General features: G+C 52.6%; 35 protein-coding genes and 1 pseudogene (2 of these 36 only partly in view). 15 read left to right on the forward strand and 21 right to left on the reverse strand.

All coding sequences use genetic code 11. The annotated features are described in order from the left end of the window. A protein-coding gene (nadB, locus tag GJJ30_RS19655; protein ID WP_154176879.1) for an L-aspartate oxidase crosses the window boundary here: on the forward strand, positions 1 to 250 show its end. The gene continues 1340 nt to the left of window position 1, outside the view; only the last 250 of its 1590 coding nucleotides appear in the window; its start codon lies beyond the left edge, outside the window; its stop codon occupies positions 248 to 250. Here nadB and GJJ30_RS19660 read toward each other — a convergent pair. From GJJ30_RS19660 to GJJ30_RS19670, 3 genes are all read right to left on the reverse strand, one after another. Continuing rightward, positions 247 to 1482, reverse strand: a complete 1236-nt coding sequence (locus GJJ30_RS19660) for a serine hydrolase domain-containing protein (protein ID WP_229313257.1) — start codon at positions 1480 to 1482, stop codon at positions 247 to 249. The genes nadB and GJJ30_RS19660 overlap by 4 nt on opposite strands. 198 nt (positions 1483 to 1680) lie before the next feature. After that, positions 1681 to 2955 carry a dicarboxylate/amino acid:cation symporter gene (locus GJJ30_RS19665; RefSeq protein WP_154176880.1) on the reverse strand — a complete coding sequence of 425 codons (1275 nt, stop codon included), beginning with the start codon at positions 2953 to 2955 and terminating at the stop codon, positions 1681 to 1683. A 277-nt stretch (positions 2956 to 3232) separates the two neighbouring features. Continuing rightward, positions 3233 to 3958: an arylesterase gene (locus GJJ30_RS19670; protein WP_229313259.1), complete on the reverse strand. Its 726-nt coding sequence runs from the start codon at positions 3956 to 3958 to the stop codon at positions 3233 to 3235. Positions 3959 to 4124: 166 nt separating this feature from the next. Here GJJ30_RS19670 and GJJ30_RS19675 point away from each other — a divergent pair, with 166 nt between their 5' ends. After that, complete coding sequence (locus GJJ30_RS19675) at positions 4125 to 4823, forward strand: ABC transporter ATP-binding protein (protein WP_154176881.1); 699 nt, start codon at positions 4125 to 4127, stop codon at positions 4821 to 4823. A 65-nt stretch (positions 4824 to 4888) separates the two neighbouring features. Beyond that, positions 4889 to 7399 (forward strand): ABC transporter permease, encoded by a 2511-nt coding sequence (locus GJJ30_RS19680; RefSeq protein WP_154177059.1) that lies wholly within the window; start codon positions 4889 to 4891, stop codon positions 7397 to 7399. Positions 7400 to 7465: 66 nt separating this feature from the next. On the opposite strand, the pseudogene GJJ30_RS19685 reads toward GJJ30_RS19680, so the two are convergent. The 11 genes and pseudogenes from GJJ30_RS19685 to GJJ30_RS19735 form a co-directional block, all read right to left on the reverse strand. After that, positions 7466 to 7645: pseudogene (locus GJJ30_RS19685) on the reverse strand (T9SS type A sorting domain-containing protein); the annotation flags it as partial. A 117-nt stretch (positions 7646 to 7762) separates the two neighbouring features. Then, entirely contained in the window at positions 7763 to 10420 is a 2658-nt protein-coding gene (locus GJJ30_RS19690; protein ID WP_229313261.1) for an ABC transporter permease, read from the reverse strand. A 75-nt stretch (positions 10421 to 10495) separates the two neighbouring features. Then, a complete protein-coding gene (locus GJJ30_RS19695) occupies positions 10496 to 13213 on the reverse strand; it encodes an ABC transporter permease (protein WP_229313262.1) in 2718 nt (905 codons plus the stop codon). After that, on the reverse strand, positions 13210 to 13548 hold the full coding sequence (locus tag GJJ30_RS19700; protein WP_154176883.1) for a PadR family transcriptional regulator: 339 nt from the start codon (positions 13546 to 13548) through the stop codon (positions 13210 to 13212). Before GJJ30_RS19700 ends, GJJ30_RS19695 begins: the two co-directional genes overlap by 4 nt. Before the next feature lie 237 nt (positions 13549 to 13785). Beyond that, positions 13786 to 14802: a T9SS type A sorting domain-containing protein gene (locus GJJ30_RS19705; protein ID WP_154176884.1), complete on the reverse strand. Its 1017-nt coding sequence runs from the start codon at positions 14800 to 14802 to the stop codon at positions 13786 to 13788. Positions 14803 to 14905: 103 nt separating this feature from the next. Beyond that, positions 14906 to 16231: a Gfo/Idh/MocA family protein gene (locus tag GJJ30_RS19710; protein ID WP_154176885.1), complete on the reverse strand. Its 1326-nt coding sequence runs from the start codon at positions 16229 to 16231 to the stop codon at positions 14906 to 14908. Between the two features lie 83 nt (positions 16232 to 16314). After that, on the reverse strand, positions 16315 to 17127 hold the full coding sequence (locus tag GJJ30_RS19715) for an endonuclease/exonuclease/phosphatase family protein (protein WP_154176886.1): 813 nt from the start codon (positions 17125 to 17127) through the stop codon (positions 16315 to 16317). Positions 17128 to 17360: 233 nt separating this feature from the next. Beyond that, the gene (locus tag GJJ30_RS19720) at positions 17361 to 18572 is read right to left on the reverse strand and encodes a purple acid phosphatase family protein (protein WP_154176887.1); all 1212 of its coding nucleotides are present in this window, start codon (positions 18570 to 18572) and stop codon (positions 17361 to 17363) included. A 120-nt stretch (positions 18573 to 18692) separates the two neighbouring features. After that, positions 18693 to 20423 (reverse strand): RagB/SusD family nutrient uptake outer membrane protein, encoded by a 1731-nt coding sequence (locus GJJ30_RS19725; RefSeq protein ID WP_154176888.1) that lies wholly within the window; start codon positions 20421 to 20423, stop codon positions 18693 to 18695. A 21-nt stretch (positions 20424 to 20444) separates the two neighbouring features. Next, positions 20445 to 24047: a TonB-dependent receptor gene (locus GJJ30_RS19730; protein WP_154176889.1), complete on the reverse strand. Its 3603-nt coding sequence runs from the start codon at positions 24045 to 24047 to the stop codon at positions 20445 to 20447. Between the two features lie 188 nt (positions 24048 to 24235). Beyond that, complete coding sequence (locus GJJ30_RS19735; protein WP_154176890.1) at positions 24236 to 25276, reverse strand: FecR family protein; 1041 nt, start codon at positions 25274 to 25276, stop codon at positions 24236 to 24238. 204 nt (positions 25277 to 25480) lie between these two features. On the opposite strand from GJJ30_RS19735, the gene GJJ30_RS19740 reads away from it, so the two are divergent. Beyond that, positions 25481 to 26326, forward strand: coding sequence for a hypothetical protein (locus tag GJJ30_RS19740; RefSeq protein WP_154176891.1), 846 nt, complete (start codon positions 25481 to 25483; stop codon positions 26324 to 26326). Positions 26327 to 26389: 63 nt separating this feature from the next. On the opposite strand, the gene GJJ30_RS19745 is transcribed toward GJJ30_RS19740, so the two are convergent. Next, the gene (locus GJJ30_RS19745; protein ID WP_154176892.1) at positions 26390 to 26974 is read right to left on the reverse strand and encodes an RNA polymerase sigma factor; all 585 of its coding nucleotides are present in this window, start codon (positions 26972 to 26974) and stop codon (positions 26390 to 26392) included. A gap of 230 nt (positions 26975 to 27204) precedes the next feature. On the opposite strand from GJJ30_RS19745, the gene GJJ30_RS19750 reads away from it, so the two are divergent. From GJJ30_RS19750 to GJJ30_RS19765, 4 genes are all read left to right on the forward strand, one after another. Next, positions 27205 to 28365, forward strand: a complete 1161-nt coding sequence (locus GJJ30_RS19750; RefSeq protein WP_154176893.1) for an acetyltransferase domain-containing protein — start codon at positions 27205 to 27207, stop codon at positions 28363 to 28365. 256 nt (positions 28366 to 28621) lie between these two features. Continuing rightward, positions 28622 to 32005: a preprotein translocase subunit SecA gene (gene secA, locus GJJ30_RS19755; RefSeq protein WP_154176894.1), complete on the forward strand. Its 3384-nt coding sequence runs from the start codon at positions 28622 to 28624 to the stop codon at positions 32003 to 32005. Positions 32006 to 32118: 113 nt separating this feature from the next. Continuing rightward, complete coding sequence (locus GJJ30_RS19760; RefSeq protein ID WP_154176895.1) at positions 32119 to 32700, forward strand: Uma2 family endonuclease; 582 nt, start codon at positions 32119 to 32121, stop codon at positions 32698 to 32700. 193 nt (positions 32701 to 32893) lie between these two features. Then, positions 32894 to 33838: a 3-oxoacyl-ACP synthase III family protein gene (locus GJJ30_RS19765; protein WP_154177062.1), complete on the forward strand. Its 945-nt coding sequence runs from the start codon at positions 32894 to 32896 to the stop codon at positions 33836 to 33838. Positions 33839 to 33919: 81 nt separating this feature from the next. On the opposite strand, the gene GJJ30_RS19770 is transcribed toward GJJ30_RS19765, so the two are convergent. The 4 genes from GJJ30_RS19770 to GJJ30_RS19785 all read right to left on the reverse strand — a co-directional run bounded on the left by GJJ30_RS19770 (position 33920) and on the right by GJJ30_RS19785 (position 40947). Next, a complete protein-coding gene (locus GJJ30_RS19770; RefSeq protein WP_438821607.1) occupies positions 33920 to 35890 on the reverse strand; it encodes a M1 family metallopeptidase in 1971 nt (656 codons plus the stop codon). Positions 35891 to 36060: 170 nt separating this feature from the next. Further along, positions 36061 to 36267 (reverse strand): hypothetical protein, encoded by a 207-nt coding sequence (locus tag GJJ30_RS19775; RefSeq protein WP_154176896.1) that lies wholly within the window; start codon positions 36265 to 36267, stop codon positions 36061 to 36063. Position 36268: 1 nt separating this feature from the next. Next, entirely contained in the window at positions 36269 to 37945 is a 1677-nt protein-coding gene (locus tag GJJ30_RS19780) for a hypothetical protein (RefSeq protein ID WP_154176897.1), read from the reverse strand. 2 nt (positions 37946 to 37947) lie between these two features. Beyond that, positions 37948 to 40947 (reverse strand): FAD-binding and (Fe-S)-binding domain-containing protein, encoded by a 3000-nt coding sequence (locus GJJ30_RS19785; protein ID WP_154176898.1) that lies wholly within the window; start codon positions 40945 to 40947, stop codon positions 37948 to 37950. Between the two features lie 542 nt (positions 40948 to 41489). On the opposite strand from GJJ30_RS19785, the gene GJJ30_RS19790 reads away from it, so the two are divergent. From GJJ30_RS19790 to GJJ30_RS19820, 7 genes are all read left to right on the forward strand, one after another. After that, a complete protein-coding gene (locus tag GJJ30_RS19790; RefSeq protein WP_229313265.1) occupies positions 41490 to 44621 on the forward strand; it encodes a SusC/RagA family TonB-linked outer membrane protein in 3132 nt (1043 codons plus the stop codon). A 33-nt stretch (positions 44622 to 44654) separates the two neighbouring features. Beyond that, positions 44655 to 46136, forward strand: a complete 1482-nt coding sequence (locus GJJ30_RS19795) for a RagB/SusD family nutrient uptake outer membrane protein (RefSeq protein WP_154176899.1) — start codon at positions 44655 to 44657, stop codon at positions 46134 to 46136. A gap of 202 nt (positions 46137 to 46338) precedes the next feature. Further along, a complete protein-coding gene (locus GJJ30_RS19800; protein ID WP_154176900.1) occupies positions 46339 to 49746 on the forward strand; it encodes a VCBS repeat-containing protein in 3408 nt (1135 codons plus the stop codon). 112 nt (positions 49747 to 49858) lie between these two features. Next, positions 49859 to 53299, forward strand: a complete 3441-nt coding sequence (locus tag GJJ30_RS19805) for a VCBS repeat-containing protein (RefSeq protein WP_154176901.1) — start codon at positions 49859 to 49861, stop codon at positions 53297 to 53299. A gap of 149 nt (positions 53300 to 53448) precedes the next feature. Next, positions 53449 to 54801 carry a vanadium-dependent haloperoxidase gene (locus GJJ30_RS19810; protein WP_154176902.1) on the forward strand — a complete coding sequence of 451 codons (1353 nt, stop codon included), beginning with the start codon at positions 53449 to 53451 and terminating at the stop codon, positions 54799 to 54801. A gap of 41 nt (positions 54802 to 54842) precedes the next feature. Then, a complete protein-coding gene (locus GJJ30_RS19815; protein ID WP_154176903.1) occupies positions 54843 to 55484 on the forward strand; it encodes an ABC transporter ATP-binding protein in 642 nt (213 codons plus the stop codon). A 2-nt stretch (positions 55485 to 55486) separates the two neighbouring features. Beyond that, the gene (locus GJJ30_RS19820; protein WP_154176904.1) at positions 55487 to 56593 is read left to right on the forward strand and encodes a hypothetical protein; all 1107 of its coding nucleotides are present in this window, start codon (positions 55487 to 55489) and stop codon (positions 56591 to 56593) included. A 65-nt stretch (positions 56594 to 56658) separates the two neighbouring features. Here GJJ30_RS19820 and GJJ30_RS19825 read toward each other — a convergent pair whose 3' ends face one another. After that, complete coding sequence (locus GJJ30_RS19825; protein ID WP_154176905.1) at positions 56659 to 57327, reverse strand: TetR/AcrR family transcriptional regulator; 669 nt, start codon at positions 57325 to 57327, stop codon at positions 56659 to 56661. Positions 57328 to 57430: 103 nt separating this feature from the next. Beyond that, positions 57431 to 57671, reverse strand: the 3' portion of a protein-coding gene (locus tag GJJ30_RS19830) for a GlsB/YeaQ/YmgE family stress response membrane protein (protein WP_154176906.1). It continues 20 nt past the right edge of the window; 241 of the gene's 261 nt are visible here — the last part of the coding sequence; its start codon lies off the right edge, out of view; it ends in the stop codon at positions 57431 to 57433.

A 57671-nucleotide genomic window follows, 5' to 3' on the forward strand; every position in this document is an offset into this window, starting at 1 on the left:
CGAACTGGAGTCGATTATGTCGACCTACGTCGGAATTGTGCGTACCAACCGCCGGATGAAGCGGGCCGTAGACCGGCTGGAACTCATTTACCTGGAACACGAAGAACTCTACCGGCAGTCGAAAGTGTCGAACCGGATTTGCGAACTGCGGAACATGATTGAAGTGGCGTATTTAGTGATCAAAGCCGCCATGGCCCGGCACGACAACCGGGGGCTGCATTACAACGTGGATCTGGAGAGGCAAAATTAGACGTCTACTTCGCCGGTTTCGGGTTCGGCATCGGCCGGGTGACCGTGCAGCACTTCGAGCAGTTCCTTGATCTGGTACACCGATTTGTTGTAGCGGTTTCCCAGCATGATAATCACGAAATCGTCTTTCGGGCTGAACCAGAAAATGCTGTTGTAACCTTTCCACCAGCCGGTGTGGTAAATGTATTCCGGCTGGTTCTGGTTGTTGACGTACATCCGAAAACCGTATCCGTAATTTTTCGTGCCCTTGCGTTCGAAACTGCGAGGCAGAAAAGCCTGGGCCAGCAGTGATTTCGGGAGCAGGCAGTCGCCATTGAGGGCCCGATACCACTTGAACAAATCGCCAACCGTCGAGTAGATCCCCTTGTCGCCCACCACGTTATCGTAGTAATCCTTCGGAATCCGGCGGTTCCACTGATAACCGGCTGTGCGGTATTGGTTGATGGAATCATTGCGGGTGGTCGAGACCCAGGTATTGCGCATGCCGAGCGGTTCAAAAATATTTTTCTTGGCAAACTGGTCGAACGATAGGCCCGTAATTTTCTCAATAATAGCCGCCAGCACGCAGTAATTGGTGTTGCTGTAACTGAACGTCCGGCCCGGAATGTTGTAGCGCTGGGGCGTCGGATGCACGTTGGCAAACCAGTGCATGATTTCGGTATTGGTCGGATACGGTTTTTCAAACTTGTAAAAATTCGTCCGCATGCTGTCTTCAAACGCGTACGCATAGTTGGGCAAACCGCTCCGGTGCGACAGCAGGTTTTCGATCGAAATACCGTGATACGGAAAATCCGGGAAGAATTTTTGAATCGTATCGGTCAGGTTCAGTTTTTTGGCATCGATCAGCTTGAGGGTAGCCACGGCGGTGAACGTCTTGGAGAGCGACGCCAGTTGAAACTTGGAATTTTCGTTGAGCGAATCGCGGGAAGAACGCTCGAAATGCGCCAGTCCGAACGAATTCCGGTAGAGCACCACGCCCTTTTGCGCGATCAGCACGTTGCCGTTAAAACCGGCACGGACTTTTCCACGAATAATTTCTTCGATCCGCTGAATTTTTGCCTCGGCACCGATTTGCTGCCGGATGGCCCGCTCTTCGGCGGCACTCAGCTTCTGCTCCTCCGCGCAATTGTGCATGGCGTTCGCCGAACGCTTCAATTTTTTGTCCTCACTCGAATCGCACCCGACAATGATAAAGACGGCAATAATTCCTGCCCAAATTCCCGAAACTCTCATTCCAATACGTTGATATGCACTGACACTTTCCCGACTTCCATTCCACCCGAATGGTTTGGTAACAAAAATACATTTTTTACCACGACGGCAATGGGAATTTTAGCAAAGCGTCAGGATTTTACCTGCCCGGACCGCCCCCAACTCCCTGAAGGGGGCTTTTAGCATGGTAGAGGCCCCTTCAGGGATTGGGGGCATTTTTCAGTATTTGTAATCCCTCAGCTCTTCTTTTTCCAGCTTGCCAAAGGCTTTCAGCATCTTATTCCGATCAAATTCATTCTCGTTGTTGGCGATAAAAATCGTCGCCACGGTATTGCCGATGATGTTGGTGATCGAGCGGGCTTCCGACATAAACCGGTCGACACCCAGCAGCAGCGCCAGCCCTTCGACCGGGATGACGTGAACCGCCGTCAGCGTCGATGCCAGCACAATAAAACCGCTCCCCGTCACGCCCGCAGCGCCTTTCGACGTCAGCATCAGAATGCCAATGATGGTCAGTTCCTGCCCCAGCGTCAAATCCACACTGAAAACCTGCGCCAGAAAAATCGTGGCCATCGACAGATAAATGGTTGTTCCGTCCAGATTGAACGAATAGCCCGCCGGAATAACCAGCCCCACCACCGAGCGCGAGCAGCCCATATTTTCCAGTTTGTCCATCACCTGCGGCAGGGCCGACTCCGACGACGAGGTTCCGAAAACGATCAGCAGTTCCTCCTTGATGTACTTCAAAACGCTCCACAAACTAACGCGGTAATACCGGAGAATCAGGTTCAAAACCACAAAAATGAACAGGAACATGGTCATGTAGACGGTTCCCATCAATTTCGCCAGCGGTAAAAGCGTCGCCAGACCAAACTTACCGACGGTGTAAGCCATCCCGCCCAACGCACCCAGCGGAGCCAGTTTCATGACCACGTTCAGGATGTTGAAAAACACCCGCGACAGCTTTTCGAAGGTGTGAATCAGCGAATGACCGCGCTCGCCCATACGCGTCAGGCCGACGCCGAAGAGAACGGAAAAAACCAGCACCTGAAGAATTTCGCCCTCGGCAAAGGCTTTGATGGCGTTGTCGGGCACGACATGCAGAAAAAACTTGACCCAATCCATGTCCTTCCCCTGCGCCGTATACGCCGAAACATCCCCGCCTTTCAGTGAAGCCGCCTGAATTCCCGCACCCGGTTTTACCCAGTTGGCGATAATTATGCCGATCACGAGCGCGACCGTGGTTACAATTTCGAAATACAACAGCGCCTTCCCTCCTACGCGGCCAACCTTTTTCAAATCGCCCATATTGCTGATTCCCAATACAATGGTGAGGAAAATAATGGGCGCAATCACCATCTTGATCAGGTTGATGAACAAGTCGCCGAGGGGTTTGAGCTTGGCCGCCGTTGTCGGGAAAAAGTGGCCGATCAGCACCCCGAGCGTAATCGCGACCAATACGCGGAACGTCAGGTTGTTTAGAATTTTACGCATGCGAAAGAGGAAAGGGTTTGTCGTTTAAAGTTTATAGGCAACAATTAACTGACCGACAAAATATATCAATCAATTAAGTATCAGAACGATACCAAAATATCAGCCCACGGTTTAAACCGTGGGGCAAGGGATAAATTATCATTCTTGTCGAACCGTTTTAACGGTTTTTGTTCATTCAGATTTCTTGCGCGATCCTACGGTTGAAACTGTGGGCTGATATATGACTTAACCGGTTTTACTCAACTCTAAACGATCCGCTTTAAACTTGAAAACCGCCTTACAACTGCTGTTTCTGGAGCACCGGTTCCAGCACTTTCCAGACGTTTTCGGCTACGATCTTGTGGCCCTCCGCAGTGGGATGAATGCCGTCGGCCTGGTTCAGTTTCGGAATACCGGCCACATCGTCGAGCAGAAACGGAATCAGCGCGGCCTTGTTCTTCCGGGACAAGTCAATAAAAATCCGGTAAAACTGCCCCGAATAATCGGGTCCGAGATTCGGCGGAATGTGCATCCCCGCAATCACGATCTGGGCCTGCGGACTTTTCAACTTAACCGTGTCGAGAATCGCCTGGAGGTTTTTCTTCGAATCGTCGAGGGGAATACCGCGCAAACCGTCGTTGGCTCCCAATTCGAGCACAAACACGTCAACGGGTTTGTTCAGCACCCAGCTAATGCGGCTTTTGCCACCAGCGGTCGTCTCACCGCTTACTCCGGCGTTAACAACCTGATAATCAAACCCGGCGGTTTTCGCTTTTTCGCCGACCAGCGCCGGAAACGCTTCTGCCGGATCCAGTCCGTAGCCTGCTGTCAGGCTGTTGCCGAAGAACAGAATGGTTTTTTTGCGGTTTTCTTCGACCGGTTTTGACGTGCTGTCGGCAGCAGCCGGTTTTTGGTCCTGCGTCTGACTCGTTTCGGTTTTGGAATTACACCCGGCTACGCATAAAGTCAGCAGCAATCCGGCCATCCAGCCGTTGTAATTCGTCTTTATTTTCAGTAAATTCATTGGTTAACGCAATTTTCAGGATGAAGTTCCGGCCTCTTTCAAACAAAAATAACGGTAATTTATCCATTTAGCCCCATTTCCGGCCCTTTATCAAATTTTCCGCCCGGCGGGGTGAATAAAAGGGTGATGAATTGGTTATGTAACCATTCCGTTAAGCTATTCATTTATGAGCATTCTGCGTGCCGAAAACCTGACAAAAACCTACCAGAGTGGCGGTCGAACATTAACCGTTTTGAACTCGGTCAGTTTTGAAATTCAACCCGGTGATACTTTTTCCATTGTTGGCCCCTCGGGAAGCGGCAAAACCACGCTGCTGGGCCTGTGTGCCGGGCTCGATCGGGCGTCTTCGGGCAGTATTTACCTGAATAACATTAAATTAGATACCCTCAGCGAAGACGAACGGGCGGCAGTCCGCAACCAGTACGTCGGCTTTATTTTTCAGAATTTTCAACTTTTGCCGACCCTGACGGCCCTCGAAAACGTGATGGTTCCATTGGAACTACGGGGCGAAAAACGGGTTGGAAAAACCGCTCAGGAGTTGCTGGACCGCGTTGGTCTGGGCCAGCGCGGCCACCATTATCCGACGCAATTGTCGGGGGGAGAACAGCAGCGGGTTTCGCTGGCGCGGGCGTTTGCCAACCGGCCCAAAATCCTGTTTGCCGACGAACCCACCGGCAACCTCGACGCCGATACCAGCGCCACGGTCGTTGACCTGATTTTTGAACTCAACCGCGAAGCAGGAACCACCCTGGTGTTGGTGACGCACGACCTCGAACTGGCGTCCCGCACGCAACGCATCATCCGCATCAAAGGCGGCAATCTGGTGTCGGATACCCTGACCGAAAACCGCATCGCAACGAACTAATGGATCGGGAACTACCCAACATAAAACCGCCCCGGACTTCAATTCTTGATCCGTGGCTGTGGAAAATGGCCTGGCGCGACAGCCGCCGGAGTCGGCAACGGCTGTTTTTGTTCATGTCGGCCATTGTGCTGGGCATTGCGGCCCTGGTCGCTATCAATTCCTTCGGCGATAACCTCTCCCGGAGCGTCGATGAACAGGCCCGTGAACTGATCGGCGCCGACCTGGTGCTGTCGTCGGGCAAAGAAGCCAGTAAACAAACCGAAGCTTTTCTGGCGAAAATCAGCCCTGAGCGCAGCCGGGAAGTAGCGTTTCCATCGATGGTTTTCTTTCCGCGTTCGCAGGGCGTCCGGCTGGCGCAGGTGAAGGCACTTCAGGGTAAATTTCCGTATTACGGCGCCTGGGAAACCCTGCCTGCCGATGCGGTTTCGCGGTTTCGGAAAGCGAGCCAAAACCGGGAACGGATCGCGCTGGTCGACGACGCCCTGCTGATTCAGTTGAACGCCAAACCGGGTGATTCGGTGAAAGTCGGCAAGCTGATGTTTTACGTCGCGGGCCGGGTGATGAAAATTCCCGGCCAGTCGGCGGTTTCGACCACGGTGGCACCCACGGTTTTTATTCCGCATGTTTTTCTTCCGGAAACCGGTTTGCTGCAGCGCGGCAGCCGGGCGACCTACCGCTCCTATTACCAATTTGAACCCGGCACCGACGTCGACAAATACGTCAAAAGCATTTCGGACCGTCTCGACAAGTTGGGCATCAATTCCGATACGGTTACGGAACGCAAGGAACAAACCGGCCGGGCTTTCGCCGATCTGACGAAATTCCTGAATCTGGTCGCGTTTGTCGCCCTGTTGCTGGGCTGCGTGGGGGTTGCCAGCGCCGTGCATCTGTACGTCAAGGAGAAGGTTTCGTCGGTGGCGGTTTTGCGTTGCCTGGGCGCGAGCGGTCGGCAGGCGTTTTTGATTTACCTCATCCAGACTTCGCTGATGGGCTTTCTGGGCGCACTCCTCGGTGCGGTTTTGGGCTCGGTGGTCCAATTGATCCTTCCGGCGGTTTTCGGCAGTTTTCTGCCGGTCGAAGTCGTCACGGTTATTTCCTGGAAAGCCGTTGGGCAGGGCGTCGGCGCGGGTCTGGTCATTGCTATTCTGTTTGCGTTGCTGCCTTTGCTGGTCATTCGTAAAATCGCTCCGCTGCGCACACTCCGCAGTTCCTACGACGACGATGTGACCGGGCGCGATCCGCTCCAGTGGGCGGTTTACGGCCTGATTATTCTGTCGATTACCGGTTTTGCGTACTGGCAGATCCGCGACTGGAAAACGGCGGTCGGTTTTACGGTGGGTCTGGCGTTTGCCTTTGGCGTGTTGACCGGAATTGGCCAGTTGCTGATGTTTCTGGTGCGCCGGTTTTTCCCGGTTTCGTGGAGTTACATCTGGCGACAGAGTTTGGCGAATTTGTATCGACCTCATAATCAGACGCTCATTCTGGTCATTTCGATTGGTCTGGGCGCGTTTCTGATCGCAACCTTATACTTAACCCAAACGCTTTTGTTGAGCCGGGTACAGCTTTCGGCCAGCGGCAATCAGGCCAATATGGTGTTGTTCGACATCCAGAACGAGCAGAAGGCCGGGGTGCAGGAGCTGGTGAAGCAACACAAACTGCCGGTTTTGCAGAACGTGCCGATGGTAACCATGCGGTTGACCGAAATCAACGGCCGCTCGGTGGAAGCCATTCAGAAAGATACCAGTTCCAAAATTCCGGATTGGGCGCTGACCCGCGAATACCGCGTCACGTACCGCGACTCGCTCATCAGTTCAGAAAAACTGGCCACCGGAAAACCACCCTACCGAACCGGTCAAAGCATCTACGTTTCCCTGGAAAAACCGTATCTGGAGCGGATGAAGCTGAAATTGGGCGATAAGCTGACGTTCAATGTGCAGGGACAGCTCATTCCGACCATCGTCGGTGGAACCCGCGAGGTAGACTGGAACCGCGTTCAGACGAATTTCCTGATTGTGTTTCCCACGGGCACACTGGAACAGGCTCCGCAGTTTCATGTCCTGATGACGCGCGTCGGCGATACGCAACAATCCGCCCTGTTCCAGCGCGATCTGGTGACGCATTTCCCCAACGTTTCGGCGATTGACCTTGGCCTGATCCTGCAAACGATCGACGAAGTGTTGGAAAAAGTTTCGTTCGTGATCCGGTTTATGGCCTTGTTCAGCATCATTACCGGTTTACTGGTCTTGAGTAGTTCGGTCATTATCAGCAAATACCAGCGCATTCAGGAGAGTGTGTTGCTGCGAACGCTTGGCGCCAACCGTCGCCAGATTCTGCTCATTACGCTGATCGAATACCTGTTTCTGGGTCTGCTGGCGGCTTTTTCGGGCATTGTTCTCGCGCTCTTCGGAACCTGGGCGCTGGCTTATTTCATCTTCGAAGTGGCCTTTACGCCCAATTTCATCCCGCTTCTGGCGGTCGTCGGCATCGTCACCGGCCTAACCATCCTCATCGGTCTGTTCAACAGCCGCGGAGTGCTGGTGCGTCCGCCATTGGAAGTGCTGCGGGCAGAGGGGTGAGGGCAGAGGGTTTGGGGCAGAGTGTCCGGGCCCGGTTTTTCCCTATGCCCTTACCCCTCTGCCCTTTTAATTTCCTTTGACGATCCGGACGGTTCTGGTCTGCGTGGGGGTACTGACCCGGAGCAGCAGCAAGCCCGCCGAATGCCCCGTTACAGGCAGCGTTTGCCGCTCCAGGGACTGCGCCTGTTCGACTGAACGCTCGCTGATCAGTCGTCCGTACAAATCGCTTAGTTGCAGGTGCAGAGCCTGACCGCTCGCAGATCGATTTCCTGTACCAAATACTGTTAATTCTTTGCCAACTGGTGCTTTTTTTGTAAAAAAGCAGGGAGCAGAGTGTAAATAACCCCGCCCTCTCTGCCCCTGTTACTCACTTCGTAACGACTTCACCGGATTCATCAGGGCGGCTTTGATGGTTTGGAAACTGACGGTTAGGAGGGCAATGCCAAGGGCCAGCAAACCGGCTACAGCGAATACCCACCATTGAATCTCGGTTCGGTACACGAAGTTTTCCAGCCAGCGGCTCATGGCGTACCAGGCAAGCGGGCTGGCGATGACCAACGCAATCAGCACCAGTTTCAGGAAATCCCGGGAAAGCAGCGTGACGATACTAGCCACGGACGCGCCCAGCACTTTGCGAATCCCTATTTCTTTCGTGCGCTGTTCGGCAGTAAATGCGGTTAGCCCAAACAGACCGAGACTGGAAACGAGGATCGTCAGGATGGCAAAGCAGAGAATAATCCGGCCGATGCGTTGTTCGGACTGGTACTGTGCGTCCAGGTCCTGATCCACAAAACCGTAGCTGAGCGGATAATCGGTTTTCATTTTTTTATACTCTTCCGCGATCTCCGACAGCGTATGCGCCACCAAACCGGGTCTGGTTTTCACCAGCAGATTAAAATAGAATTCCTTTGGCCGAAATCGCAGGATGAATGGCTGAATGCCGACGTGCAGCGATCGAAAATGGAAATCTTTCAGAACGCCGATGATCAGACCGTCCGTCCCCCAGAATTTGACCCGTTTTCCCAGGGCGCTCGCGGGCGTCCAGCCCATGCGTTTGGCGGCTGTTTCGTTGATGATATAAGCTCCCAGTTTGGACAACGTATCGGAGGTAATCCGGGCGGAGAAATTCCGACCGGCCGCCAGCGACATCCCGGCGGTTTTTATAAAATCGGCATCGACGTTCATCTGCGTAATCAAAAATTCATCTTTCGGCCGCTGCCCTTCCCATTCGATGACGGTGCTGTTGTTCATGTTCACCAGGTTGCTCGTCGTAACCGATGCCTGCACGACGCCCGGCAGTTGCTCAACGCCGGTTTTGAACTGCTGCGCCTTTCCCCGCATCTCGCCTTTGAGTCGGACATACAGCAACTGCGATTTATCAAATCCCAGTCGGGTCTGTTGGATGAAGGAAAGTTGCCGGTAAATCACGACGGTACTGATTGCCAGCGTAATCGACAATACAAATTGGCCTACCACCAGCGATTGCCGAAAACCCCGGCCAGCCTGAACGTTGGAAAAGTGGCCCGCAATCCCGGTTTTCAGAACACTGATTGGTCGGAACGAAGACAGGAAAAAAGCCGGATAGAGGCCCGTCAACAGGCTGACAATCCCCGTTAAACTGACCATCGTTAGCCAGAAAGCCGGAAGCTGATACGGAATTTGCAGGTTTTTACCGGCCAACCCGTTGAATACCGGCAACAAAGCCTCGGCCAGCAGGCCAGCCAACAGCATCGAAACTGCGGTCATCAATGCCGCTTCGCCCAAAAACTGGGCGACCAGGCTCGTCCGTTTCGCTCCTATACTTTTTCGAACGCCCACTTCTTTGGCCCGTTGCGACGCCCGTGCCGTGGCTAGATTGATGAAATTAATCACCGCAATCAACAACACAATCAGTCCTACGGTGACAAAAATGCGGATGTAGGCGATGTCGCTGCGTCGGCCATAATCGGTTTCGAACGCAAATTTCGAATAGAGATAGATCTCCGACAGCGGTTGTAATAACAGGGGCGTTTCGTTACCCGAATCGTAGCGTTTGAGTTGGCTGCGGACTTTCCCGGCAAACGTCGCGGGATCGACCGGCGCACCCGCGGCATCCGGTTTTAACTGCACGTACGTGTGGTAACTGTTGCTGTTCCATTTCATACTCCATTCGTCGTAGCGTTCGAGCCACTTGAACGGCATCAGAATTTCAAACTCCATGTGCGACTGAACCGGCGGATTTTGCACCACGCCCACCAGCATGAGCGTCTGCTCGTTATTGAGTTTGAATGATTGACCCAGAATGTTTTTCTGCCGCCAGTTTGTTCCAAAAAACCGCTCGGCCGTAGCCTCGCTGAGAATGACCTCGTCGGGCGCGCGAAAAACCGTGTTGGGGTTTCCCAGAAGTAACTGGTAACTAAACAGTCCGAAAAAGCTGGGGTCAACCACCAGCATTTGATTCGATTCCACCGACTGGTTTCCCTGACTCAGCAAGCCACTCCACCGCCCGACGCGGCTCACCCGTTCCACCTCCGGAAAATCCTTCGTGAGCGTTGCGGCCAGCGGCCCGGGCGTTGCGGCCACATCAAAAACCCCTTCGGGTTGCTTCTGTTTTTCGACCAAGCGGTAAATATGGTCGAAGTTGGCATTGAAACGATCGAAATTCAGTTCATCGAAAACGTACAGGGCAATCATCAGGCAGCAGGCCATCCCGACCGCCAATCCGCCAATGTTGATGAACGAATAGACTTTGTTCTTGACCAGGTGCCGCAGGGCGATTTTAAAATAATTTCGGATCATATCAGGGTGAAAACTAGAACGTTGAAAATCAGATTCCCCTTTTCGACGTCGGCGCACCAACGGTGGTAAAACCGATATAACATTGAGCAGATACCGCAAAACCGCCTGCGTTTTGCCGGATCTCCGATACCAATACACGTATAATTCTTCCAAATCACCTTCAACTTCTTCCAGCGTTTCCGACGGATGAAGCCAGGTCAAAAGACGTTGCGCCCAGCGGGGTGGCTTTGGGTTTGTTTGCATAGGGTTAAGGGCGTTGGGCAGAGGGCGCGGGGCTGGGAGTTTAGGGGTTGTTTTTACCCTCTGCCCCCTGCCATTTCACTCGCTTCGCAGCGTTTTCACCGGATTCATCAAAGCCGCTTTGATGCTTTGGAAACTGACCGTCAGCAGGGCAATGCCGACGGCCAGAACCCCGGCTATGGCGAAAATCCACCAGGAAACGTCAATTTTGTAGGCGAAGTCGTCGAGCCACTGCCTGACGGCGTACCACGCAATCGGCGACGCAATGACAATGGCGACCACGACCAGCTTCAGGAAGTCTTTCGACAACAGAGCGACGATACTGGTAACCGACGCGCCCAGCACTTTCCGAACGCCGATTTCTTTGGCCCGCTGCGCAATGGTGTACGACGACAAACCGAACAGTCCCAGCGACGCAATCAGAACCGCGAGAAACGAAAAGAAGGTCGTAATTTTGCCAAAAACCTGATCGTCACGGTATTGCTGATCAAACCGCTCATCCATGAACGAATACGAGAATTCGTTGCCGGGGAAAAATGTCTGGAATTTTTCCTGGATCTGATCGATCGTTTTCTCCAGATCGTTCGAGATTACCTTGAAGGAATAAAAACCGCCGTTGGCGTAGAAAGGCAGAAAAACGATGGGCTCGATCGGGTGCCGCAACGATTGCTGATGGAAATCGCTTACGACGCCGACAATTTCCCATTCCCGCCCAAAGAGCGTAAATTTTTGTCCAACTGCCGAAACCGCATCCTTCAGGCCCAGCAACCGAACCGTCGAGAGATTGATCACCGCATTGACAACCTTGTTGCCGTTCGGATTGGAATCGGTGGTCAGAAAATTCCGGCCCGCCAGCATCTTGATTTTGTAGGCGTCAAAAAAGTCCAGATCAACGCCCATCCGGCTGACAGTTACGCCTTTTTCCTCGTTGGAACCGACGCGCTTGACGTTGAACGTACGCGGCAGCCGGTTGCCCAACAGATTGACAGAAGCCGTGGCCGCTTTGACGCCCGCCAGCCGCTTCGCTTCGGTTTTGAAACTGTTGATCCGGTCAATGGCGGTCGAATCCCAGCGGGTCAGGTCCGGGCCGGAGACGACCAGCATCTGCTCCATGTTGAAGCCGAGGTTTTCTTTCCGCATGAACTCGATCTGCCGAAACACGATAAATGTTCCGATAATCAGCACCACCGAAGCCGTATACTGAAAAACCACCAGCGATTTGCGCACCCAAACGCCCTTCGCCGACCGCTTGAAACTGCCTTTCAGCACCTGAATGGCCTGAAACGCCGAGAGCGCAAAAGCCGGATAAAAACCGGACAGGAAAATCCCGACGGCGAATATGCCCACCAGCGCGAGCGTCATCAGGCTACCTCCGTAGCCCTGCCCCGCCAACACCGCCAGCGAAAGCGGTTTTCCAATCAATTGATTCAAAACGGGTTGCAGCGCCAGCGTGAGTAGCAAAGCCAGCACGAACGCGACTGCGTTCAGCAAAACCGATTCTGACAAAAATTGCCCGATCAACTGGCCTGAGGAGGCCCCGGCCACTTTCCGGACGCCCACTTCTTTGGCCCGCTCCAGGGACCGCGCCGTGGCCAGATTAATGTAATTGACCCAGGCAATGATCAGGATAAAAACCGCAATGATCAGCATTGTCCAAACCGCCTTGCCGTTGTTGACCACGCCGATTTCGTATTCATAATCAGAATACAAATGCGCTTTCCGGAGCGGTTGCAGGTAGAATTTCTCCACGCTGCCCGACACCTTATCGCCTTTGAAATACCGCTCGCTGAAGGCCGGAAACTTCTGTTCCAGCGCCGTTGCATCAACCGGAGCGCCGGACTGACCCGGTTTCAGTTTCAGGTAATGCCACATATCCGAGCCCTCCCAACTGTCTTTCACCCAGCTTCCCCACGTTCTAACCAGCGTTTCGTACGAAACCAGCGCCCCAAACTGGAGGTGCGAAGCCGCCGGAACGTCTTTCACGATGCCCGTAATCCGGAACGGTTCGGTGTCCAGATCGATGTATAGCGACTGCCCGAGCAGGCTGGCATAGTCCTTCGGCTGGGCGCCAAAAATCCGCTGGGCATTGCTTTCCGTCAGCACCAGGCTGTTCGGGGCTTTGAGGGCGGTTTTCGGATCGCCCACCACCAGCGGAAAGGTGAAAAACGTCAGAAAGTGTTCGTCCACGTATAAGCTGTTTTCCTCCGGATAAAGCGATTTGTCCCGGCGCAGTTTGACCCGCCCCGTACCGACGATGGTGGTGTAATCCTCCACTTCCGGGTAATCTTTCGCCATCGTTTTGCCGATGGTCGGGTACGTAATCGTGCCGTGCTGAATGAGTTTTCCTTTCTGGAACCGGTCGTTGGTCACGCGGTAAATCCGGTTCACGTCCTGGTGAAACTGGTCGAAATTCAACTCAAAACTGACATATTCCAGAATCATCAGACAGGCCGTAATGCCCACCACCAGCCCCATGACGTTGACCAGCGAAAAAATCTTGTGTTTCAGCAGGTTGCGAAAAGCGATTTTGAGATAATTGCGGATCATGATCGGGTGAAGGGGTGATAATTGTTGGTAATATTCTTCTTCGTGGGAACGTCGGCGCACAAACGGCGGCAACACCGACAGCACGTTGCGCACATACTGCCAGGTCGCCGTTTTCTTCCCAGCCCGCCGATGCCAGTAAGCGTAAAGCTCATCCAGATCGCCCTCGACTTCCTCCAGTGTTTCGCTCGGATGTAGCCGGGTCAGGAGCCAGTGCGCCCAGCGGGGCGGTTCTGCAACGTCCCGGTTCATAAACCGCTTACTTTTAGCGCGTTCGGCGGTACCAGTTGCCAGAGCTGGTTACGCAGTTCCTGGATGTCCTGCAACGCCCGGCTGCCCAGCGCCGTCACTTTAAAAAGCCGCTTGCGTCGCCCTCCCCGGTCGGCGGTGGCGCCCCCGAGTTCGGAGCTGACAAACCCTTTTTCCTCGAGCCGGATAAGCGTGTTATGAACGGTGCCGAACGTTACGAGTCGGCCCGTGTGCTCTTCCAGCGCCTGACTGACCGTAACACCGTAGGCTTCGCCGTCCAGAATGGCGACCATCAGCAAAACAACCTCTTCGAATTCTCCTAAATAGGTACGACGCATGGGGTTCGGGTATTAGTCTCTATTTTATCGTACAAATCTTTTGCCAACTCATGCAAAGCGCCCTTACTGGCTCTCTCAGGCTCATTTTAAATTGAACGGTAAAGAAATTTGTCCGCAAATGGACACTCCGACGTCCCTGAACGGACACCGTACTGGTTGAAAAACCGATTAGAAACGACACAAAAAAGCCGGAAACGACAGGGCTTCCGGCTTTCTATTTTTTCAACTTAAAATCGACTACTTCGAGATCATTATTTTTACGGCTTTCTGGATATCATCCCCTTTCAATGAACAGAAGTACATCCCGGAAGCAACGTCCTGTAGCGTTACTTTGACCTGGTACTTGCCAATGTTATGGTGTTTGCGGGCAACCAGCGTCTGAACTGTCCGGCCCTGGGCGTCAACCAGATCGATCCCGGCGTTTCCGGCCGACAACAACTGATACTGCACATTTAGCTCGACCGAAGCCGGATTGGGTGTAACCATCAGTTGGTCTGCGCCCAGCAAATCGTCCGTTGCCGCTATACCCACCTGCTGAACTCCCAAACCGTTCCCTGCTTTTGATGCTACGCCCGCCGTGGGGTCCACCAGCGTCGGTTTTTTAAACTCGATTTTGCTCTGCACATCGTTTTTACAATACCGCTGTTCGGCCCGAACGAACGCTTTAACCGGCGACTGGATCGATAAGTCGTTGCCGATATTACCCCCAAATTTCTTCAGAATATCCTTTTGAATCGCTTCGCCGGTTTCCACAATCCGCACCACTCCCTCCTGCTCGGTTGAAGGAAACGAAAACAAGGCGACCGGCTCGCCCGCTGTAACCGCTCCGACATCGATTGCCTGCGGGGCCATGCCAACCTGATGAACGGCCACCCCTTCCATCGACGCAATCGGCGACTTCGACTTGGACATAAACAGATCATTATCAAACACGAAATCCTGCCAGTTTCCGTGGATATTGGTAATTTCCAGCTTAGAATCCCGTCCTGAGCCCGATTCCGGCGCCGTAAAACCGTTGGGAGTAACAATGCTGAACTGTCCCGTTACCAATCGGTGCGTACTCGATACGGAAGGCACGTACCAGGCCGTAATCCGCTGGTTGGTTTTATCATACGTCAAACGAAATTCAACGGTCTGGTCTTTCGCACTTTTCTCATTACATTGCGCCATTGCCACACTGGCTCCCCATAACCCGGCACTGAGGACTAACGAAACTTTCCGCAGAACGGCAGTCAGGCACGTAGTTGTCTTCATAGGTTTTCTTTCAGTATAATTCTATTGTACAAACATATTACTTTAGAAGTTTTTTACTACTGAAAGTCACTATTTTCGAAAGCAAAATGATTAACTGGCGAACTCACAGTCTGGGAATTGCCCAGTTATTGTGGTAATGCGCTTTCACCAGCTCGTTGGCTTTTTCCTGGCCCACAATCTGATTTTTTTCGGCATCCCAAACGATTTTTTGCCCGGATCGGTAGGCAATATTGCCCAGATGCGCGTGTAATGCTACATCCCGCCCGATCTCGACCGGACAATTGGGTTTTTGCCGGTTCCTGACGCAGGTGACAAAATTCAGCGTATGCCTGTCCAGATCTTTCCCGTTACCGAATTTCGCGGGCATGGCCGGAATAAGGTAATTACCTGCGTCCACTTCCGGAAAAAGCTCCCATTTCGACCGATCAATCACGACGGTTCCGAGGTTTCCGATGAAGGCCACGCCGTGTTCGCGGTCGAACGGTCCGCGCCCGGTGCCCAGTGATTGTTCCCAGAGGAGCGTAAAATTGCCGTAATCATACACCACCTGGAGCGTATCGGGCGTCTCGCTGGCGTGATCCGGAAAACCGTATTTGCCGCCCAGCGCCACCACGGATTTAGGCGCACTGACGTTCATGCCCGACAGCGCCATGTCGATCATGTGGGCGCCCCAGTCGGTCATCAAACCACCGGCATAATCCCAGAAGTAGCGAAAACTGCCGTGGAACCGGTTGGGGTTGAAGGGGCGTTTCGTGGCCGGACCCAGCCACATGTCGTAATCGACGCCCGCCGGAACCGGCGCATCGGGCTTGGCCGGAAACGTTTTTCCGTAGGGCATAAAGGCCCAGGTTTTGACCGAGCGAATGTGCCCGATTTTACCCGACCGCACAAAATCCAGGGCGGCATTCCAGTGCTGGCCACTGCGCTGCCATTGTCCCACCTGCACTATGCGGTTATGTTTCCGGGCGGCTTCCACCATCAGATTGCATTCTTCGATGGAATTGGCCAGCGGTTTTTCCACGTAAACGTCTTTCCCGGCCTGACAGGCATAAACCGTCATCAGGCAATGCCAGTGGTCGGGAGTTCCGATAATGACGGCGTTAAGATCCTTGTTTTCCAGCAGCTTACGAAAATCGCTGTATAAAACCGGTTTCTTTCCCGACATCTTTTCCAGCTCGGCCGCACGTTTGTTCAGCACATTGCTGTCGACATCGCACAGGGCTGCACACCGGACGCCCGGATGTTTGAGCATGGATGTCAGATCGTGCCAGCCCATGTTGTTGCAACCGATCAGCCCGACTACCACCTCGTCATTCGGAGCGGTTTTGGGTTGGGACGCGAGCAGGTCGGCGGGAAGTGCCGTTGACAAACCTAGGCCAGTAGCAATCTGGGAAGATTGCTGGAGGAATTTACGTCGGGAAGAAGTCATCGGGAGTTAGGAATATTGACCGGCAAATTAGCACAATCCCAACGAATCTTATAAACCTTCCGTCATCTTTTCAAAAGCGGTTTTTATTTTACCTGCACCTTCACCACCACCGGCAGGTGATCCGATGCGTATTGTTCGTCGATTACCTTGGTTGACAGCGTTTTAAACGTCTCGCCCGGCTTGTACATAATGAAATCGATGGCGCGGTTCGGCTTTTCGACCGGAATGGTGGGCGCACACGCCTGGCAGCTTCGGACGAAATGCTGGTCCAGGTACTGGATCACGCGACTGTCGGACAACGCATTGAAATCACCCCCCAGAATCATCGGTAAACCGGCGTTTTCGAAGTGCTTGACAATCAGTTCAGATTGGGTCATGCGGTTTGGTTCTTTCAGGTCGAGGTGGGTGCTGGCGAAAATGACTTTCCTGCCTTTGGCAATTTCCACTGTCACGGCGGCAACGGTGCGGGGTTCGCCCTTGATGACCGGATCGACCGGCAGCGGAAACCGGGTCGAATCCAGAATCGGAAACCGCGACAAAACCGCCACGCCATAATCCCCGCCCTGGTGGTCGATGGCTTTCGAGAAAAAGAAATTCATGCCGGTTAGCCGGGCCAGTTCCCGGGCCTGGTTCAGACCTTTTCCCGACCGTTCCGTATTAACGTCCACTTCCTGCAAGGCCACAAAATCCGGTTTTTCTTTCCTGATAACGCGGGCAATGGCTTCCACATCGATTTTGGCTCCGGCCGAGGGCGGGTTGCAATGATGAATGTTGTAGGTCATCACCGTCAGGGTTTTGGCCTTTTTGGCCGGACGGTTTTCTGATCCGCCATCCCCTTTGGTCGCGAACAAATGGCCAGAAATCAAGAGAAGAACTAGGGTAATCAACTGTTTCATGTCAATAGAAGAGAGAGAAGAGACAAGAGAAGATAGATAACAGATTAACAACTGATAATCAAAAAGTTAATCTATTATCTATTCTCACGTGTCTGATTGTTTGTTTTAGATTGGCGGTCCGGTGACGGTTTGAAAATTTTGCCCCCAGCCCCCTAAAGGGGGCTTCTGATCTGGAATTTTAAGCCCCTTTAGAGGGTTGGGGGCAGCCCGAAAAATGAAAATTTTAAAGTTCCTCAGGTCCGCGCTTTTTTCGGAATGGTGTACTTGCCAACCACTTCGCCATCATCCCGGATCATTTTGAGATTCAGTTCTTTGGACGTCGCGTGTAGTTTGATCAGGGTGCGGTTTCCTTCCAGCGGGCCACCGCCAATCACGATCGGATAGTTGTGGTCGGCATTGGGGTCGTGGGTGCCGTAGCGGTGGGTATGCCCCGATAGCTGAAGATCAATTTTAGCTTTGTTCAACAACGGGCCAAACACCTGCTGACAATGCATGGGTCCGTGCCAGTCGCCGGAATGGTAGGGCGAAATGTGAATCAGGACGATTCGGAACGGCGCTTTCCTGAACTCGGCGCTTTCGATTTCTTTTTCCAGCCATTTTTTCTGGGTTTCGCGGTAGCGATCAAAAGCCGACAAACCGCCGTATTCCACGCTGTCGTCGGTTTTGTCCTCGCCCGAATCCAGCACCACAAACCGCACCGGTCCGCGCGTGAACGCGTAGTAATATTTATTGTCGGGATAGGCGTAATAGGCCGGAATGTGCCGGGAAAAACTGCCCCGGCATTCGTGGTTACCCTGCGTCAGAATGAACGGAAACTCGGTGGCAAAAATATCGACCGACGGTTTGATCAGGTGATCAACCATCTGTTTTTCTTCCGTCACCCAGTCGAAGCAGTCGCCGTTGAACACCACGAAATCGTAATCACGTTTGTTGCCGGTGTAACCGTGCCGATACAGCAGTTGCGGAATGATCTGCGGGCGGTCATGGATGTCGTTGAACACCACCATTTTAAACTCTTCCTCGTTTGCCGGTGGTGTTTTAAAACCGTATAGCGGACTGCTGATGGTTTCGCCAAATTCTACTTTGGAGCCTTTGTACCCCAGTACCTCGGTCGAAACAAGCTTGTATTTGTGGTCGGTGCCCGGTTTCAGGCCGGTCAGCGTAATTTTATTGATGCGGTTATTGGCTTCGATCAACCCGTTGTTGTAACCGAATTCCCGCTTGCTGGTGTAGGTTCCGGCCCCGTATTCGACCCAGCTAAAACAGTTTTTGTGGGTGATCCACATGATGGTTACTTCGTCGGTGCCCAGGTTCTGAAGGTACGGGCCAACGACAAAATGATTTTTTTCTTCGGTCGGAGCAGCGATGGCCGAAGCACCGGGCAGCAGGCTCAGTGCCCCGATTTGCGACATTTTTTCCAGAAACGAACGGCGGTTTTTGAGCATTGGGTTGAAGGGTTTAGGTAATTTAATGCCCCTCAATCCCCTGAAGGGGACTTGGAATCTGGTTTAGCTGCGTCCAAGTCCCCTTTAGGGGCAGGGGATTGAGGGGCGTTCGGGCGGAAATTACTCCCAGTTTGGGTTTTGCGTCAGGTTGGTGTTTAGCAGCCGCTCCTGTTTCGGAATCGGATACAGATAATCGCGGGCTTCGTTGAATTTCTTGGCGATGTGCCCGTTGACCACAATGTTACCACCTTTGCTGCCGTTTTCCAGCAGGATTTCGCTGCCGAGTTTCAGCAGTTGCGCGCCCGGCACCGTCGGTTTGGTGCCTTCGTAAATCACCAGATCCACTTTTCCGTTTTTGTCGAGGTCGTAGCTGCCCGGTCCGGGGAAATACATGCCTTTGAACGTTTTGGTTAGCAACTGGCCTTCTTTCCAACGAATCAGGTCATCCCAGCGGAAAAAGTTTTCCATCACCAGCTCGATCCGCCGTTCCCGCCGGATTTCCAGAATCACCCCGGTATTGGCTCCTTTCAACTGCGTGTACTGCTGCGCCTGATACGGATCGGGATTGGCGTTAGCTGCCGCCAGGTTGATGTTCGGCATGCCCACCCGGTCGCGGGTCAGTTTGGTCGAAATATCCAGATCGCCCTGCGTCAGGGTACCGCGCTCGGCTTTGGCTTCGGCGTAATTGAGCAGCACTTCGGCGTAGCGGAAAATCGGCATGTCGGTAATGTCCTTGCTGAACGTATCCCATTTCGGAGCCGACACGAATTTGATCAGTTGGTACCCCGTCACCGTCGCGCCAAACTCCTGAACCAACGGGGTATTTTCGCCAATCCGCGTGTAGCCCGGCGTCCGAATCGTTTGCGCCAGACGCGGGTCCCGGTTTTGGACTTCCTCCGCAAACTGCATCGTTTCGTAGCCCTTGATGTCCGTAAACCGGGTGCCGTCGGCCATCAGGTAGCTGTTTACCAGCTTTTTCTCCAGACCCGGTTTTCCGTACGAAGCCGTCATCGTGTAGTAGTTCAGGTTGTGGTAGACCTGCAACTCGTCGCTGAAATCCCGCGCCAGAATGACCTCATCAGGAATAGCGTTGTCCGCCGAAAACAACTTCAGGTAGGCCGTTGTGGGCGTGGCTTTGTAGATCGAATACCCGCTGTTTTTCATTAAATCCTCCGACGCCGAAATACAGGCATCCAGGTATTTGTCGGCATTCGGCAGGCTGAACTCGGGGTGATATTTCCGGAACGTTCCTTCGTTCAAGGCCATGCGCGATTTCAGGGCCAGCGCCGTCCATTTGGTGATGGAATTGAGCTGGCGGGAGTTGTCGAGGTTGGCAATGGCGTAATCAATATCGGCCATGACCGAATCCATCACCATCGCCCGCGAATCACGAGGTTTGGTCAGCAATTCCTGATCCAGGACCTCGATCGTTTTGGAATACCAGGGTACATCGCCAAAGCGTTTCACCATGCCGAAGTAAAAGTAAGCGCGGAAAAACCGGGCGAGCCCGTTGTATTTGGCTACCGCTTTTTTGTCGGGGCACTTGTTCGAATTGGCCAGAAAGTAGTTGATGTTCCGGAGTGTTCCCCAACTCCAGCCACCGCCACTGGTCGGCACTACGCGCGTTCCCTGCAACTCGTCGCGCAGGCTGTTCTTGACGACGTTATCCACGTCTTCATTATAGACATCCTCGGCCGAAGGCAGAGCGTTGTAGAACGAATTCGTGTAGAGCAGCAGGTCGTTTTCAGTATTGAAAAAGGTTTCCGGCGAGATGGCGTCCTGCGGTACCAGGTCCAGATCGCAGGAGACCAGACCGAGCGTAATGAAAAGGAGACTTATGATTTTTTTCATGAGAATGCGAATGGATTCGGTTTAGAACGTGACGTTTAGGCCCGCCGAAATGGTTTTGGACAAGGGATACGTCCGTCCGTTGGTGGCGTCACCATCAAATTGTTCCGGGTCGATGTATTTGGACCGCAAGGGCGTGAAGGTCAGGATGTTTTCACCGCTGACGTAAATCCGCGCGCGAGGAACCCGGATTTTTCGGGTCAAGGTTTCCGGGAGCGTGTAGCCGATCACCACGTTTTTCAGACGGAAATACCCGACATTCTGGAGGTAGCGGTCATTAACCGAGTTCAGGTCACCACCGCCGTTGAGTGCCGTGTACCCGCGCAAAACCGGGAAGTACGCATCGGGGTTTTCGGGCGTCCAGATGTCATCCGCAAAGTTTTCGGGGATGAACGAATAGTACGGCCGCGAGTACGGACCCCAGAATTTATCGGCGTTGTTACCCGGATACCAGTTTTTCCGCAAGATTCCCTGACCCAAAACCGATACGTCAAAACCGTTCCAGGAAGCACCGAGGTTGATCCCGTAGCGGTACCGGGCCCGGTTATTCCCGATGATTTTCAGGTCGCCGTGGTCGGCCAGGGTGTTGGCACCCTGATCGATTTTGCCGTTGCCATCCAGATCGATGAACTTCAGGTCACCGGCCTGTAATTTGCTCCAATCGCCGGGAGCGCTCAGGCGTTGTTTGTTGACGATCGTCTGATCGACCTTGTAAGCCTGCGCTTCTTCGTTGGTTTTGAAGTACCCTTCGATCGAATAACCCCAGATGTCGCCAATGGTCTGACCCTCGTAGAAGCTCGACAAAATCTTGTTCGGGTTGTCATATTTGGTAATCACCGACTTGGAATCGGAAAGCACGAACGAGGCATTGTAGGAAAACGGTTTGCCCGCGACCTTCACCTGATCGCGCCAGGCCAGCGACAGTTCAAACCCTTTGGTTTGCAAATCTCCGGCGTTTTTGGTCGGCACCGTCGCTCCGTAAACGGCCGGCAGCACCTGACCCGGCACGAGCATGTCGGTGGTGTTCCGGATGTAAGCGTCGAACGACAGATTCAGGCGGTTTTTCAGGAAATCCGCATCAATACCAAGGTTCGAGGTCGTCGCTTTTTCCCAGGTCAGGTCCGGTGAAATCGGGTTCGGGTTGTTCACATAATACAGCTTCTGGCCGTTGTTGATCCAGCTCGACTGCGCCGTGGGCATGATCGAAATGTACGGATAGAAGCTCGCTGAAGCCGTGTTCGACGGCAACTGGTTGCCCAGCGTTCCGTAGGAAGCCCGGATTTTCAGGTTGTTGACGGCGTTCCGCAGCGGCTCGAAAAACGCTTCGTCGCTGATCCGCCAGCCTGCCGACACGGAAGGGAAAAAACCGTACCGCCGACCTTCGCCAAACCGCGACGTTCCGTCATACCGCCCGTTGACTTCCAGCAGGTATTTGCCGACATAATCGTAATTCACCCGGAAAAACGCGCCAAAGAGCGAATACTGGTACGAATCGCCCGACGAAAGCTGCTCGCCGGTTCCGAGGTTCAGGTCGTTCAGGCTTTCCGACAACAGGTTTTTTCGCGCCCCAAACAGCCGTTGGTGTTTCTTCGATTCGTAGTTCATCCCCGCCGTGGCCGACATGTAATGCTTACCAAACGTGTGGTTATACGACGAATAGACGTTGGTGACGTTCATCGGGTCGAACCACATCGTTTTGCGGTATTGATCCACGTTGTAGTTCGGCACCGTCGTCAGGATGCCCGGCTGAATCGAATATTGCGCCACGGCGGAGCGGTACCAGTCGTCGGCGATGTAAAACGAATACGAGTGGTTGGCGACCAGATTCCAGGTTTTGGTAAAGTCAATCGTTACCGAGTTGATCGTCGTCAATTCATGGACCCCTTTCTTTCCGCCCGCAACGCCTTTCAGCAGGTTGGCAAACAGACCGTCACCGATGGAGTAGTTGTTTTTCAGGGTGTTATAGGTAGCGGTTCCGTCCGGATTGCGGGGCGCGTAGGCCGGTAAGGCGTGAACCGTGATGGCGACGAAGTTGGCGTTGGCACCGCCTTCCAGACCGGGATAGGTGTATTTCGAATCGAAATATTGCGTGTTGTTGCTGACCTTCAGCCAAGGCGTCAGTTGGGCGTTGATCTTGCTGCGGAGCGTATACGACGTAAACTTATCGGTGTTGATCCGCATAATCCCGTCTTTCTCGAAAATCGACCCGGACAGGAAATAATTGACTTTATCGGTTCCGCCGGACAAATTCAGGTTGTGCTGCCGCGACGGCTGGGTCATGTTAAACAGCGTGTTCCACCAGTCGTAGTTACCGTAGTAGTTGTAGATGTCCTTGCCGTTGACATTTTTGACGACCGTCCAGGGCCGGGCCGGATTTTCGGTTTTGTCGTACCGACGCGCTTCCAGTTCTTTATAGTCTTCTTCCGAATACCGGGTGTAGCTGTTTCCCGTGGCCCGGATGAAGGCTTCGTCGTTCATTTTGACGTAATCGTAGCCATTGGTCAGAAATTTGGTGCTCACGGTTGGTGTCGACCAGCCGAAGTTGTTGCTGTACGAAACGTTGGTTTTACCGTTTTTAGCGGTTTTGGTGGTCACCAGCACCACCCCAAATGCACCCCGCGCTCCGTAAATGGCCGAAGCGGCCGCATCTTTCAGCACCGATACCGATTCCACGTCGTTCGGGTTGATCCGGTTGATATCGCCCGGCACCCCGTCGATCAGCACCAGCGGGCCTCCGCCGTTGATAGAGGTTTCCCCGCGCACGTTCAGGCTCCCGCCCTGTCCCGGCTGTCCGGTACTGAACGAAATGTTCAGGTTCGGAATCATTCCCTGCAAAATCTGCGACATGTTGTTCAGCGGGCGGTTTTCGAGGTCTTTGGCCATCACCTGCGAAACCGCCCCCGTCAGGTTCACTTTTTTCTGCGTTCCGTAGCCCACCACCACCAGTTCTTCCAGGCTTTTGCTGTCGGGGTTTAAGGTCACGTTGATGGCCGAGCGGTTTCCAACCGTAATTTCCTGCGAAGCGTAACCCACAAAGCTGAAAATCAAAACCGCCGACGAATTCGGCACGGACAGTTCGTAGTTCCCGCTGCCGTCGGTGGTAGTTCCCCGCGTGGTTCCTTTTAGCACGACGGTCACCCCGGCCAGCGCTTCTTGCTGCCCATCGGCCGCCCGCACCGTTCCTTTCAGCCGGATTTCCTGACGAGCCAGGTAGGTTTCCATTTTGGTTTCCAGATTGGGCAGAAAAGACTCCGGTTTAAAGTTCTTTTCGCGGGCCAGCACAATCTGCTCGTTGATCACCTTGTAGGTAATACCACGCGGCATGAGCAACTGGTCCAGCACGCGGGACAATTTCTGATTCTTTACATCGATCGAAACCGGCTCGCGGAGCGACACCCGGCTGCTGTACACAAACTTCGTATTGGCTTTTTCCTGGATCTGTTCCAGTGCTTCCTTGAGCGTAACATTCGTGAGATGAAGTGTCATATCCTTACTCAGGATCGACTGTGCCGCAATCTCCCGGCCGTAGCTGATGCCGGTCAGGAGCAGAGCAAGTATCCATTGAAGTAATCCGATACGCATGATTTTTCGCCAGTCGACCGACTGGTTTAGGATAGAATTTTGCATAATTTTGATTGTCTGATAGTTAAGCGCTGTTGGATGAATGTCCCTTTTTGTCGGTGGCACGACGCGAAAGGGATTGTCGATTCGAACCGGGCGTGGTGGCACACGTCCGGTTTTTTTGTTCAGGGTGGCAGTGAGTAAAATGGGTTCATCGGAAAAGGTTGTCGTTGAAAATCATTCATTATAGAAGGTTATTCAGGTTCGCAGGGTAAGCCGTCCAGCGTCATGACCTTCCCGGAAAGGGTGTAGGTCGCATCCAGCGCAGTGCAGAGCATTTCCATGATGAAAGGCAGGGGCTGCTGCTCAAAATCCGCGTTGACGAGACAGGTGGCAATTTTCGGATTGGAAAACCGGATCTGGATGTTGAACCGTTTCTCCAGCTTTTTCGCGACCTGATCGAGCGGGGCATTCTCAAATACGATCGTTACGGGTTCGTAAATTTCTTTTTTGGCCTGCGCCGGAATGGCCGAAGACGTCAGGCGACGGGATGCGGTTTCGAAAATGGCCTGTTGTTGCGGTTTCAGGATCACCTGCTGCTCGTTTTCGTCCGGATCGGGCGCGCTCACCTGCACCCGGCCGGTTACCACCGAAATCCGGAAAACCGGTTGCGACGCCGGAGCCTTCACGTTAAAGCTGGTCCCCAAAACCTTGATCCGCATTTCCCCGCTCTCGATGAAGAAAGGGCGGTTTTTATCCTTTTTGACGTCGAAAAAACCTTCGCCCGAAAATACCACCTGCCGTTTGTCAGCCGCAAATGCTTTCGGATACGAGATCGAAGCGCCCGAATGCATCCAGACCGTGCTTTCGTCAGGTAGTTTGAACTTCACCAGTCGCGGTTCGCGGTTAACGAATTGAATCAGAGTAACCGGAGCCTTTTCTTTCACTTGCTGGGCGACGGTGGTCGGAACCGAAACCGGCTGGTGTGGATTCGTTGCATACCGGTAAGTGAAGTAGATGCCCAGTACGAGGGCAATCGAAGCCGCCAGCCCGGACACCCAGCGCCAGGGGAAGGGACGCACCAGCGGTTCTTCGTCAGGCTGAAGCTGACTCTGAATGTTTTCGAAGGTTTCCTGTTGCAACTGCTGTTGCTGCGATTCGGGCAGCGAATTCAGGAAATCCGGTTTTCCGTTCAGCGACGCATACCAGGCTTCGACCTGTTCCTTTTCCTGATCGGTGCATTGATTCCGTACGTATTTGTCTAATAGATGTGGTGAAATAGGCGGTGGCGGCATGGTTAGGAATGTTACAATCCCTAAGTCGCGCGCCGGAGGGGGAACCCTTAGTCGGATTGAAAAAAAATTTCCGGCGGTGGCCGCCATCCGGAAAGCTCCCCGGTTTTTTCGTCAATTATAAAGTCAAACCCACCAGTTATCGACTCCGACCATTTCCGCGCCGGGCAGCATCTACCTTTGTGTCATCGAAAACAACGAAGAATAATGAACTTCCTGACCAAATGTACTGCGGCTGCCCTCTGCGTCCTGCTGGGACTGTCTTCCTGCGAAAACACCGAACTGGCTCCTGCCGAAACCGCAGCCCCCGAAACAGAGCTTCCGACTTCAAATTCAGAAGAATCGGCGAGCAGAAAACCGCTCTTCCTGAAAAAACTCGACGCCCGGACGCTTACGTATTTTCAGGGTGGCAAGCTCCGGAAAGTGACCCATTCGCCCAGCCAGTACAGCGAGTTTGAATACGGCCCGAACTGGGTCAGTTCTACCTTGTTTATTAACCAGAAACGGGAGCAGAAACAGACTTTTTTGCTGAACGACAAAGGCAATTGCATTGAATCATACCTTTATTCATATGATAGTCAGGGGATTACGGCAACCTTACAGCTTGTCCACGAATATGCGTACGATGCCGCCAATAAGTTGATTCGGATTAACCGGAAGAACACGCCCAACGATCGCAAGCTGTTCTTTTACGATGCCAACGGTGACCTGTCCCGCGTTGAATGCTACAACGCCAGCAACGTCAAGACCGGCGAAAATACGTACAGCTACGAACTGCCCGGCGTGGCGCGTCAGGTAGACCACGATCCGATCAATACATTTTACGGAATCAGCACGCAGGGCGAATTTCTGAACGTATTTGGCAAGACGAACAAGCACCTGCTGCGCCGATATTCGTTTAAAAATATGTATACAAACCAGGTCGTCGACGAGAAAATCCTGTATTATACCCTCAATTCGAACGGTTATGCCGCGAATTACACACAGTTTGACGTCGAAGCCAATGTGATGTTGCCGGGTAAGGTCAGCTATGAATACACAACCGCTCCCTGAGAATTCCTTTCCGGTTCTTGTCTACTTCTTAAAAGCCGGGACTTTGCCTAACCCGGTTTGGGTTCAGAAAAAAGAAATCAACAGGAAGACGTAGGCGAAATGCTCTTTCAGGTATTCCTTCAGCATCCGCAGCGCTTTGGTAATGTGCTGTTCTACGGTTTTTTCAGAAATCCCCAGTTGCAGCGCAATTTCGCGGTTTGAGTGCCCTTTCCGGCTCAGCAGAAACACTTCCTTGCATTTGGGAGGCAGGTGATAAAGTCCTTTTTCGTACCGGTCCTGCAGGTCGGACGTCAGGATTTGCTGATCCGTCAAGGCAATGGAGTCGGCGCTCTGAACCTCCCATTGCGTGTAATGAAACCGGCGGGTATATTCTTTGCGGTAATGCGAAATAATGAGGTTTTTGGCACAGGAAAATAAATAGGAACGGCAGCCCTGGACCGCACTCCGCTGGCGTTGCTGCCAGATCGAGACAAACAACTCCTGAACAATTTCCTGCGCGGCAAACTGATCGTTTACTTTGCTGAACGTGTAATTGAATAAAATCCGGAAATACCGGTTATAAAGTTCGGCAAACGCTGATTCGTCGTTGTGTTCGGCAATTGATTTCAGAATGTCTTCGTCGGAATAGGTGCTGTAAGATGAGTTCATAGCCTGAATTTCCTAAATCCGTTTACGTAATTTGAAATGCGCTTTACAAAATTCGGTCTATTTATTAGTTTAATTGCGCTCTGAATTATTAAGGAATCGCACACTTTTTTTCTGCATGATAACAATAATTTAACTTAAATTCCAGACAGATTCTGATTATCGCCGGAGCGGAACGCCTGTCCGGTTTCTTTCAGCAATCGTTTTTTGAGATCGAAATGCGCGAATGATTCATGTCCAAACTAACTGCAACCTCCGAAGGTAATCGCCGTTTACCAGCTATTGATAGCGTGAGGGGATTGATCATGCTTATCATGGCCCTGGATCATGTTCGTGATTTTTTTAGTTACACGTCCTATCGTGCAACCGACGTCACCCAAGCGTCGGTTTTTCTGTTTTTCACGCGCTGGGTGACGCATCTTTGTGCGCCCACATTCGTTTTCCTCTCCGGAATCAGCATTTTTCTTTATTACCGGAAAACTGGCGATCTCAAAAAAACCAGTGTCTTTCTCCTGACGCGCGGGCTCTGGCTGATTGCCGTAGAAGTGTTGCTCATCAGTTTCATCCTGACGCAGGGCTACCAGCTCACGCTACTGGAGGTTATCTGGGCCATTGGCTGTTCCATGCTGCTGCTCGCTGCCCTGATCTGGCTTCCCCGCTCGCTTCAACTGGCCTTTTCACTTATCCTGATTTTCGGGCACAATGCGCTTCCGCTGGTGAAGGATACCTCAACCGATACGCTGCTCGCCTTGCTGCATCATCCGCCCTTTTTCATCAGCAAACCGCCCATTCTGGTCGCCTACACCATTGTTCCCTGGGTGGGCGTCATGCTGTTGGGGTATGCGATCGGTCCCTGGTTTACCGGTAACGCCCAAACGAGAGATAAGCTGTTACTACGGAGCGGTTTTTCAGCCCTGGTGCTTTTTATCGTACTGCGGTTTTTAAACAACTACGGCGACCCGGCTCCCTGGAGCGTTCAGGAACGGGGCGGCCTCTACACCTTTCTTTCCTTTCTTAACGTAACCAAATCTCCCCCATCGCTTCTGTTCCTGAGTCTCACGCTCGGTACCGCCAGCCTGTTGCTGGTGTTCGTTAATAAACTGTCGGCGGGTGTTAATCGGTTTTTCAGTATTTACGGGCGGGTGCCCTTCTTCTATTTTATCGTGCATCTGGCGGTGATCAGCCTGACATCCTACGTCTGGACGTACCTGGCGTTCGGCAGGGGCGTCAATCTTTCCTTTGTGAATCCCAGGGAGTGGCCCGCCGACTACAACCCGAATTTAGGACGGGCCTATTGGGTCTGGTTGCTGCTCGTTGGTGTCCTTTATTTTCCCTGCCGCTGGTACGCGCGCTACAAATCAACCAGCAGGGCCTGGTGGGTTTCCTATTTATAAGCGGTTATTAACTGCTGAAAATACCCAGATCTGAGCAAGAAACCGGCCCGGTTTTCAAAAACCGTAATGAATGATCGTCCATCTCTAAAAGCCGTCTATCTACGGATTAAGCTAATTTATACGCAAATAGGCTCGCTTTTCCAAAATCTCCGGAGCTACCGCAATGAAACTGATTCAGAAATTGTTACTATTCTATGGTGCAAACCCCTAATTTTGCAGAACTTTATTGAAACATTCGATTAAATAGACTTCCAGAATGATTAACCTCATAACCAAGAGCATTACGAAACTCTTCGGTACCAAGTCGGATCGGGACATCCGCGAACTGCTCCCGTACGTTGACAAGGTAAACGCCGAGTTTCAGAAATTACAGTCTCTATCGAACGATGAACTCCGGAATGTGACGACGCAACTGAAGCAGGTCATCGCTCAACGGTTGCAACCCATCGATACCCAACTGACGGATCTTCATCAACAGGTTACGGATCAGCCCGACCTGGACGTCGATGCCAAACAGCGCATCTTCAACCAGATCGACAAACTCGATGCCGACCGGAACAAGGAACTGGAAGTGGTTTTGCTCGATATTCTGCCCCAGGCGTTTGCTGTCGTGAAAGAAACCGCCAAGCGGTTTAAGGAGAACGAACAACTGGAAGTAACGACGACTGACTTTGACCGGGAGTTCGCGGCCCGTAAAAAACACATTACCATCGACGGCGACAAGGCCTACTGGGCCAATAGCTGGGATGCCGCCGGAACCCTGATCAAATGGGACATGGTGCACTACGACGTGCAGATCATCGGAGGTACGGTTTTGCATCAGGGAAAAATTTCGGAAATGGCAACCGGGGAAGGTAAAACGCTGGTGGCCACATTCCCGGCTTACCTCAACGCCCTCGCCGGACGCGGTGTCCACATCGTAACGGTCAATGACTACCTCGCCAAACGCGACTCCGAGTGGATGGCGCCTTTGTTTGAGTTCCACGGCCTGCGTGTCGACTGCATCGATAAACACCAGCCGAACTCCTTCCCGCGCAAACAGGCGTATCTGGCCGATATTACCTACGGAACCAATAACGAATTTGGCTTCGATTACCTGCGCGACAACATGGCGCGGGGCGTCGACGAACTCGTGCAGCGCAAACACCATTACGCAATGGTCGATGAGGTCGACTCCGTGTTGATCGACGACGCCCGGACGCCCTTGATTATTTCCGGTCCCGTGCCGCGCGGTGACGAGCAGGAATTTGCCGAACTGAAACCGCGCGTGGCCCGCGTGGCCGAAGTCCAGCGCAAACTGGTGCAGGACCTGCTGAACGATGCCAAAAAGAAAATTGCCGCCGGTGACGAAAAGGAAGGCGGTTTATCGCTGTTCCGCGCCCACCGGGGTCTGCCGAAATACAAACCGCTGATTAAATACCTCAGCGAAACCGGTGTAAAGGCGATCATGCAGAAAACCGAGTCGATCTACCTGGCCGAAAACCAGAAATTGATGCCCGAAGCCGACAAACCGTTGTATTTCACGATCGACGAACGGCACAACAGCATCGACCTGACGGAAAAAGGGATTGACTACATCACCGGTTCGGGCGAAGATCCGAACTTCTTCATTCTGCCGGATTTGTCGATCGATCTCAACGCGATCGATAAAAGTACGGATCTCGACGAAAAGGAGAAGATTCTCCACAAAGAATCGCTGATTCGGGATTATTCGGTGAAAACCCAGCGGATCAACACCGTCAACCAGTTGCTGAAAGCCTACAGCCTCTTCGAAATCAACGTCGATTACGTCATCATGGATGGCAAAATCAAGATTGTCGATGAGCAAACCGGTCGGATCATGGAAGGTCGCCGGTGGTCGGACGGCTTGCACCAGGCCGTGGAAGCGAAGGAAGGCGTGAAAGTGGAAGACGCCACGCAAACCTACGCGACGGTGACGCTGCAAAACTACTTCCGGATGTACCACAAGCTGGCCGGGATGACCGGTACGGCTGAAACCGAAGCCTCGGAATTCTGGACGATTTACAAACTCGACGTAGTCGTTATTCCGACAAACCGAAACATTATCCGGAAAGATGAGGAAGACAAAGTTTACCGCTCGGTTCGGGAAAAATACAACGCTGTCGTCGACGAAATTGTCAGTCTGGTCGAAAAAGGCCGCCCGGTGCTGGTCGGTACGACTTCCGTTGAAAACTCCGAATTATTGAGCCGGATGTTGTCGCTGCGCAAGATTGCGCACCAGGTCCTGAACGCCAAGCAACACCAGCGCGAAGCCGAAATTGTGGCCGAAGCCGGAAAACCGGGTACGGTTACAATTGCAACGAACATGGCTGGTCGGGGTACGGACATCAAGCTGACGCCTGAGTCGAAGGCGGCCGGTGGTCTGGCCATCGTCGGTACAGAACGGCACGAATCCCGGCGGGTCGACCGCCAGTTGCGCGGTCGGTCGGGTCGGCAGGGAGACCCCGGTACGACGCAGTTTTTTGTTTCGCTGGAAGACAGCCTGATGCGGTTATTCGGTTCCGACCGGATTGCCAAGGTGATGGACCGGATGGGTCTGGAAGAAGGCGAAGTGATTCAGCACTCGATGATTACGAAATCCATCGAACGGGCGCAGAAGAAAGTCGAAGAAAACAACTTCGGGATTCGGAAGCGGCTGCTGGAATACGACGACGTGATGAACTACCAGCGGGAAGCCATCTACAAACGCCGTCGGAACGCCCTGTTTGGCGACCGGCTGGCGCTCGACATCGCCAACACGATGTACGACGTTTGCGAAGATCTGGTCAGCAACGCCGAAGGAAACTACGACGAACTGGCGCTGCAAACGCTGACGGCACTCGGGTTTGAAATCAGCATGAGCCGTGAAGAATTCAGCCGGTTGAAAGCGAAAGATCTGGCCCAGAAATTATACGAAGAAGCCGATCGGCATTACCACGACAAGAACAACGCCATCCGCGAGAAATCAGGACCGGTTTTAAAAGCCATTCTGGCCGAGCGGGGCGCAACCATTCAGGACATTGTCGTTCCGTTCTCCGACGGTCTGCGCGAACTGACGGTGGTCAACAACCTCCGCCGGACCGTCGAAACCGAAGGCCGCGAGCTGATCACGGAAATGGAAAAAGCCGTTTCGCTGTCCATCATCGATCAGGAGTGGAAAGAACACCTGCGCGAAATGGACGACCTGAAGCAATCGGTGCAGAATGCGGTTTTCGAACAGAAGGATCCGCTGCTGGTCTACAAGTTCGAGTCGGTCGAATTGTTCAAGCGGTTTTTGAGCAAAGTCAATTTCGATACGATCAGTTTCCTGACCAAAACCGATATTCCGGGTCAGGAAGCCGAGGAAGTGCAGCAGGAAGTTCGGCAAGCCCCGGCCCAGCGCCGTCCGGAACCGCAACCCGAGCTGCACACCAACAAGGAAGAAATCGACGAACCGGAAGTTGGCGGTCCGCAGGAATACGCCCGCCGGATGGCCGGTCAGCCAGCCGCCGAGAAACAGGCTCCCGTTCGGGTGGTGAAAGTGGCAAACCGCAACGAAAAGGTCAGTGTTCAGTACATGGACGGTACGATCAAGCGGGATGTCAAGTACAAAGTCGTCGAAAACGACGTGCAAAGCGGCAAGGCGGTTTTGATTGATTAAATAGCAGAGGGCAGAGGGGTAAGGGCAGAGGGTGGCTGACGCGTTCTAGTTTTGCGAAGCACCCTTTGCCCTTACCCCTCTGCTTAACGCCCAAACCTTATGCGATAGAACCCATGTCTGCTCAGCCGAAACCACACTACACACCGGAACTTTATCTGGAACTGGAACGCAAAGCGGACCACAAGAGCGAGTATTTCAAAGGCGAAATATTCGCGATGGCTGGCGCATCTCGCAACCACAATCGGATTAAGGAAAATCTCTCTATCGGAATTGGATCTTATTTGAAAGGGAAACGCTGTCAGTCCTTTTCGTCCGATATGCGGCTTCATATTCCTTCCAATTCGCTTTATACTTATCCCGATCTGGTCGTGGTCTGCGGAGAACCGCAGATGCTCGATGTTAATTTCGATACGCTGCTGAATCCGACAGTTATTGTTGAAGTGCTGTCCGGCAGTACGAAAGACTACGACCGCGGGAGTAAATTCATGCTGTACCGCAACATTCCTACTTTTCAGGAATACATTCTGATCGACTCCGAGCAGATTCGGGCGGAGGCCTGGTATAAACCGGATAACGGTTTCTGGACGTTGCGAACGGAAACCACGCTGGCTGACGATTCCCTGACCATTCAGACCCTTGATTTCACGCTGCCGTTGCGGGACATTTACGACCAGACCGTTGGCTTACTGAATTAAACCTTTCCGGGCATGGGTTCGTTGCGGCTCCTGATTCGTGTATCTACAATAGTGTTGCGAAATCTTTCACAAAACCAATAAAGAAAGAAAGATTTTGTAGTATTGTTCCAATTTTCAATACTACGCTTTCCCGGAAATACTTAATTTTCGGTGTGGAATCCCTAAGGCGGGCTCCCTTCTTTTATTTCGTATGATGTATATTCATGCCGTTAGCCATTACTTTCCAAGCGAAGTAGTTGGAAACGAACACTTTACTAAGCTCAACGGATTATCGAGCGACTGGATTATCGAACGGACCGGCATTCGGGAACGTCGCAAAGCGGCTCCCGACGAAAATACAAACACCATGGCGCTGGAAGCCGTCCGGCGGCTGTTCGACCAAACGACGATTGAACCTTCTCAGATTGACCTTATTGTTGGTGCCACGTACACCCCTTACGATACCATAGTCACCCTGGCACACGTTGTCCAGCACAACCTGGGTGTTCCCGATATTCCGGTTATTTCGATATCAACGGCCTGTTCGTCGCTCATCAATGCGATTGAAGTCGTCGAAGGGTATTTTGCCATGAATAAGGCGACGCTGGCGGTGGTCGTCGTTTCGGAACACAATACGGCTTATAACAACGAAACAGACACGATATCGGGGCATTTATGGGGTGACGGCGCGGCCGCCCTGCTCATCTCCAAAGAGCGGATCAGCGACGACGACATGACAATCCACAGCATTATAACGGGTGGAGCGGCTACGAGCGGAAAGGCGGTCACCGGCGTGATGCTAAAACCGCTGGAGAATGGCGTTAGTATGCCCCACGGTCGCGACGTGTTCATCAATGCCTGCGTTTATATGCCGAAGGTGAGTGTGCAGGTGCTGGAAAAACACAACCTGACGATCGACGATGTGGATTACCTGATTCCGCACCAGGCCAACCTGCGCATCAGCCTGAACGTGATCAATACGTTGAAACTCCCCGAATCGAAACTGCTTTCCAATATTCAGAAGCTCGGCAATACGGGCTGCGCGGGCTGTGCCATTGCCCTTTCCGAAAACCGGGCGGTTTTCAAAAAAGGCCAGAACATTGTCCTGACGGTTTTCGGCGGAGGCTATTCGTTCGGCGCAATGCTGGTGGAAGCGTAAATAGGAGAATTATGGATTATGAACGATGAATTATGCGCTGCGGTAGCCAGAATTCATCGTTCATAATCCATAATTCATAATTTAATTTGCCGTTGACGACGACGGCGCGGAGCTGTTTCGCCAGACGTTGTTTTTGGGATTGATGTCCGGAACCTGCTCATCCGGGTCGATGGTCACCGCGCGGATGGGAGCCGTAGTCGGTTGTTTGAAACTCCAGGTGCCGCCCCGCTGCCAGATTTCGACCGGCAGGTTGACCCGCGTTTTTTTGCCGCCCACTTCTTCAACTTCAACCGTCACCGGCATCGCCCACTTTTCCAGGTTTTCGATAGTAATCACCGAGCCTTTCTGCGGGTCCTGTTCGACGTACCGCACCTCTTTTACCGACTGATCCAGTTTCCAGGTTTCGAAGAAATACCCGCGCCAGAACCAGCCCAGGTCTTCCCCGGCCGCGTCCTCGATGGTCCGGAAAAAGTCGTACGGCGTCGGGTGCTTGAACGCCCAGCGCTGAACGTAGGTCTTGAAAGCAAAGTCAAACCGCTTCGGACCCAGCACCACATCGCGCAGCAGTTTCAGGCCCATTCCCGGTTTGTAATAGCCCATCACGCCCAGATGCAGCGGTTGCAGCACGTCGGGGATGGTCATAATTGGTTCGTCGATGTTGAATAAAGCCGGGGCAATGTCGTGCATCGTTCCCTTCTGCCGGTTATATTCGCCTTTGTTGAAGTTCGCCGTCGAAAGCTGATTGATAAACGTATTGAAGCCCTCATCCATCCAGGCGTATTTCCGTTCGTTGTTACCCACAATCATTGGGAACCAGTTGTGCCCAAACTCGTGGTCTGTAACGCCCCAGAGCGACTCTTTCTTGTCGCGCCGATCGCAGAAAACAATGCCGGGGTATTCCATGCCGCCCACAATACCGGCGACGTTGGTCGCGACCGGATACGAATATTCAAACAGGTAATTCGAGTAAAATTCAATACAGCCTTTGATGTATTCCGTCGAGCGGTTCCAGGAATCGTCACTGGCGCTTTCCGTCGGGTACGCCGACATCGCCAGCGCCTTTTTCCCGCTCGGCAGATTGATCCGGGCCGCATCCCACACAAACGCTTTGGACGTGGCCCAGGCTACGTCGCGGGCATTCTGGCACCGGAACCGCCACGTCAGCCGACCGGTTTGTTTCGGGCGGCTTTGCGGGTCGTTCACCTCGTCCCGGGATCGGAGCAGCACGGTTTTGTCGCTGTTGCGGGCCAGCGCCAACCGCTTTTGCTGCTCGGCCGTCAGCACTTCCTGCGGGTTCAGCAATTCGCCGGAACCGACCACTAGGTGATTCCAGGGCACGTCGATCGCGTATTCAAAATCGCCGTATTCCAGGTAAAATTCACCAGCTCCGAGGTAAGGCAGCACATTCCAGCCTTCAATGTCGTCGTAAACGCACATCCGCGGGTACCATTGCGCCATCTCGTAAATCAGGCCGTTGCGGGTTTGCGAAGTTCCCATTCGATCGGAACCGTAGGCCGGGATTTTAAACGAATACTCAATTTTTAACTTGATCACATCGCCACCCGGTTTCAGCGGTTCGCTCAGACGCACCTGCATCCGCGTATCGGTAACGAGGTAATCAACAGCTTTTGACTTTCCATCGATCGTGACGGACTGAATTGCAAAACCGCCCGAAAAACCGGTGTTGCCGTAACGACCACCGCGGACGGGTGTTGTTTTGGTGGCCCGGGATGTATCCGAAAAAGCGTTCTGATCGAGTTGCAGCCACAAAAACGGCAGGGCTTCGGGGCTGTTGTTTTTATACGTGATTTCGACCTCGCCAGTCAGCACGTTTTTCTCATCGTCCAGGCGAGCGTTAATTTTATAATCGGCCCGGTTTTGCCAATAACGCGGTCCGGGATTCCCGCTGCCGGTCCGGTAATCGTTCCCGGGCTGCATATTGAAAAGCGGATGAAAAAGCTCGTGGGCGTCGTATTTGGAAGAAGTCCCGGATTGGGCCCGGACTTCAGTCAGCACGCAAAAAAATCCAATAAAAAAAAACAGTTTATTCATGAAGTTGATTGATCTACGTAATCAGCAAACTAATTTAGAATGTATGGTTTTCCACATAAACCGGTCGCCATCAGCCGATTTACATTTTTGAGCCATAAATTATAAACGTAAAACTGATCTTTTCTTCTTAATTACTAACGTTCCGAACAGCTTTTCATTTGGTGCGGTTTCTACATCTTAAACCAGTCGCGGAAACTGGCCGGCCGGTTTCCGAGGCAACTATACGCAATAGCCAGGAGAATATTCAAAATAATCCCAATGCCGCCGGTGGCGATTTTTCCCCAAAAGCTCGGCGTTAAAAAAGCCAGCAACAAACCGGTGACTAACCAGGTAATGACCATCACAACAACGACGACGGCTTTCAGGATTTTGACCATGCTAGGGATTCGGTAGCCACGAAACGCGGGAATCCTTCGGCAACAGTTCCGGCCGGATTAACAGGTAACTTCCTGGTTCCGGAGCTTTTAACCGCCGGAACGCGCCCGACTCCGCGCTGTTCAGAAAAGTTGTAAAACCGCTATCCTGCGAAAAATACGTCTGCATATCCCGGGTCATCAGGATAAAGTTAACGTTCTGCTCGTTCAGAAAACGGCCAAAGTCGGTATTGGGCTGGTACATTTCTACCCGAATCCAGCGCGGTTTCTGCTCCCGGCCATACAGAAAAATCCGGTACCACTCCCGTTCCAGTGAGGTGACGGTCCCATTGATCGAGAGGGATCGGATAAACCGGATGTTATCGGCCACGGGCGTGGGCCGCGTTTCTTTCTGTTGTTGAACGGTCTGAAAAACCACCCAGATCAGCATCAAACCGGCCAAACCGCCCAGCCAGACCGGCGATTGCACGACGCGTAACTTGATGCTCCCCAGCAGGTAAGCAAAAACCGTAATCAGCCCGATGGCGTGGAAATATAGGTAGTGCGATCGCGGAAAAACGAGCACCACCGATGCCATCGACGGAAAAAGCAGGATCAGCAGCGCCAGTTCTTTGCTGGTCAGTTTGATTCGTTTGCCGGTGAACTGTCGGAACGTTCCCGGCAAATCGACCAGTCCGAAAACGATTACCACCAGAAAACCGCCCAAAATCCATTTCCGGTAGGGCGAGGTCAGGTGCATCAGGGGCGTTTCGAAAATGACGCTTCCCAAAACCCGGAATTCCGCCTTCGTTGTATTGACAATATTGGTCCAGAAATGCCGCAGAACCAGATCGGGATGCGCCCGGAAAGCGTCACTCATCGACTTGACGTCTTTGCCGAAAACATCGGAAATGAGCTTGAACTGTTCGACAATCGGAATGTCGATGGGCCGGTTATTCCAGGTGTTGTAGTTAATACTGAAATGCTGCACAAACGCGTCGAAGCTGCGATTGCTGCCCTTTTCGCCCTGCGCCAGCGGATTTCCGAAAAGGAAGAAAAAGACTACTACCAGCGCAGCAACACCCAATAAACCCGAAAATGCGCTCAGGGAGCGGTTTTTGCCGCGTAACCCGGGAATGAAAAACGTTCCGGCAGCCAGACCAGCCGCCAGCAACATGGAAATGTAAAATTCCGGCCGGACATACGCACACACCAAAGCCGTTACCGCCGTGATCAACAGCACATTCCGCGCCGACCACTCCCGCGCCTGAACCACACAAAGCCCCGCCAGCATCAGACATAACGTGAAGGCCGAAATGCGCGGGTCCAGTTGCACACTCATGGTCGAAAACTGGAAACAGAGCGCACAGAACAGGCTGACGGCAAATCCCGATTTCCGCAGGTAGAGATACAAAAACAGCAACGCACCGGTCAGGATGATCAGCAAACGCCAGTTTAGGTAGAACAGATCGAGCGTATCGGGCGCAAAAACCTGCAAAAACCGCAGCCAGGCCGCATAAAATGAACCCCACTGCGCCAGATACGGATCGGGCGGAAAGGTGTAGGTCAGCCCGGAAGCGAGGTACGTCATTTCGTCGCCGAAGGTCACGTCATACCGCCACGGCAGGTTATGAGTCAGCGCCAAACCGGAAATAATCAGCAGTAAAATACCCGTCAGAAGCCAGGCCAGTCGGTTTTTCATTCTCAAATAGCTAAAGCTTCGTAAAGGATTTCCGCCGGATGTTTGGCCTTGCGACCGGTTCCGTCCTTGATCTGGTGGCGGCAACTGGTTCCGGCGGCCGCAATGATCACGTCGTCGGCCTGTTTGCGCACGGTGGGGAACAGCACCAGTTCGCCAATTTTCATCGATACGTCGTAATGCTCGGCCTCGTAGCCAAACGAACCGGCCATGCCGCAGCAACCCGACGGAATCAGTTGGACTTCGTAATTTTCGGGCAACGACAGCATTTTTTTCGACGGCACCAGCGACGAAACCGCTTTCTGCTGGCAGTGTCCGTGCAGTTTGATCAGCCGTTTTTCGGTCGTGAAGGCGGTTTTTGGAATGGCGCCCTTGTCAATCTCGCGGGCGATAAACTCCTCGAACGTCAGCGTGCTTTCGGAAATCCGACGGGCGTCGGCCACCAGCGACTCGTCGACCAGGTCCGGGTATTCGTCCCGAAACGTCAGAATGGCCGACGGTTCGATGCCCACCAGTGGCGTTTCGATGGTAATCAGGTCTTTCAGCAAACGGACGTTCTTTTCCGCCAGCTTCTTGGCCTGCCGCAGCAAGCCTTTCGACAAAGCCGCCCGCCCACTTTCGCCGTGTTCCGGAATGATTACCTCGTAGCCCAGTTTTTTCAACAGCGAAACCGCCTTTTTGCCCACTTCCACGTCGTTGTAGTTCGTAAACTCATCGCAGAAAAGGTAGAGTTTTTTGGCAGAGGGCAGAGGGCGAAGGGCTATTGAATTACCCTCAGCCCCATGCTCCATGCCCTCTCCCCTCTGCCCCATGCCCAACGCCCCTTTCGCCCACTTCCGCAGGGTTGTTGAATGCAGCAGCGGCATGGTGCGATCGGGATGAAAACCGATCACGCGGTTGGCAACCCGCCGGAGCGATTCCGTCCCCAAAACCGCATTGTAGGCCCAGGGAACCAGCGAAGCCAGCCCCGATAAGCTTGCAAAATTGGCAATCAGGCGGCTGCGAACCGGTACGCCATTCGCATCGTGGTAATGTTGCAGGAACTCCATTTTCAGCTTGGCCACGTCGACATTCGACGGACACTCGCCTTTACAGCCTTTGCAGGCCAGACACAGGTCGTATACTTCCTTGATCTCCTGGTTGTCAAAGCGGTTTTCCTTCGGCGAAAGCGTCAGCATTTCGCGGAGAATATTAGCCCGCGCCCGCGTCGTTTCTTTTTCGTTGCGGGTCGCCATATAACTGGGGCACATCGTGCCGCCCGACAGTTCGGTTTTGCGGCAGTCGCCGGAGCCATTGCACTGCTCGGCGTGTTGCAGGATATTTTGGTCCTGAAACCGGAAAAACGTTTTGAACTCCGGTGTCTGCTGCCCGGCTTCGTACCGCAGAAACGTGTCCATCGGGGGCGTTTCCACGATTTTGCCGGGATTGAAAATACCGTACGGGTCCCAGGTTTGCTTGATTTCCCGCATCAACTCGTAGTTTTTCGGGCCCACCATCAGCGGAATAAACTCGCCCCGCAACCGGCCGTCACCGTGTTCACCCGAAAGCGACCCGTCGTATTTTTTGACCAGCCGGGCAATTTCTTCGGCAATCATCCGGTATTGCCGGTGACCTTCGGCGGTTTTCAGATTGATAATCGGCCGCAGGTGAATTTCGCCCGAACCGGCATGGGCGTAATGCACCGCCGACATGCTGTGTCGGGTCAGCACTTCATTGAAATCGCGGATGTAAGCAGGCAAATCGTGCACGTCGATGGCCGTGTCTTCGATTACCGCCACGGCTTTGGCATCACCCGGCAGGTTGGCCAGCAGACCCAGACCCGCTTTCCGCAACGTCCAGATTTTCTTGGTATCCTCGCCGTATAAAACCGGAAAATGATAGCCCAGGCCAGCCGCCCGCATTTCAGCCTCCATTTTGACGGCCTGCGCGGCAATCTCATCGCGGGTCGTTCCGCCAAACTCCACCACCAGAATGGCCCCCGGATCGCCCTGCACGAAGAAGCGGTTTTTGCGCTGCTCGATATTGTCTTTCGTACACTCCAGAATATAATGATCGATCAGTTCAACGGCGCGGGGCTGATATTTCAGTGCAATCAGGTTGGCCCGCAGCGACTCATCGACGTCATTGAAATGCACACAAACCAAACCCAGTTCTTTGGGCGGCAGCGGCACCACATTCAGCTTGATCTCGGTCAGGAAACAGAGCGTTCCTTCCGATCCGGCAATGAGTTTACAGAAATTAAAGGCATCGGTTCCGGCCGTAAAAGGCTCCGTTTCAAGCAGTTCATCCAGCGCATAACCCGTGTTTCGCCGTTCGATGCTCCGTTTGGGAAACTGACTCCGGATTTCGGACTGGTTGGCCGGATTGGCCAGGATTTCGTTGGTTTTCAGGTATATTTTATCCAGCAGCGACGCACTGCCGTTCTTCTGCGTACCGGCACTGATCAACTGGTCGAATTCGGCCGTGTCTAAACGACCGAACTCGGCTTCACTTCCGTCGGACAGCAGGACTTTTACGGACAGCAAATGTTCCCGGGTTGAGCGATACACCACTGAATTGGAACCACAGGAATTGTTCCCGACCATTCCGCCGATCATCGCCCGGTTGGCCGTTGAGGTTTCCGGCCCAAAAAACAAACCGTACGGTTTTAGAAACAGGTTCAGTTCGTCGCGCACCACGCCGGGCTGCACGCGCACCCAGCGCTCCTGCTCATTCAGCTCAATAACTTGGGTGAAGTTTTTAGAAACATCGACGACAATTCCGCTGCCAACGACCTGCCCGGCCAATGAGGTTCCGGCCGTACGGGGAATGAGCGAGGTGCGGTTTTCGCGGGCAAAGGCAATCAATTTTTTAAGATCGCCAATCGATTTCGGAACGGCAACCGCCAGCGGCATTTCACGGTAAGCGGAGGCATCGGTAGCATATAAAGTTCGCTGGGTGAAATCGGTGTAAAACTCACCCTCTAACTGCGTTGAAAGCTGTTGTAATCTATCCTGATTGACCATAAGAGTCTTCGTCCGAAACCGAATCAAATGTGGTTCGCAAAAATTTTAACAGTACCCGACCTTAAAGGTACAAATTTTTCCAGAATCGCATTCGAAACCGGTAGTTAACAGACAACCGGGTGTGTTTAAAAAGTACAATTTTATCGGGCAAAGGACACCGGCAGAATAGGTTAATAACTAGGCGGTTAGCTTATCCTACTGGTCATATACATGCAATTTTGGCAGTGACTTCTGCCTCTATTTTTTTGATCGTCTTTCCTGCAATTATTTACAAAAATAAACACCAGAATAATTTTAGGGTTTCACCATTGTATTATACAGTTTATTTATTGTAATTTGCCCTATCAGATCGTAATTATGTTCTATAAAATACCGGAACGATACCATATACGTAAATAGTTGAGCGTAAGAATAATCCGCTAAGCGAACAGCAAATCCATTGATTTGTCGGCGTTTAGCTATTGGTATGTTCTCTGCCGTATAGGAACCTGATTATTGACTCTGACTGCGTCTTTCATTTCACCTATTCTAAAAGTTAACCTATGATGAATCGCTTTATCGGATTCAATCATGGACGTAAAGAGGTTAGTCGGTCCGAAAAGCTAGGGGCAGCTCAGGCCAGCCGGAGCGGTTTTTTCCCGGCTATTTTACTCTCATTTACGTTCATTCTCTGCCTGAGCCTAAGCCAGGCTTTTGCTCAGGATCGTACCGTAACCGGTACCGTCACTTCATCAGAAGACAAAGTTCCGCTACCGGGCGTGACGGTTCAGTTGAAAGGAACCACCCGTGGAACCAACACCGATGCCGAGGGGAAATACTCCCTCAGCAATGTTCCCGACAACGCTACCCTGGTTTTTAGCTTCATCGGGTTACAGAACCAGGAAGTCGCCGTAGGAAACCGCTCCGTGGTTGATGCTGTCCTGACTTCCGACACCAAATCACTGGAAGAAGTTGTGGTCGTTGGTTACGGAACTGCCAAGCGCAAAGACCTCACCGGTTCGGTTCAGCAGGTAACGGCCAAAGAATTCAACCCCGGTATCGTTCCGAACCCCCTGCAGGCCATTCAGGGAAAAGTAGCCGGTCTGGTCATTACGATGCCTTCGGGTGATCCCAACCAGGCGCCGACCGTTCGGTTGCGTGGTTATACTTCACTGGCGGGCGGTAGTGATCCGCTGTACGTGGTCGATGGGGTAATCGGCGTACCGATTCAGACGGTTTCGCCAACGGATATCGAATCGATGGACGTGTTGAAAGATGCTTCGGCAGCCGCTATTTACGGTTCCCGGGCGGCCAACGGGGTCATTATCGTAACGACCAAACGTGGAAAATCCGGCAGAACGACGGTTACTTTCAACAATTATGTGGGTGTTGAAACCATCTCAAAACGGCTGGATTTACTCGATGCACAAGGGTATCGCGATGCGGTTACCAAAATTAAAGGCGCGTCGGCCCTGACATCTGACAAAATCCGGTTTCCGGCAGGAAATTACGACACCGACTGGATCAAGGAAATCACCCGATTGGGTGTTACTACAAACCACGATCTGGCGATTTCGGGTGGATCTCCCGCTTTCAGTTACCGGGGTTCACTTAACTACATCGGCCGGGAAGGGATCATCAAGAACACCGGTTTTAATCGGATAACCGGCCGGATCAACCTGGATCAGAAGGCATTGGATAACCGCCTGAACATTCAGTATAACCTCTCGGTGACGAACACCAACTCCAAACTGAACGACGGAGGCATTGTTGCTCAGGCAGTTACGTTCCTTCCGACCTTGCCCGTGGTTGACCCGACCGGTGCCAACAACATCGGCGGTTATTACGAAGTCGGCGGTAGCTTCGATCTGGCCAACCCGGTTGCCATGATCAACAACCAGAATTTTGATCAGCAAAAACGGTTATTGATCGGAGGTGTTAACCTGCGCTACGAAGTAATCGACGGACTGACGCTGGGCGTTAACGGCGCGTTCCAGAACGAAAATACCGACGAAAGCCGCTCGCGGAACCGCGCGATTAAAGCGTTCCAGTCGGCCAACGGTGAATCGTACCGGAAAATGGATCAGAGCAACAACAAGCTCCTCGAACTGACCGCTACCTACACCAAGTCGTTTGGTCAGAACAACAGCAACTTCTCGGTTTTGGGCGGTTATTCGTACCAGAACATTGTTTATGACGGTTTTCAGGCCCGGAACACGCAATTCCTGACCAGTTCGTTGTCGTACAACAACCTGGGTCTCGGAGCGGGTACGTTGCTGAGTCCGGCATCCAACTACGCAACTTCGTATCGCAACGCGACAACGCTGGCATCGTTCTTTGGCCGGGCTACGCTGAACATGAACGACAAATACAACGTAACGGCCACGTTACGGCGCGATGGTAGTTCGAAATTCGGGGCGAACAACAAATGGGGGCTTTTCCCATCGGTTGGCGCGGGCTGGACGCTGACGAACGAAGATTTCTTCCCGAAATCGACCACGCTGAATTATTTGAAACTGCGCGTGGGCTGGGGACAAACCGGGAACTCCGAAGGGTTGAAACCGTATCAGTCGCTCCAGTTGTACGGTCAGAAAGGTACCTACTACGATGGTAGCGTGGCCGACTTCCTGCCGGGTTACGGGATTACGCAAAATGCCAACCCGAACCTGAAATGGGAAGTGTTAACCACCTCCAACCTGGGGCTGGACTTTCAGTTGCTGAACGGACGGTTTTCGGGAACCCTCGAAGTTTATAACAAGACGACCAAAGACATGCTGTACCGGTATTCGGTACCGGCCGATGGGGTGAAATACTTCACCAACTTCATCTGGGCCAACGTCGGAACCATGCGCAACCGGGGGATCGAACTTTCATTCGGAGGAGATATAGTCCAGAAAACCGATTTCAACTGGAATGCCCGGATCGTTGGCGCGTATAACAAAAACACGATTGTTAACCTGAAAAGCGCCGACTTCGACTCGGGTCTGATTCGCTTCAACGCCTTTGGCGGACGCGGTTTGTCGGATGTGTTTGCGTCATATCTGTGGCCGGGCCGTCCGCTGGGTGAGTTCAACAACGTTCCGACGTTCGTGAGCTACACCGCCGATGGAAAAGTGCTGCTGAAACCGGGTACGGGCGATCAACCCACAACGGACGTGAGCAAAGCTGATGCGGCCGCCGGAATTGCCAACCAGAACCCGATTGCGCAGGGCAACCCGCAGCCGTTCCTGACCGCTTCGTTCATCAACGGTTTTACGTACAAAAACTTCGATCTGAACTTCCAGTTACGCGGTTCCTTTGGCAACAAAATTCTGAACAACCTGCGTTCGAACCTGATGATTCCGGGCTCAATCCTGGAAACCAACATGCTGAACGGTGTTGCAGATTTGCCAAAAGATTACGGTACCAACGTCTTGTCGACCTACTGGCTGGAGAACGGTACGTATGTTCGTCTGGATAACTGGCAAATCGGTTACAACATCAAGACGAGCAGCAAGTATCTGCAAGCCGCCCGGATTTACATCGGTGGAAACAACCTCTTTACCTTCACGAAGTACAAAGGTGTCGATCCTGAACTTCAGGTAAAAGCGGATTTGCAAAACGAAAGTCAGTCACCGAACAACATCGGTCTGGACGTGAGTAATATTTATCCGAAAACCCGTTCGTTCCAACTGGGTGTTAACTTGACGTTCTGATCGTTGTTAATCAACTAATTACCAACTACTAACATGTTTAATTCAACGATAAGAGTTTGGGGCGTTTGTCTGGTTCTGCTGCTGGCAGGCGAGGCTTGTACGAACCTTGACGAAAAAACCTACGACGTTATTCCGACCGACCAGTTTGGGAGCACGGCGCAGCAACAGGCTGCGTTGATCGGTCCGTTGTATAGCGGTCTGGCCGATTATTACGGTAATAGCACCAACTTAAACGCCGTGACGGATGAACAGATTGTTCCGACGCGCGGTGGTGACTGGAAAGACGGGGATAACTGGAAACGGCTCTACACGCATACCTGGGACCCTACGACCGACAATGGACAGTTCAACGGCCCCTGGACTTGGTGTTACAACAACATCACCTCTATCAACCAGCAGTTGGGTTCCATTACCGACGAAGGCGTGAAAGCCGAGCTTCGGGCGTTACGCGCGTTCTTCCATTACAAGGCAATGGATATGTTCGGCAATGTGATCATTGCGGATCAGGTTGGAGCAGCTACTCCTGCTCAGAAAACCCGGACGGAAGTGTTCAGCTGGGTTGAAAAGGAACTGCTGGAGGTATACCCCAAATTGAGTTCAACGGTAGGTGGCGCCTATTACGGTCGCTTCAATAAGCCCGTTGTCAACATGATTCTGGCGAAAATGTACCTTAATGCGCAGGTTTATACGGGCACCCCCCGTTGGGCGGATGCGGTTGTACGCTGTGACAGCATCATCAAGTCGGGCAAGTTTTCGCTGACGGCAGATCTGCTGGATAACTTCAAAGTGCAGAACCAAAACTCCCCGGAAATCATTCTGGCGACGCCTTTTGACAACTCGAAAAAAGGCGGTTTTAACATCCAGATGGCCACGTTGCACTACAAGCACCAGTTGACATACAACCTGCCGGCCGCTCCCTGGAACGGTTTTGCGACGGTTGTTGAATTTTACAACTCGTTCTCGGCGCAGGATTTACGTAAGAAAATGTGGATTGTGGGTCAGCAGTACGACGCCAGCGGAAAAGCCCTGGACGATGACGGTATTCCGATGGTGATCACGCCGGAAATTCCAGCCTTCGAAATGCCCGCTGGCCCAGCCGGTCGTCTGGCAGGAGCCCGGAGCCAGAAATACGAAATCCAGAAGAACAACACCACCAACGACATGAGTAACGACTTCGTTATTTATCGTTTGGGCGACGTGTATCTGATGCGTGGGGAAGCCAATTTCCGGCTGGGTAAAGTAGCCGATGCGTTAGCGGATTTCAATATCATCCGGAAACGGGCGGGCGTACCGGATTATACGGCGGCTCAGTTGACGCTGGATGAAATTCTGGCCGAACGGGGACGTGAACTGGCGTGGGAATATCACCGCCGTCAGGACCTGATCCGGTTTGGGCAATTCAATAAAGCATGGCGGTTTAAACCGGCTTCGGAGCCTTACCGGACGTTATTCCCGATTCCGAAAGATCAGATTTCATTGAACCCAAACCTGAAGCAAAATCCGGGGTATAACTGATAAACACTTGTTTTCCTGAAAAAGCCCGGTTCTCCGGGCTTTTTCAGTTGTAGTGGAACGAACCTAAATGTCTTAAAGGGCACTGTTCGCATTGAGTGGTTATCACAAAGTCCTTTTAGGGGATTTAGGGGCAGCTAAAACCGCCCTAAACGAAATTTATTGAGTATCTTTAAAACCTGATTTTGCCAGTCTGCCACCGTTCATGCGTTATTGGATTCTAGTTGTCTTGTTGTCTGCGCTGATGGGCTGTCAGTCCTCGAACGGTCCATCCGAAGAACCGCTTTTTGAAAAATTATCGCCGGAAACGACCCATATTACCTTCACCAACTCGGTCGTCGACGACAAGGACTTCAACATTTTCAATTACCGGAATTTCTACAACGGCGGGGGCGTCGCCATCGGTGACGTTAACAACGACGGTTTTCCCGACATCTACCTGATTGCCAACATGGGCGAAAACCGCCTGTACCTTAACAAGGCAAAACAGGGCGCGGCTCCGCTTGAATTTGCAGACGTTACGGCCAGAGCGGGCGTTGCCGGAAAACGGGCGTGGAGTACCGGGGCCACCTTTGCCGACGTCAACGGCGACGGTTTGCTGGATTTATACGTCTGCAACGCCGGAATCCGACCCGGCGACGATCGCGGTAATGAGCTGTTTATCAACAACGGAATTGGCAAAGACGGAATTCCAACCTTCACCGAGCAGGCCGCCGACTACGGCCTGGACGATCACGGCTACTCGACTCATGCCGCCTTCTTCGACTACGACCGCGACGGTGATCTGGACATGTACCTGCTCAACAACAGCTTCATGCCCGTCGGCAAACTCGGTTACGCCAACATCCGCTCCGAGCGCGATCCACTGGGTGGCCACAAATTGTTTCGGAATGACATGGTGTCGGGCAATGGGCAAAGAGGTAAAAAAGAAGCCCCCCCTGCCAAACCGCACTTCACCGATATCAGCGAGCAGGCCGGGATTTACGGCAGTCTGATCGGTTTTGGGCTGGGCATCACGATTGGTGATGTGAACGACGACAACTGGCTGGACATTTACATCTCCAACGATTTTTACGAACGCGATTACCTGTACCTGAACAACCACGACGGCACGTTTCGGGAGTCGGTCAAGGATGCAATGCCGCACCTGAGCCTGTCGTCGATGGGGGCCGACGTGGCCGATGTTAACAACGATGGACGGCTGGATATTTTCGTGACGGATATGCTGCCGGGGAATGACGTGCGGCTGAAAAAAACCGGTGCGTTCGAGAATTACGACCTGCAGGAAATCAAACTGTCGCGGGATTTTCATTACCAGTACATGCAGAATATGCTGCATCTGAATCAGGGCAATGAACCCGGTTCCGGCAAAACAACCGTGCCGCTGTTCAGCGACGTGGCCCGGTTTTCGGGCGTTCACGCGACGGACTGGAGCTGGGGTGCGTTGATTTTCGACATGGACAACGACGGCCGGAAGGATATTTTTGTCGCCAACGGAATTGCCAAAGACGTGACGGATCAGGATTTTATCCACTTCCTAGCCGACCGCGAAAACATGGCCCAAATCGCCCGTCAGCGCGAATTCAACTTCAAGGAATTTCTCGACAAAGCTCCGTCCGAACCCATTCCCAATTACGCGTTCCGCAACGAAGGGAATCTGGCTTTTTCCAATAAAGCCGCCAGTTGGGGCTTGGGCGAACCGAATTTCTCGAACGGCGCGGCTTACGGCGATCTCGACAACGACGGCGATCTGGATCTGGTGGTGAATAACGTCAACTCGCCGGTTTCGGTTTTCAAAAACGGTTCGGTCGAGAAAAACAAGACGAATTACCTGCGCGTCAAGCTGGCTGGTGAAGCTCAAAACCGCAACGCCATCGGAGCGCGGGTTTTCGTTTACCAGAAAGGCCAGATGCAGGTGTTGCAGCAAATGCCGAACCGCGGTTTTCAGTCGTCGGTCGACCTGAACTTACTGTTTGGGTTGGGTACCAACAGCCTGATCGACTCGCTGACGGTCGTCTGGCCGAACGACCGAATGCAGACCCTGCGACAGCCGAAAGCGAACCAGCTCCTGACCCTCAGCCAAAAAGATGCGACCGGTTTCTGGAAACCCGAAAAACCGCTCACAAAACCGCTCTTTCGGGATGTGACGGCGGTTTCCGGCCTGAATTACCGGCACGAAGAAAGTCCGTTTGTGGATTACAACCGCGATCCGCTCCTGAAACAAATGCTCTCGACCAGCGGCCCGGCGATGGCCACCGGCGACGTTAACGGCGACGGGCTGGATGATGTCTTTTTCGGGGGGGCTTTCGGAAAACCGCACCGGCTTTTTGTGCAGCAATCCGCCGGAAAATTCATCGAGAAAACGCCACCGGTTTTTCGGCAGGATGTAACGTACGAAGCTGTCGATGCGGTTTTCTTCGACGCCGACGGCGACCAGGATCTGGATTTATACGTCGTGTCGGGCAGTAATGAGTTTGAAGCGGAAGCCGACGAACTGCTCGACCGCCTGTATCTCAACGACGGCAAGGGCGGTTTTACGCGCGATGAACGCTTGCCGAACCTGAAAGCCAGCGGTTCCTGCGTAGCCGCTGCCGACTTCGACCGCGATGGCGACGTGGATTTGTTTGTGGGTACGCGCCTGATTCCGGGCAAATACGGTTTGAATCCGCCCAGTTACCTGCTCACCAACGACGGAACCGGTAATTTCAAGAATTACACGAAACGGTATCTGTCGGAAGTCGAGAAGTTGGGCATGGTAACCGACGCCACCTGGTCCGATCTGAACGGCGACGGTTTTCCCGAACTCATTGTGGTGGGCGACTGGATGCCAATTACCATTTTTCAAAATCAGCGCGGCAAACTCACTACAGCTGAGACGCCTAAACTTGCCGACTCGACCACGCCCGCTTCCGGCTGGTGGAATTGCGTTAAAGCGGGCGATGTGGACGGCGACGGGGACACGGATCTGGTGGTCGGCAATTTGGGGCTTAATTCCCGGATCAAAGCGACGGCTAAAATACCGGCGGAACTCTACACGGCCGACTTTGACCAGAACGGCAGCCTGGAACAAATCATCAATTGTGCCGACGAAACCGGTACGCTGTATCCGATGGTATTGAAACAGGATTTGCAGAAAGAAATGCCCGCTATCAAGAAAAAATACCTCAAATTCACGGATTTCGCGGGCAAAAGACTCAACGAGATCCTGGACGAAAAACAACTGCAAAGTGCCGTCGTGCAGCGCGCGTATACGGGCGAATCGGTGGTTTTGCTAAACGATGGAAAAGGGCATTTCACAATTAAGCCGTTGCCGAAAGAAGCGCAGTTTTCGCCAGTTTGCGGCATTGAAATTTCCGACCTCGACGGTGACCAAAAGCCGGATCTGGTTCTGACCGGCAACTTTTACGATGTTTTGCCCGAAATTGGCCGGTACGACGCCAGTTACGGCCTGGTTTTGCTGGGGAAAGGCAAAAACGGCTGGCAGCCGCTCAACCCAACCGCATCCGGTTTCATCGTCCACGGTCAGGTCCGGCACTTGGCGCGGCTGAAACAGGGGCAGTTTGTTGCCGTAAAAAATAATGATAAAGTACAAGTTCTTGAACTGAAGGATTAACCGTCTTGAACCGGGATTACGCGGATTAAAAGATTAAGAGGATGTAAAAGAAGCTTGCGGAGCCAATCTTCTTAATCCTTTAATCCGCGTAATCCCGGTTCAGAAATTGATTATGAAACAACTCAGTCTCTTTTTTATAACCGTAACGTTACTGACATCTGGTTGCAAACAGTTGGGTTCTTCGTCCGAAAAACCGCTTTTTCAATCGCTGGATTCGACCCGGACGGGCATCGGTTTTGTCAATCGGGTTCAGAATACCGATCAGTTTAACATCATCGATTACCTGTATTTCTACAACGGCGCGGGTGTGGCCGCTGGCGACATCAACAACGACGGGCTGAGCGATCTGTATTTTGTCTCGAACCAGGGCAAAAACAGGCTTTATCTCAACAAAGGCGGAATGAAGTTCGAAGACATCACGCAGAAAGCCGGGGTCGAGGGCTTTTCGGATTGGCAGACGGGTGTCACGATGGCCGACGTCAACGGCGATGGCTGGCTGGATATTTACGTGTGCGCCGTCGGTAATTTCAAAGGACTGGAAGGTTCTAACGAGCTGTATATCAACAATCAGGACGGCACATTTACTGAAAAAGCCGCCGAATACGGATTGGACTTTACCGGTTTTTCGACGCAAGCTGCTTTCTTCGACTACGACCACGATGGCGATCTGGATTGCTACCTGCTCAACCACGCCGTCCATACCTCCCGCAGCTACGACCGCGTCACCGCCCGGAATCTACGCCAGAATGAATCCGGTGATTACCTGTTTCGGAATGATTTAGCAAAGAGCATGGGGCAGAGGGATAAGGGCAGAGGGGTGGGAGCAAATGAGAACCTCTCCGCCCCTCCGCCCCATGCCCTTACCCCTCTGCCCTCTGCCCAAAAACCGCATTTCACCAACGTCAGCGAGCAGGCCGGGATTTTTGGGGCGGCAATGGGGTATGGACTGGGCATTTCGGTAGCGGATCTGAACAACGATGGCTGGGAAGATATTTACGTTTCCAACGATTTTCACGAGGACGATTACTACTACATCAACAACGGCAAGGGCGGTTTTACAGAAAGTGTTCGGAAGGCGTTTGCACACGTCAGCCGGTTTTCGATGGGCAACGATGTGGCCGATGTCAATAACGATGGTTATCCGGATGTGGTCACGCTCGATATGTATCCCGAAGACGAAACCGTCGAGAAAATGTCGCTGGGCGAAGATCCGCTGGATATTTATCTCTACAAACTGAGCTTCGGTTACATGAACCAGTACAGCCGCAACTGTTTACAAATCAGTCAGTCAGGTAAAAAATTCATCGAAGTTGGGGCGATGGCTGGTGTTGCCGCTACCGACTGGAGCTGGTCGCCCCTGCTGGCCGATTACGACAACGACGGCATCAAGGATCTTTTCATTTCCAACGGGATTGCCCGGCGGCCCAACGACCTTGATTATGTGAAATACGCGTCCGACGACTCGTTGCGGTATGCGATGGAAACGTCCAAATCCGTCGATCAAAAGGCGATTTCGCTGATGCCTGAAGGCAAGGTGCATAACTATTTATACAAAGGTTCGTCTGACCTCCGGTTTGCCGACAAATCACTAGCGTGGGGTTTTGAAAAACCGACCTTTTCGAACGGGGCGGTTTATGCCGATCTGGACAACGACGGCGATCTGGATCTGGTTACGAACAACATCAACGACCCGGCCGATCTCTATCAGAATCAGGCGAACGAACTGTTTCCCAATCATCACTACCTGAAAATCAGGCTTCAGGGTGATTCGCCGAACGCGTTTGGCGTGGGAGCAAAAGTGGTTCTGAAAACAAAAACCGGTTTGCAGCTCCAGCAACTGATGCCAACGCGCGGTTTTGAATCGTCCGTTGAGCCGGTTTTGACGTTTGGTTTGGGTGAAACTGCTACTGTCGATTCACTGATCGTGATCTGGCCGAACCAGAAAATGGAAATTCAAACCGGCGTAAAAGCCAATCAAACGCTGACGCTGAAGCAAACGGCGGCCCGGCAGGATGTTGGCCCGTTTCGATTCACAGCCCCGGACCCCAAACCGCTCTTTGAGGACGTTACCAATCAGACGCCCATTGCGTATCAACACCACGAAAATACCTATTTCGATTTTGTCCGCGAATCGTTGATGCCGTTCAAGGTGTCAGCGGAGGGCCCCAGGCTGGCCGTTGGCGACGTCAATGGTGACGGGCGGGACGATTTTTACGCGGCCGGTGCCAAATGGCAACCCGGCAGTTTGCAGATTCAGCAGCCCGACGGGCGGTTTAGGACCAGTTACCAGCCGGTTTTTCAGGCGGATTCGACCTACGAGGACGTTGATGCGGTTTTCTTTGATGCTGATGGCGATAAGGATCTGGATTTGTACGTGGTTTCGGGTGGCAACGAATTTTTCGAGAAAATGACTGAGCAATTCGACCGCCTGTATTTGAACGACGGCAAAGGAAATTTCAGCCGTTCGACCGGTTTGCCGCCGATGTACGACAACAAAAGCTGCGTTCGGCCGGTCGATCTGGACGGAGACGGCGATTTGGATTTGTTCGTTGGTGGCCGCGTGACGGCGTTTGCGTACGGAAAAATTCCGAATTCCTACCTGCTGATCAATGACGGAAAAGGCCGTTTTACGGATAAAACGGATCAACTGGCACCGGAACTGCGGAAAGCCGGGCTGGTGACGGATGCAATCTGGATGGATTACGACCAGGACAAAGACCTCGATCTGGTGGTGGCCGGCGACTGGATGCCCATTCGCGTGTTCGCCAACCAGAAGGGAAAACTGGAAGCGGTTAAAAGCATTACCGACGAAAATACGCCCCTGAACGGTTTCTGGCAGTGTTTGACCGCTGCCGATTTCGACCGCGACGGTGATCTGGATCTGGTCGCCGGTAATCTCGGACTGAATACCAAATTCATTAAGCAACCCGAACCACGCCTGAAAATGTGGGTGAAGGATTTTGACAAAAACGGTAGCGTCGATCAGGTCCTGGCCTACCAGCGCAATGGAAAAAACTGGTTTCCGGTCAATTTTAAAGATGAATTGGGCAAACAGATGCCGTCCATTATCAACAAGCGGTTTACGAACTACACGGCTTTTGCCGGAAAACCGGTCGATGAGTTATTTGAAAGCAGCGAATTGAAAGACGCCGAAGAACACGAAGTCAATCAGTTTGCCTCGGTTTACCTTGAAAATCAAGGCAATGGCCATTTTGTAGTTCATACCTTGCCGATGCTGGCGCAGGTTTCCAAGTTGTTTGCCCTCCGGGCCGACGATATCGACAACGACGGTTTTCCGGATGTGCTGGCGGGTGGAAATTTCTACGGGGTCAGTACATATCAGGGGCGCTATGATGCCAATTACGGCTTATTCCTCAAAAATAACGGAAGAAAAGCGGCTAATTCGAACCGGTTTACAGCTTTATCGCCGTTTGCGAGCGGTTTTCTGCTCGACGGTGAAGTCCGCGACATCAAACCGATTCGGGTTTCCGGTGTGCCGCTGTGGCTCGTTGCCCGCAACGACACGACGATGCAGGTGTTTCGAAAAAAATGAAGAATGACTGACGACGAATGAGCTACCGCATCCAACCATTCATCGTTCATCATTCATAATCCATAATCTTTGAGAAGGTCTTGTGTATCAGATATACCTTTTTTAAGGTAAATTTGTAGTCCTCTTGTACTTATTGATTCGTGCAGTTCATGAAAAACGATAAACTGTGGGTTTTCTTTCTAGTTGGCTTGTGGATTTTTGCCGGTTGCCAGCCCAAAGCCACGCCCGAAGAATACAACGCCAAAGCCGCCGAACCGGAACGTTATCACCAGTGTGTCAAACAGTTGACGGACGTTATTATCCACGACATTTTCTCACCACCGGTTGCCAGCCGGATTTATGGCTACGCCAATCTGGCCGGTTATGAAGCGATGGTGCCGGGTCAGTCGGGTTATGAATCGCTGAGCGGAAAACTTCGAAACTTTACCGCCCCACCCAAGCCCGAACCGGGTCAGGAATACTGTTTTCCGCTCGCCAGCACCCGGGCTTTTCTAACCGTTGGCCGCAATTTGACGTTTTCCGGCGATATGTTCGACGGTTTTGAAAAGAAATTTTATGATGATTATAAGGCCATTGGCGTTCCCGACGACGTAATCGAGCGTTCGATGGCGTACGGGGAAGCCGTCGCCAAACACATCATGGAGTTTGCGAGCAAGGATTCGTACAAGCAAACGCGCGGTTTTAAACACACCGTTACCAACGCGGAAGGGACCTGGGTGCCAACGCCCCCGGCCTACATGGAAGCCGCCGAGCCGAAATGGATGAAAATCCGCTGCTGGGTGATGGATACCTGCTCGCAATTTATGCCGCCCAAAGCCATACCGTATAACATGACGAAGGGAAGTCCGTTCTACAAGCTGGCCGACGAAGTGTATCAGTTAGGTATCCATCAAACCGAGGAACAGCGTAAAATTGCGTTTTTCTGGGACGATAATGCCTTCGTGATGAATGTGGCCGGGCACGTTTCGTACGCTTCCAAAAAAATGACGCCGGGCGGTCACTGGCTGGCCATTGCGGCAACCATTGCCCGACAGCAAAAAGCGGATTTTGCCAAGAGCGTACAGGCTTACACCCTGACCGCCTTTGCCCTGGCCGACGGTTTTATCAGTTGCTGGGATGAAAAATACCGCAGTAACCGCATCCGGCCCGAAACCGTGATCAACAAATTTATCGATCCGAAGTGGACGCCCTACCTCCAGACTCCGCCGTTTCCGGAATATACCAGCGGCCACAGCGTGATTTCAGCCGCTGCCGCCGAAGTATTGACCCTGCTGTACGGCGATAATGTTGCCTTCACCGACTCGACGGAAAACCCGTACGGCCACGGAGTGCGCTCGTTCAAGTCGTTCCGGGATGCCGCAATTGAAGCTTCCTATAGCCGGTTATACGGCGGGATTCACTTCCGCGATGCCCTGGAACTCGGCAATGTGCAAGGCCGGAAAGTCGGTGAGTACGTGGTGGAAAAACTAGCTCCCAAGAAACAGGTTGCCCTCGGACGGTAATTCAGGCCCTATTTACTATATCAATCACCACCATCTTGTCCATGTTGACCATCCGGGATTTTAGTAAATCGTACCACAACCGGTTGGTGCTGGCGATTCCGCAGGCCGATTTCCCGCCGGGTATTCATTGGATAAAAGGCCGCAACGGTTCGGGGAAAACAACCTTTTTTCGGTCCGTTGCGGGCCTGCTACCGTTCGAAGGAACGCTGATCCTGGATGAAAAATATGACATCCGAAAGCAACCGGTCGATTACCGCCTGCGGGTTAATTACGGCGAAGCCGAACCTGTTTACCCCCAATTTCTGACGGCCTGGGAGCTGATCCGCTGGGTGGCTGCCACCAAACGTGCGCCCGATCAGCAGGTCGACGAGTTGATTGAATTGTTCGGAATCCGGGATTTTATGAAAACGCCGATCGGCACGTATTCGAGCGGGATGCTCAAAAAAACGTCGCTGGTGCTGGCTTTTCTGGGAAAACCGCACCTTATTCTGCTCGACGAACCGCTCATCACGCTCGACCACGCAACTACGCGGGTCGTCATCGAACGCATCCGGCAACAACGTCAGCAGGGCGTGAGTTTTCTGCTGTCGACGCACCAGGACGTTGACCCTTCGGAATTACCGGTCGATTCGGTCTGGATTGTGCAACAACAAACTCTGTCGCTCATCGCACAACCAGCCTGATTATGACTGCCTTATGGACGCTCCCGGAAAAGCTGATCGTGCGCCAGTTTTACCTGCAAAATACCGGCCTGTTCATCGTGGTTTTGATGCTCGGTTTCGGCTTTCTGAGTTCCAACGAGCACATTGCACTCGCCACGTACGCGGTACATGACGTTTTCTTTCTGACGGGCTACCTTGTGTGCTGGCTGCTCTATACGGTTTACGCCATCCGGTTCAGCCTGCGGCTTTTCCAAACTACGGATTTGTTGCAACTTTTCCGGCTCATCCCGCCCGTCAAACGCGTAATTATTCTGTATTTACTCCACCTGCAATTGCTGGCTCCCGTTATCCTGTATGCCGGTTTTGTCCTTTGGGTCGGCAGCAGGCAAAACACGACACTGGCCAACGGAATCATCCTGCTGGCGGTTGGAATTTTCTCAATTCTGCCATTGCCGTTCGTAGAACGGGTGTTGCGGAACCCGAATCTGGAGCAGTTCACCGGCAATCTGGGTGCCTGGCTCCGGCAACGGCTGAGTACACCGTACAGTTTATTTTTCGTTCGCTACCTCTTCCGTGACCAACCAGCAACCCTGTTGCTGACAAAAACCGGTTCCTGTCTGGTAACCATCGGGGTGCTGGCCCTCTACCCTACTGACGACTATGACATTCGTTTACTTTCCCTGGGCATGTTGCTGTCGGCGGCTTTTCACGCGGGGATTATTTTTGAACTGTATCAATTTGAAGCGACCCAGTTACTTTTATTACGCAATTTGCCCCTGTCAATCACCAGGCGGCTAATGAATTACGTCGGAATCATTGCATTGATTGTCAGCCCCGAAGCGGTTTTGCTGATTTATAATCACCCGAAGGAGGTTTCCGTTCCAGCTATAATCGGCGTTTGGGCGTTTGGGCTTGGTTTATTGATGCTGCAATACGTTACCCTGCTGTCCCGACACCACGACCGCGACCGGTTTATGGGCCGGTTATTCTGGCCGATTATCGCCTGTTTTTTGCTGATTATGTACCGATTGCCGGTCTGGGGACTAGCCGTTACCAGCCTGATCGCAGCTTCGGCGCTATTCGTTTTCAAGTATTACAACTCATCCTGGGAAACCGGGGAGACAGAATAAAAAAACCGATAGCGCCTTTTAAAGCGACTATCGGTTTGGACAGAGAAAATAGTAATAGCAATTTCTTACCAGTACGTGGACGGAACGCCCGTCTGATGCACTTCCAGCGACACATTTTCGGATTGTACCGCCATGCGGTTTAGGGCGGTATAAATAACGCGCACGGCTTCTTCGATTCGGTGCCAGCCTTCTTCGGTCGAGAGATTAATCCCGATCATCGTCCGGTTATTTTTCGACAAAAGCGTCAAGTACGACATGGCGCCGGTCATAATTGCCGAAACTGCCTGAAAATCAGCGCCCTTTACGTAGGCAAGCTGACCAACCATCCGGGTCAGTTCTTCGTCGTAGGCGGCACTGGCCTCGGCGGCCATCTGGCTCTCTTCGGCTACCGTTGCTTTCAGGACCTGGAAAGCCGCCGGGAACTGCCGGAAAAACCGGTAGGTGTGTACCAATTGTTTATACCAAAGTTTGGATAGATCATTCTCGTGAACCGGACGCAGTTGCTCCAGCGTGGCCGGACTGAGTAACGGAAACAATCGCCCCATTTTAATGTAATGAGTCAGAAGTCCGTCCAGGCCACCAAAATAGCGATAGATGAGTACCTTACTGACTCCGGCTTTTTCAGAAATTCGGTTGATCCCAATTCCCTCAATCCCTTTTTCTGCGATCACTTCTTCAAGGGCATTAATAATTCTTTGTGAAGTTTGCGCACGGTTGCGTTTTAATTTTTCCATCGGTAAGAGATTATTAGCTTTCAGTCACTAATCAGACGCAAGGCGATCAAAAAAGTCACATAGAAGTTACAAAAATCTTCAGAAACGAATCATCACACCGCCGTTACGCGTTCTGACGGCTTTTGATGAGCGCCATAATCCCCAAAATCACCAGAGCTCCGAGGAAGGCCGTCAGAATCCGGGCGGGTAATTCGGAGAGTCCCAGTACGGTTTGTAAGTCGCTGCCTAACAGCCAGCTACCCACAAAGCTACCTGCAATTCCGAGTAGAATCTGAATCCAGATTGAGAAAGAAAAACGTTTGAAAACCAGGTCGGCCAACCAGCCCGCTACGGCTCCCACTAAG

This window comes from Larkinella terrae (assembly GCF_009668025.1).
GTDB classification, from domain to species: Bacteria; Bacteroidota; Bacteroidia; order Cytophagales; family Spirosomataceae; genus Larkinella; species Larkinella terrae.

Coding starts and splice junctions, on each gene's coding strand:
- GJJ30_RS19660 (WP_229313257.1), bottom strand. CDS start 1,482: ATGAGAGTTTCGGGAATTTGGGCAGGAATTATTGCCGTCTTTATCATT.
- GJJ30_RS19665 (WP_154176880.1), bottom strand. CDS start 2,955: ATGCGTAAAATTCTAAACAACCTGACGTTCCGCGTATTGGTCGCGATT.
- GJJ30_RS19670 (WP_229313259.1), bottom strand. CDS start 3,958: ATGAATTTACTGAAAATAAAGACGAATTACAACGGCTGGATGGCCGGA.
- GJJ30_RS19675 (WP_154176881.1), top strand. CDS start 4,125: ATGAGCATTCTGCGTGCCGAAAACCTGACAAAAACCTACCAGAGTGGC.
- GJJ30_RS19680 (WP_154177059.1), top strand. CDS start 4,889: ATGGCCTGGCGCGACAGCCGCCGGAGTCGGCAACGGCTGTTTTTGTTC.
- GJJ30_RS19690 (WP_229313261.1), bottom strand. CDS start 10,420: ATGCAAACAAACCCAAAGCCACCCCGCTGGGCGCAACGTCTTTTGACC.
- GJJ30_RS19695 (WP_229313262.1), bottom strand. CDS start 13,213: ATGAACCGGGACGTTGCAGAACCGCCCCGCTGGGCGCACTGGCTCCTG.
- GJJ30_RS19700 (WP_154176883.1), bottom strand. CDS start 13,548: ATGCGTCGTACCTATTTAGGAGAATTCGAAGAGGTTGTTTTGCTGATG.
- GJJ30_RS19705 (WP_154176884.1), bottom strand. CDS start 14,802: ATGAAGACAACTACGTGCCTGACTGCCGTTCTGCGGAAAGTTTCGTTA.
- GJJ30_RS19710 (WP_154176885.1), bottom strand. CDS start 16,231: ATGACTTCTTCCCGACGTAAATTCCTCCAGCAATCTTCCCAGATTGCT.
- GJJ30_RS19715 (WP_154176886.1), bottom strand. CDS start 17,127: ATGAAACAGTTGATTACCCTAGTTCTTCTCTTGATTTCTGGCCATTTG.
- GJJ30_RS19720 (WP_154176887.1), bottom strand. CDS start 18,572: ATGCTCAAAAACCGCCGTTCGTTTCTGGAAAAAATGTCGCAAATCGGG.
- GJJ30_RS19725 (WP_154176888.1), bottom strand. CDS start 20,423: ATGAAAAAAATCATAAGTCTCCTTTTCATTACGCTCGGTCTGGTCTCC.
- GJJ30_RS19730 (WP_154176889.1), bottom strand. CDS start 24,047: ATGCAAAATTCTATCCTAAACCAGTCGGTCGACTGGCGAAAAATCATG.
- GJJ30_RS19735 (WP_154176890.1), bottom strand. CDS start 25,276: ATGCCGCCACCGCCTATTTCACCACATCTATTAGACAAATACGTACGG.
- GJJ30_RS19740 (WP_154176891.1), top strand. CDS start 25,481: ATGAACTTCCTGACCAAATGTACTGCGGCTGCCCTCTGCGTCCTGCTG.
- GJJ30_RS19745 (WP_154176892.1), bottom strand. CDS start 26,974: ATGAACTCATCTTACAGCACCTATTCCGACGAAGACATTCTGAAATCA.
- GJJ30_RS19750 (WP_154176893.1), top strand. CDS start 27,205: ATGTCCAAACTAACTGCAACCTCCGAAGGTAATCGCCGTTTACCAGCT.
- secA (WP_154176894.1), top strand. CDS start 28,622: ATGATTAACCTCATAACCAAGAGCATTACGAAACTCTTCGGTACCAAG.
- GJJ30_RS19760 (WP_154176895.1), top strand. CDS start 32,119: ATGTCTGCTCAGCCGAAACCACACTACACACCGGAACTTTATCTGGAA.
- GJJ30_RS19765 (WP_154177062.1), top strand. CDS start 32,894: ATGTATATTCATGCCGTTAGCCATTACTTTCCAAGCGAAGTAGTTGGA.
- GJJ30_RS19770 (WP_438821607.1), bottom strand. CDS start 35,890: ATGAATAAACTGTTTTTTTTTATTGGATTTTTTTGCGTGCTGACTGAA.
- GJJ30_RS19775 (WP_154176896.1), bottom strand. CDS start 36,267: ATGGTCAAAATCCTGAAAGCCGTCGTCGTTGTTGTGATGGTCATTACC.
- GJJ30_RS19780 (WP_154176897.1), bottom strand. CDS start 37,945: ATGAAAAACCGACTGGCCTGGCTTCTGACGGGTATTTTACTGCTGATT.
- GJJ30_RS19785 (WP_154176898.1), bottom strand. CDS start 40,947: ATGGTCAATCAGGATAGATTACAACAGCTTTCAACGCAGTTAGAGGGT.
- GJJ30_RS19790 (WP_229313265.1), top strand. CDS start 41,490: ATGATGAATCGCTTTATCGGATTCAATCATGGACGTAAAGAGGTTAGT.
- GJJ30_RS19795 (WP_154176899.1), top strand. CDS start 44,655: ATGTTTAATTCAACGATAAGAGTTTGGGGCGTTTGTCTGGTTCTGCTG.
- GJJ30_RS19800 (WP_154176900.1), top strand. CDS start 46,339: ATGCGTTATTGGATTCTAGTTGTCTTGTTGTCTGCGCTGATGGGCTGT.
- GJJ30_RS19805 (WP_154176901.1), top strand. CDS start 49,859: ATGAAACAACTCAGTCTCTTTTTTATAACCGTAACGTTACTGACATCT.
- GJJ30_RS19810 (WP_154176902.1), top strand. CDS start 53,449: ATGAAAAACGATAAACTGTGGGTTTTCTTTCTAGTTGGCTTGTGGATT.
- GJJ30_RS19815 (WP_154176903.1), top strand. CDS start 54,843: ATGTTGACCATCCGGGATTTTAGTAAATCGTACCACAACCGGTTGGTG.
- GJJ30_RS19820 (WP_154176904.1), top strand. CDS start 55,487: ATGACTGCCTTATGGACGCTCCCGGAAAAGCTGATCGTGCGCCAGTTT.
- GJJ30_RS19825 (WP_154176905.1), bottom strand. CDS start 57,327: ATGGAAAAATTAAAACGCAACCGTGCGCAAACTTCACAAAGAATTATT.